Origin of the sequence: Acinetobacter sp. AHP123 (assembly GCF_023757925.1) — a bacterium.
GTDB classification, from domain to species: domain Bacteria; phylum Pseudomonadota; class Gammaproteobacteria; order Pseudomonadales; family Moraxellaceae; genus Acinetobacter; species Acinetobacter oleivorans.
Genome location: NZ_CP092454.1, coordinates 3,573,923 through 3,631,593, shown reverse-complemented (window position 1 = coordinate 3,631,593; position 57,671 = coordinate 3,573,923). Strand labels below are relative to the sequence as shown.

Here is a 57,671-nt window from a genome sequence, read left to right as displayed (position 1 = left end):
GTCTGATCGACATAGGCTGATTGATCAATAACAGGGAGATGGCCAGATGGATTTTTACGTAGCATTGGATTACCGTTTAAATCTGTTTATTTAAGTTGTGATGTTGAGGGTAGTAAGTTGAAACTATTTGATTGGTGACAAGCAAAAGTCATTTTTATAAAAATCTTGATTAGTTTCAGTCATATATAAAATTCCCTACCACTGCCATGACCCTTTTGCCACAGCATCATGCGCATGCAGGCTTTCTGCATGAGTCACTTTAAATTTGAAACCATGAATATTTTTGTGATGTATAAACGAACCATACAGGCGTCTTAATGCGTCTTCGCAGAACATTAGATTTTGACCGTTGGCAACCGCAAATGCCTGTTCATCAATACGCTTCACGGCAGTTTGCACAGGAGTCATTAATGCCAGTTCAGCTTGGTTTATAAATTCGATGAGTGGAATGTTTTGAAGATTTTGATCTAATTTAAATTGAAGGAGGGCAAAACTTCTTTGGCTATGGGGCGTTGCTGCAATTGCATCTGTGGTATTTAACCAGTTCATAATGTCTTGTTGGTTAAGTCGAATTTCTTGATTTTGTAAGGCCGACTCAAACCGTTGTTGAATAATATTTCTTGAAAGTGCCGCAGAGCATGGGCAGGTTGAAGAATAGGGGATCTCGACTTTTAATTCCGCCTCAAATTGATCATTAGAAAGTTGGCATGACAAAACAAAAGGATAGCTTTTCCACCCTGAAAGCTTGCTGACTAAGGCTGGTCGCTCGATATAAAGTTTACTGTGAATTTCAATTTTGGCATGCTGCGATAAATTTTGATGGCTGTCTAAGAAGTCCTCTAAAACTAATTTCAGATTAAACATATTTATGTTTTCGAGTGATGTTAGCTCTAAAAGCCGTGTGTAAAGACGCGACATATGAATGCCTTTTGCTAAAGGGTCATCCAGACTGACATAAGCATTTACGTGGCTTGGGCATAAGGTATTTTCAATTCGAACGGGTAATGCAATGTTTTCCATGCCAACCCAATCAAGGCGGTGGCTATAGGCATTTGGTAAAGTTGGCTCGGCAGATATATCTGGGAGAACAAGGTTCATTTATTAGCGGCTTATACTGTGATATCAATGTTATGTTATAACATAACATTAATGGGTGGCAAGTTTGCTATACGCCTTAATGGAGTTAAAGAACATTGAATAAGTAAAAATAGATATGTAAGCTCCTTGTCTCTTTCCGTAATGGTAGGACGAGTGAGGGACACCTTTGGGTGTGCTGGTTATATCTTTCACCAGTCTGTCAACCCTCTTTCGTTTTGCCGCCATAAATCTTATGTTTTGGCAGAACTTCTAATAAAAAAAGAAGCTAACGGTCATTTATTAAAGCCTAAGCTCAAATATTTACTTTAATTTTCAATCCCAATTTAACAATAAATTTTAATTATTTAGCCTTACTTTTTTAATGATTTAATTTAAAACAAATGGCATTTTGCGTGCTTGACTGTAATAGGACAGAGCACTATCCTTTGCCTGCTGGCCACATTGCCAGACGGTCGTCGCGGACCGGTTTTTTCGACCACATCAGGATTATTTCTTCTGAGGAATAGTTTTGTGTGAGCATCTCCTCGTTCCCTCCCGTTGCGGTAGGACGGGAGAGGGACACCCTCGGGTGTGCTGGAGTCGAAACCAGTCCGCGAACCCTCTTCCGTTCTGCCACCATAATTTCTATTCATGTCGGCAGAACTCCAAATAAAAAGGAGTTGGCTTTGCACATCCATTATTTCTTGGCAGCCTTTGCCACAAGCTATAACGACACAGCTTAAAAAATTAAAGCAGCTTGATCACCCTAAGGTTTTCAGGCTTTAAGTCATTTTTACTTAAAACTTAGCAATAACAAATTTGAGATGTGCCACGCACAGTCTTTACGGCTTTGCTGTGCCTTTTTTTCTCCCAAAAAAGTATCTCATTTAGAAACAACAAGAATTTATAACGGTAAAACCATGCCAAATTTAGTTCTCCCTGCACGTGCCATGCAAGTCATTAATACGTCGATTCATTTATTTCACCATTTTGGGTTTCATACTGTTGGGGTCGATAGAATCGTAAAAGAGTCAAAAATCCCAAAAGCGACGTTTTATAACTACTTTCACTCTAAAGAGCGGTTTATTGAAATCTGTTTGAATGTGCAGAAAGAGCGCTTAAAAGAAAAAGTGGTTTCAATTGCTGAGTACCATCAAGGCGCAAGTGTGGGGGAGAAACTCAAGAAACTTTATTTCTTACACACCGATGTAGACGGGATGTACTACCTATTATTTAAAGCTATTTTTGAAACGAAACTGAGCTATCCAAAAGCCTATCAAATCGCGGTGAGATATCGAACATGGCTCATCAATGAGATCTACAGCCAACTTATAAAACTAAAAACCGATACGACTTTTCAGGATGCAAAACTATTTTTATATATGATTGAAGGCACAATCATTCAGCTTTTAAGCTCAGATGGGGCAGTCGATCGGGAAAAGGTGCTGGATTGTTTTCTAAATTCTAAATAGAAGGTCAAAGCGTTTGAATATAAGCAATAAACTTTGGCTTCGTGTATTAAAAAAAAACTTGATGAAATGGACAAGGCCTTATTTACTTTAAACTTGTTTGTTCAGCTCAGGTGGTAAATGCTGTGCCAAATAATCGATTGCGAGGCGGGTTTTCAGTGGCATAAAAGGCAGCGTAGGCCATACCAAATGAATCGGAAAAGCAATGCTCGACATGGTTTCTAACACTTGAACCAGCTTACCATCCTGTAATTCATTTTGAATAAGCCAGTCGGGTAACCAAGCGATACCAGCTCCAGCAAGCGCTGCATTTTTAATGGCCTGCAAGTCATTTAAAAGAAGCTTTGCTTTGGGTTTAATAAATAAAGGTTCGCTATTTTCCTTTTGAAGTTGCCATTTTTTTATTTGACCAAAATGCGGATCGGCAATTGTGGCGTGGTGGTCTAAGTCTTCAATATGTTCTAGGGGACCTGCTTCATTTAAATAGTCAGGTGAGGCACAAAGTAGCATTCGATGCTCACCAATCGGTTTGGCAACCAACTGAGTGGTGTCAGGTAACGTTCCGATTCGGATGCATAAATCAAAACCTTCTTCGACCAAGTCTACAGTTCGATCATTAAATGAAATTTCTAGCTGTAAGTCCGCATGCTGTTGAGCAAATTTAACCATGAGTGGGGCTGCAAAGAGTTGCCCGAACAGCACTGGCACAGACATTCGTAAACGACCTGTTGCGTTAATTTTCCCTTGGTCTAATAAAGCCGCTGCATTTTGTATTTCGCTCAACGCTCGGCGGCTATGTTCATAAAACAAAGCGCCTTCATCAGTCATGCTGAGTGTTCGCGTTGTTCTTTTAAATAAAGCAACGCCAAGCTGATCTTCAAGCCGAGCAATATTTTTACTTATGGCTGAGCGAGTTAAATGCAATTGCTCGGCAGCTTTTACAAAACTTCCAGCTTCAACCACAGTCACAAATATAGAAATTGCACTTAGCTCATGTTGCATGATTGTTGCCTAAAAGGAACCAATATAAGGAAATAATATCACCACTGTTGAATTTATTGTGGGGTTAATATGGTTTCATTAAAAACGTGGAGACGGTCATGGCTAAAATATTGGTATTAAAATCTAGCATTATGGGTGAGGGTTCACAAACCAATCGCCTAATCGATGTAATGCTTGAACATCGAAAAGACCAAGGTTTGCAAGATGACATTACCATACGCAATTTAGCTGAAATGAACCTGCCTGTATTAGATTTAGAAATTTTTCAGGCGCTTCGTGGGGCTGAAAATATAAATCAAGACATTCAAAGAATCGTTGCTTTGTCTGATGAATTAATTGCTGAATTAAAAAGTGCCGATTTATTGGTGATAGGCGCACCTATGTACAATTTAAATGTTCCGACTCAACTCAAAAACTGGTTTGATTTAGTGGCACGCGCAAGACAAACATTCCGCTACACCGAAACTTATCCTCAAGGTTTGGTGGAAGGAGTAAAGGCCGTGGTGGTAAGCAGTCGGGGCGGTATTCATGTTGGCCAAGAAACTGAGGCAGTCACGCCTTATCTCAAATCAGTGTTAGGGCTAATGGGCATTCATGACGTCGATTTTATCTATGCAGAAGGCCTAGATATGCAGGCTTATCGCAGCAATGCATTAGATCTGGCAAGCCAGCGAGTCAAAGAATTCGCTATTTAAAATTATGGGTTGAAACTCTTGTATTCATGGTTAGGAGACAAGAGTTTCTAAGTCTATTTAAATCACATTTCTAAGTTCATTTGCCGTGTTGCGTAGCAATGGCAAAATTTGCTGAACCAAATAATCTTCTTGTACACGGTTGGTTTGAGACATACAGTTAAGCGCTGCTATAGCTTGACCTTGCGCGTTAAATACAGGCACTGCAATCGCGATCACACCAAGCTCATGTTCTTCTTTAGAAAGACAATAATCTGATAACGTAATGTCCTTAAGCACTTCAAAAAACTTGGACTCATCTACAATGGTAAATGGGGTTAAGCGTTTTAAACCATAAGTTTTGACCCATGCATGCTGAGCTTCTTCTGGCAGTGCTGCCAGTAATACTTTACCTGTGGACGTGGCATGGGCAGGGAGTCGGTTTCCTAAATGCATGCCATAAGGGCTGACACGTAAGTTATCTTGCTGCGGTAAATAGCTACGGGCAATCGGCACCACTTCGTTATCGTCCAGCACCACAATTGAAAAAGTCAGAGACGTCTGCGCGCACAAAAGATTTAGAAATGATTGAGCAACTTTAGGCAGGTGGGCAGAGCTTAAATAAGAACTCGAAAAGCGCAGCACGCGATGAGTGAGCCAAAAGTAATGTTCATCGGTTTCTAAATAGCCTAAGTATTTTAAAGTTTTCAAATACCGCCTTGCCGCGGTACGACTAATACCAGTTCGTTCGGCCACTTGAGTGACATTGAGCCGTTGCCGATCTGTTCCAAAAGCTTCCAGTAAAGCCAAGCCTTTTGCTAACCCTGCAATGTAGTCTTCTTGACGAATTTTCTCATGCGAGTTTGGGTGCTCTAAAAAAGCATCGAGAGAAGGCATCCTTTCATTCCTGTTGTTTTGGTTGTTTCTGTCCGCTATTCGGACAAACTAAATGATAAACGGTTATTTTCGTCTTGGATACATAGTGCACAAAACTTAAAGCCAGTAATTTAAAAGTCAGGATGAAACAAGGATGAAGTTATGGACATTTTAAAGACGCAGGTTGCAATTATTGGTTCTGGACCAGCAGGTTTATTGCTTGGGCAACTTCTATATAAAGCTGGCATCGACCATATTATTGTTGAGCAACGTAGTGCTGAATATGTGGCTTCACGAATTCGTGCAGGAATTTTAGAGCAAGTTTCGGTCGACTTACTCAAACAAGCAGGCGTTGACCAAAACCTAAAAGACAAAGGATTACCGCATTCAGGCATTGAAATTTTGACCAATGGTGAATTGCATCGAGTTGATTTAGCCGCACTCACGGGTGGTAAACAAGTGACCGTATATGGTCAGACCGAAGTCACCAAAGATTTAATGACTGCGCGTGAAGCGGAGCAGCTCAAGTCATTTTATGAAGCTCAAAATGTACAAGTGAAAGATTTTTACACTGCACCAAAAGTTGAGTTTGAGTACCAAGGTAAATCTTTTCAAATTCAGTGTGACTTTATAGCAGGGTGTGATGGCTACCACGGTGTCTGCCGTGCTAGCGTGCCAGAAGATAAAATTAAGACCTTTGAAAAAGTTTATCCGTTTGGCTGGTTAGGGGTGTTGGCCGATGTTCCACCTGTAGCCGATGAACTCATTTACGTACAGTCAGAACGTGGATTTGCTTTATGCAGTATGCGTTCTGAAACACGTAGCCGTTATTATTTACAAGTCCCTTTAACAGATCACGTAGAAGATTGGTCAGATGAAAAGTTCTGGGATGAGTTAAAAAACCGTCTAGATCCTGAAAGCCGTGAAAAGCTAGTGACAGGACCTTCTATTGAAAAAAGTATTGCGCCGTTACGTAGCTTTGTGACCGAACCAATGCGCTTTGGAAAATTATTTTTAGCAGGTGATGCTGCGCATATTGTGCCACCGACAGGAGCAAAAGGCCTAAATCTCGCTGCCTCTGATATCGCTTATTTATCAAGTGCGCTTGTTGAATATTATGTTGAAGGTTCAGAACAAGGGATTGATGAATATTCAGAGAAATGCCTACAAAGGGTATGGAAAGCAGAGCGTTTTTCTTGGTGGATGACTCATTTATTGCATCGTTTTGAAACTGAAAGTGAGTTTGATCACAAGATTAAACAAGCCGAGTTAAGTTATGTACTTGGCTCAATTGCGGGTAAAACCACATTGGCCGAAAACTATGTCGGTTTGCCTTATGAGATTAAGCAAATTGATAGTTTTAAGCACGCAAGCTAAAGGCTAGAGAAAAATAAAAAGAGCATGAAAATGCTCTTTTTTTATATAAAAAACTCAGAGGAAAGAAATAGACTAAGAGATTGTTTTGCTTAAAAGATCAGCATTAATAAAAGCTTTTGTCACATTTTTTCAGTATATTGCTATTAATTTCTTTATTTATAAATTCTAAGTTTGTATGGACCAGGACCAAGCACGCATACCTAAATATATTCCTATCCGCGATGCAATTGCCCATGATATTGAATCTGGTGTATTAGAAGCCCACGCAAAACTCCCATCAGAAAGAGTGCTTTCGGAACAATTCCAAACCACTCGAGTGGCTGCACGTGAAGCTTTACTGGCTTTGGAAACTGATGGTTTGATTTATCGATTAGACCGCCGTGGTTGGTATGTTCGTTCTCCGCGTATTATTTATCACCCTCAATCGACTAAAAACTTTAACCAGTTTGTGATTGAACAAGGCTATGAACCTTCGACCGAAGTGATTTCGAGTGAGCTAACGACGGCCACTTCTTGGGATGCCAAGCATTTAAAAGTTGAAAAAGGGCATCCGATTTATTCAGTTTGGCGACGTCGTTGTATTAATGGACGACCTGTTTTGGTTGAGCATTTACGGGTGAATGCCGAACTTTTTCCCGAGTTTTTAACTCATGATCTCAAGCAATCCATTACTTTGCTGATGGCAAATCAATATAACTGCCATATCACCAGAGCCGACATTAACCTGTATCCAACGGCTTTATCGGAACAGCAGGCCAAAGCACTGCATGTGAATGTTGGGGCGCTTGGTTTATATATTTGTCGTAGTAACAGAAATGAACAAGGTGTGATTACCGATGTTGACCAAGAATATTGGCTACACGATGTTTTAGATTTGCATTTCGAAGCACGAGCATAAAAATACAATCTGGTTTAAACCAGATTAATCAAACTGTCATATAAAGCTGTTGAAATACGATCATCAACTAATTGCATTCGATGGTTTGCAGATGAAACAGTATGTTCAACAGACAATTAAACTCGGCACTGCATCAGTTTTAGGTGTGGTGGTCGCTATTCAAATGGGATGTTCATCGGCAACATCAAAAAACTCAGAAGAAATTACAGTCTATACGGCAGTGGAAGCCGATCAGCTTAAACAGTACCAAGAAGAATTACATAAAGCCTATCCAGAACTCAAAGTAAAATGGGTACGTGATTCAACTGGTGTAATCACTGCTAAACTTTTAGCAGAGCAGAAAAACCCTCAAGCGGATGTAGTTTTTGGTGTGGCTTTAACCAGTATGCTGGTCATGGAAAAGAAGGATATGCTTGAGCCTTTTAAACCAGAAGGCATCCAAAATTTAAAACCAGAATTTGTCAGCCAAAAAACTGTACCGACTTGGACGGGTATGGACGCATGGGAGTCTGCAATTTGTGTCAATAAAGTCGAATTAGAAAAGCGTAAATTACCGATTCCAAAAACTTGGAAAGATTTAACCAATCCCATTTATAAAAACCTGATTGTGATGCCAAATCCAGCTTCGAGTGGCACAGGCTATTTAGATGTCACGGCTTGGATGCAAATTTGGGGCGAAAAGCAGGCATGGGACTATATGCAAGCTTTAGATAAAAACATTTCGCAATATCCTCACTCTGGCTCAAAACCTTGCAAGATGGCAGCACAGGGCGAAATCCCAATTGGAATTTCTTTCGGTTATCCAGCCTTTAAATTAAAAGTAGAAGGTGCACCTTTAGAAGTGGTTTATCCAACTGAAGGTTTAGGCTGGGAGATGGAAGCCTCAGCAATTGTGAAAGGAACCAAGAAATTAAATAGTGCACAGAAATTTATAAATTGGTCGGTAAGCAAAGCGGCAAATGAAGCCTATGCCCATAACTTTTCAATGGTGGCCTACAAAGGCATTGAAAATACTACTATAGACTTCCCGAAAAATCTTCCTCAAATGCTGGTAAAAAATGATTTTTATTGGGCGGCCGAGCAGCGTGAACGTATTTTGGCTGAATGGTCAAAGCGTTTTGAAAAGTGATCTTTTGGATAAGGGCCTCATTATGCAAATTCCTTCTTCATTGCAATCATCGCTGTTGGGTCAAAACCAAAAGGGCGAGTTAGCAGGGCATTTATTGTCGACATTAACGACCTATAAATATCCTGAACACGGCCCTTCGGTTTTAGAAGTGGTGGATATCCAAAAAAAGTTCCAACACTTTCAGGCTCTAACGCATATTAATTTAGACCTTAAAGCTGGTGAGTTCGTGAGCTTTTTGGGACCTTCAGGATGCGGTAAAACCACATTACTACGCATAATTGCGGGTCTAGAAAAACCTGATTATGGCAAAGTCATAAAAAAGGGCACAGACATTACGTTGCTCAGTGCTGAAAAGCGTCACTGTGGCATTGTGTTTCAGAACTATGCGTTATTTCCAAACTTAAGCGTTGAAGAAAATATTGCGTTTGGCTTAGACAAAAAGAAGTGGGATAAGGCACAGCGTAGTCAGCGAGTTCAGCAGTTATTAGAACTGATTGAATTACCCGATATTGCTAAAAAATATCCAAATCAATTGTCGGGCGGGCAGCAGCAACGTGTTGCGCTTGCTCGGGCAATTGCACCGAAGCCTGATATTTTACTATTGGACGAACCCTTGTCTGCACTCGATGCTCAGGTACGTCTAAAGCTAAGACAAAAGATCCGTTCGATTCAATCGCAGCTTAATTTGCCAACTATTATGGTCACACACGATCAAGAAGAAGCATTAAGCATTTCTGACCGTGTGGTGGTCATGAATCATGGCGTCATTGAGCAAATTGATACACCGCACAATATTTACTACAAGCCACAAACCCAATTCGTTGCAAAGTTTATTGGCACTATGAACTTTTTAGCAGCTACTTGTTTTGTGGTTAATCAGCTCGAGGTTTTGGGTTTTATTCCTCTAAATTTGGAACAGCAAAAACTTAAAGCTGGGGAAAACTACAGCATTGGTTTTAGACCCGAAGCAGTCGAGTTGGTTGATGATTTTGGTAGTGATAAAGAGTCGTTGTATTTGCCAGTTAAAGTAATAAGCACTGAATTTTTAGGCGCAAAACGTCGTTTGTTTTGCACTATTCATATCGATGGAATTGAGCAGGCAAAACACCTTTTGCAAATTGAAATTGAAAATACCAAGTTCAAATCTTTGCAAGAACTCATGTTTATAAAAGTGCCTAATCAGCTCATTCATGTCTTTGACGAACAAGGATACGCACTATGTTAAATGAAGCTGCTTCAGCAGTTTTAAAAACACAGCCGCGTCGGAAAACTGACTATTCATTAAGATCAAATATTGCTTTGGCTAGCGTCGCAATTGCTTTGACTTTAGCGATTATCGCTCCTTTATTGATGCTATTTGAAACTGCATTTTTTGATGAAAATCAGCAGTTTGTTGGCCTTGAAAACTTCTATAATTATTTTGCAAGCCCAGCTTTACTCAGCTCTGTATTTAACTCGGTGTGGGTTGCTTGTGCTGCCACTGTCATTACAGTAATGCTTGCCAGTATTTATGCTTTTGCACTTACCAACGTCAATATGAAAGGCAAAGGCTTCTTTAAAGTAGTCGCTTTTTTACCCATTTTAGCGCCGTCACTTTTGCCCTCTTTGGCACTGGTTTATTTGTTTGGGAAACAAGGTGTATTAAAACCTTTACTGGGCGATATACAAATTTATGGCCCAATCGGTATTTTAATCAGTTACTGCTTTTGGCTATTTCCAGCAATGTTGATATTGATGATGGTGTCTTTTCGCAGTGTCGATCAGCGTTTAATTGAGGCATCTTTGTCGCTGGGTAAAAATATCTGGAAGACCCATTACCATGTCACGCTACCTGCAATTCGGTATGGACTCATCAGCGCAAGTCTGGTGGCTTTTATTTATGTGCTAACCGATTTTGGAATTCCAAAAGTCATTGGCGGTTCATTTAACATGATGGCGCTTGATGTTTATAAGCAGATTATTGGTCAGCAGAATATGAGCATGGGTGCGGTAATTTCCATCTTGTTATTGCTACCAGCAGTGTTCGTCTTTATTTTCGATCGTATTCAAAGCAAGCGGCATGCACGTTTTCAAGCTTTTCAGGCTAAACCTTATGTCTCCGCACCCAATAAAAAACTTGAAGTCGTTCTGAGCTTATTTTGTGGTTTAGTTTCAGGTGCGATTTTACTGATTATCTTTACGGCTGTGTTGGCTTCATTTATTCAGTCTTGGCCTTATGATTTGTCTTTGACCTTAGCACATTATAGTTTTGAGTATGTCGATGGCGGCGGTTGGGCGGCGTACTTTAACTCGGTTCGCATGGCACTCTTTAGTACGGTTTTTGGAACAGCACTCATTTTTATGGTGGCACTGTTAACCGAACGTTTTAAAGCACATCCACTGATTAAAAATTATGTGCAAGCTTTAGTTTTATTACCCCTTGCTGTACCGGGGCTAGTTCTAGGTATTGCCTACATTTTGTTTTTTAACCAGCAAAGCAACCCGTTAAATGTGCTGTATGGAACCATGACCATTTTGGTGATTTCAACCATCGTGCATTATTACACCGTGCCACATCTTACTTTAACCAATGCCATTAAACAGATTCCGCTACAACTCGATCAGGCAGCACAAACACTAGGAACATCAAAGTGGAAAACTTTTTGGAAAGTGTATTTGCCTATGTGCTTTCCAGCGCTATGCGATGTGTCGGTCTATGTTTTTGTCAATGCCATGACCACTGTGTCGGCTGCCATTTTCCTCTATTCACCCGACACCAGTTTAGCGGCGGTAGCGGTTTTAAATATGGATGATGCAGGAGACACGGTTGCTGCTGTTGCCATGAGCATTCTAATTTTAACCACCTCATGTGTTGTAAAACTCATTCACTGGTTATTTACCCGAAAAATTATGGCAAGAAGTCAGCAATGGCGTGAAAGTGCTCACTAAGTTTTAGCTAAACACAATTTTTATTTAACCGACTGAAATGAAAATGCTTTGTTCAACAAGGCAAGGGTTTATTCATCCTAAATTTCGCAAATTGGAAGTCTTATGAATAACGCACAGTTTGATTTAATTGTTGTCGGAGCCGGTATTTTAGGTTTATCCGCTGCCATACAAGCGCAAGAACAAGGCTTAAAAGTTTGTATCTTCGAGAAAAATGCTAAACCAGTGGGCGCAACTCGCCGTAATTTCGGCATGGTTGGAACATCGACTTTAACCCATCCAGAGCAACAGTGGCGAAAGTACGCGCTTGAAACGCGTTCTTTTTACCAACGTATTCAAGCTGAAACCGATATTTCGTTTGCTCAAAGACAAGGTGTTTATCTCGCCAATACGGCACTTGAATGGCAGGTTTTAAATGAGTTTGCCGAGCGTGCAAATAACTACCAAATTCCAGTTCATTTACGAAGTCATGATGAGCTGGTCACCCAATTTTCCTATTTAAATCCTAAGCAACAGTTTCAAGGCGGCTTGGTTTTTGAAGAAGATTATTCGGTCGAACCACATGTGATTGGGCAGCGACTGTTGGCATATGCCGAAAGTAAAGGCGTAAAGATTTATACCAATGCTTGTGTTGTTCAAACTCAATATCAACATAGAAGCTGTCACGTTCGTTTAGCAAATGGCGAGGTATATCAGGCAAATAAAGTTTTGATCTGCCACGGTGAAATCATCGATGTTTTATATCCAGATCTATTACAAAGCTTGAATCTGAAACGTTGTGGCTTACAAATGGCGCTGACTCAACCATTTCAACAAAAATTAAATGCTTCTCTTTATTCAGGCTTATCTATCTCACGTTATCCGGCTTTTGAAATTTGCCCGAGTCATGCTGAGCTGGTTAGAGCATCACAGCAGGGTTTCATTCAAGAATTCGGTATTCATATTCTGATTAAACAAAACGAATTTGGCGAACTGATTGTGGGCGATAGCCACGAATATCATTCGATTAATGAAGCGCCTCAGTTTGAGCAGCGTGAAGATATTAATGAGTTTATCCAAGCTTATTGTCACGAAAAACTAGGGCTGACTTTACCTCCAATTCAAAAACGTTGGAATGGTTATTACTTGACCCATGAACATGATTTGGCATGCGTCACTGAAGCTGAGAAAAACATCTTTCTGGTGAGTGCGATTGCCGGTAAAGGCATGACCACAGGGGCCGGATTTATGAAAAAAGTTTTAATACAAAATATTTATTAGTTTGTAATCTGGTTTAAACCAGATTGATGTATATTGAAATTAACGCGAACAAGATGAGCAACATTATGAACATGCAACCACAACTCGATATGGACTTAGAGAACAAATATTTGCTTCTAACGCCAGGTCCGTTATCAACATCAGCGACAGTACGCCGTGCCATGCAAAAAGACTGGTGTACTTGGGACCAAGAATATAATTCGCTTGTACAAGATATTCGTAATCGACTGGTCAACGTGGCAACCAGCCAACCTGAAAAATATACGGCTGTGCTAATGCAAGGCAGTGGTAGTTTTGCTGTGGAGTCTGTACTGGGCTCAGCTATTTCGCGTGATGGCAAAATCTTAATTATTAATAATGGCGCATACGGTGCACGTATGGTGCAAATGGCACGCTGCCTAAATATTGAAGTTGTAGAGCTGAATTATTTAGAAACCCAGACACCAGATTTACAAGAGATTGAGCGTGTTTTACAAGATAAAACCATTAGTCACGTTGCCTGTGTGCATTGTGAAACCACCACAGGAATTTTAAACCCGATTCAAGACATTGGCCGTTTGGTGAAAGCAGCAGGAAAAATCTGGATTGTGGATGCCATGAGTTCATTTGGTGGAGTGCCCATGGATATGGCTGAGCTTGAAATTGATTTTCTAATTTCAAGTGCGAATAAATGTATTCAAGGTGTTCCGGGCTTTGGTTTCATTTTGGCGAAACGGGATTGCCTAGAAGCGTGTAAAGGTTTGGCACGTTCGGTTAGCCTCGATTTATATGACCAGTGGAACACAATGGAGCAGCATAACGGTAAATGGCGTTTTACCTCGCCAACCCATGTGGTACGTGCATTTTATCAAGCATTGCTTGAGCTTGAGGTAGAAGGTGGAGTTGCTGCACGTTATCAACGTTATTTACAAAACCAGCAAACCTTATCGAAAGGTATGCAACAGCTTGGTTTTGAGCTAGTACTCGGTGAAGAGTGCCCACAATCACCCATCATTACCACTTTTCTTTACCCAACAACCGAGAAATTTAGCTTTCAGTCATTTTATGAAACGCTAAAAAAATCAGGCTATGTGATTTATCCGGGCAAAGTCACAGATCTCAACTGCTTCCGTATCGGCAATATTGGCGAAGTTTATATTCACGACATTGAAGGGCTTCTTGCTGCGATTGCCAGCTACTGCGAAAACCACCTAAACCAAGCTGTAACAGCATAATTTTTTAAATCATTTGCATTAAAGGGAATACACCATGACGACCAACAATACACAAATTCAGGCTGTGGTTTTTGACTGGGCTGGTACAACTGTAGATTTTGGCTCACGCGCACCAATTTTAGCTTTTATGGCTTTATTTAAAGACAATAAAGTTGAAATTACGGTTGAAGAAGCTCGAGAGCCAATGGGTTTAGAAAAACGTGACCATATTGCTGCCGTTTTAAAAATGCCGCGTGTCGCAGCTGCATGGCAGGAAGTATATGGGCAAGCTGCAACTGAAGCAGATATTGATCGTTTATATGAAGATTTTATTCCTTATCAATTAAATTCTATTCCAACATGTTCTGCTTTAATTCCGGGCGCATTGGAAACGTTTGAAAATATTAAAAAGCGTGGTGCAAAAATTGGTAGTAATACTGGTTATGCAACCATGATGATTGGTCGTTTGGTTAAAGATGCTGCCAATCAGGGCTATCATCCAGACTGTATCGTTACTGCCAGCGACGTGAAATATGGTCGTCCATATCCTGAAATGTTATGGAAAAATCTAATTCAACTCGATGTTTCTGACATTAAAACTGTTGTAAAAGTGGATGATACCGTGGTGGGTATCGATGAAGGTTTAAATGCAGGGTGCTGGACAGTAGGACTTGCGATTAGTGGCAATGAAGTCGGTTTAAGCTATGAAGAGTGGAGTGCATTATCGGCCGATGAACAGATTGTTCTAAAAGATAAGGCATACCAAAAAATGAATACGTCGGGCGCACATTATGTGATTGATAGTGTGGCTGACTTGCCAAATGTATTAGATGATATTGAACGCCGTTTAGGGCAAGGGGAACGACCTTAAACCAAGTCTAGGCCAATATATTTTTAAGCTTAGCTCCCTTGGGAGCTAAGCTTACCTAAAAAATTAAAATGAAGAGTAGATAAACTCTACATATATGGAAATAAGGATTAACTTTAAAGAGTAGATTCCTTATTTCTTGCTAACGATCCAAAACATGTGTTTAGTTCGTTAGGACCATCAACCATATAGGCCTATGACCTATGTGATAGATCTTTTTATGACTTTTGAGGGTCATATAATTTTTCTTTAATGAATAGAGCTGGTATCACACCACAAATCAGATAAGCTGCACCCATTACGACAAAACCTAAACCAATAGACCCGCCAGAGGCTAAGAAACCGATCGTTGCAGGGGCTAATGCAGCGCCTAAACGTCCAACGTTATAAGCACCACCAATGGCTGTACCGCGAATGGCAGTTGCAAAGCTTTCGGTCATATAGGTTGCATTTACGCCATAAGGTATGCCGTATAGGAAACCAAAGGTGACCAATAAATATAGAATGTTGCTTGGTGAGTTATAAAACACGATCAGAGGTAGGAAAATAGCAGTGCCTATCGCACCAAAGGCATAGGTAAAACGACGCCCTAATTTATCTGCCATCATGCCCGCAAGAACTTTACCTAAAATCATGGCGGTATATGTACCTACCATATAGGCAGTCATTTCTTTAAACTTCATACCGAGTTCACTTTCAAGGTATGACGGCATCCAGTTATTTACGCCATAGTAACCAAACTGTAAAAAGCCTGCGGTTAAAGCCCACAAGATAAACATATTTCGGTTTCGTTTATCTTGGAAAATAAGTTTAAATGCTGAAGTTTTCGATGCGTTTTGAGCCAAAACAGGTTGTTGTAGTCGAGACTTTTGCCATGCTTCTGGTTCTGGTACAAGAATATGCATGAGCACAGCAATAATGACGGGAATAATCGCAACATAAAACAGCATGCGCCAACCATGATCAGGAATAATCCAACCTGCAAGCAAAGTCGCAACAATATATCCTACGGTCCAGCCAGCTTGTAAGGTTCCAAGTACTGTGGTGCGGAAACGTGTTGGTACATATTCAGCCATGAGGGTATTACAGGCAATATAAAGAGAACCCAAACCCAGTGATGCAAAAAATCTTAAAATACCAAATTGAAGAAAGCTCTGAGTAAAACCTAAGCCACAGGTGAGGAGTGAGAAAATTAAAATAGAAATAACAACAATGCGTACACGACCAAATTTATCGCACGCCCATCCCCCAAAAATTCCACCAACAGCCATACCTGCTAGTGTAAAACTGCCAAGCATACCTGCTTGTACTGAACTTAATCCAAAATCTGCCTTAATACTATTTAAGCTATAAGACAGCAGCATCAAATCTGCACCATCTACCAATAGTGCTAGAAATGCAAAAATAAATGCTATTTTCCACGTATGAGGTTGTATACGAGAAAGACCTTCTTTGTAATTTGTAGCCATAATCCATTACCTACATTTGATTGAAAGCACTTCAAGTCGTTTTGAAGTGCTTAAAATTTGATTAAGACGCAGCGCGAATCATGTTTCGGGCAATAATCATTTGTTGAATTTGAGTCGTGCCTTCATAAAGGCGGAACAAACGGACATCTCGATAAAAACGTTCGATGGCATATTCACTGATGTAACCTGCACCGCCATGGATCTGTACGCAGCGATCAGCAACGCGGCCACACATTTCGGTTGCAAACATTTTTGCGCAGGAAGCTTCAGTGCTAACGTTTTTTCCTGCATCACGTAGGCGGGCAGCGTCTAAGACCATGCATTTAGCGGCATAAATTTCGGCTTTTGAGTCGGCAAGCATGGCTTGAATGAGTTGAAATTCCGCAATCGCTTGTCCAAATTGCTTACGTTCGATGGCGTAATTTAAAGAATCATCTAGCATTCGGGTTGCTGCTCCGACACTCAAAGCTGCAATATGCAAACGGCCTTTATCGAGTACTTTCATAGCAGTTTTAAAACCAACACCTTCAACACCACCAATCAGTGCGGAAGCAGGGATGCGACAATTTTCAAAAATGACGTCACAGGTATGTGCACCTTTTTGCCCCATCTTTTTATCGCGTTTGCCAAGAAAAATCCCCGGAGTTTGGCTATCGACAATAAAAGCAGAAATGCCACCAGCACCTTTAATATCAAAGTTTGTACGAGCCATGACTGTGAATACACCAGCGTGAGGAGCATTGGTAATAAAGCGTTTAGTACCATTTAAAATGTAAAAGTCACCGTCTTTTACTGCGCTGGTTTTTAAAGAGGCAGCGTCAGAACCCGCATCTGGTTCGGTTAAGCAAAAAGAACTAATCACTTCACCACGTGCTAAACGAGGCAAGAAAAATGTTTTTTGTGCCTCAGTACCATCAATAATCAGGCCACTTGAGCCAATACCATTATTGGTTCCAATGAGAGAGCGAAAAGCAGGAGAGGTGCGACCCAATTCGAAAGCCACATATACCTCTTCTTCCATTGTCAGTCCAAGACCTTCGTACTCTTCAGGAATGGTTAAACCAAATAAGCCGAGAGCTTTCATTTGCTCAACAATATCTTGAGGAATTTCATCCGTTTCAGCGACTTCATTCTCATGAGGAATTAATACACCTTCAACAAATTGTCGAATCATATCAACAAGTTGATCTAAGGTTTCCTGATCTCGAATCATAGTCTCATCCTTTTACTACATGCAAAAAACATCAAGGTGATGTTCGTAAAATCATCAATATTTGAAGCGATAGTAATCAAAGGATGAACGCAAAACAATATATTTTGAAAATTAATTTCGCAATGCGGTACTTTATTGTTGATTTATGTTTGGCTAATTTATTGATTTATTTAAGCTATATTTTCTTATAAAAAATCATTATTTTTAGTGGAAAATTATAGTTTGATTTTTCAAAAGAGCTGTGTATATTAAAAATATATATCGCTATGCGAAATTTTAAATGGATAAGTTTTCCTATAGGAAATAAGTCACAAAATATAGTGGGATGAAGATGGGTGCTTTAAATGGAATTCGGGTACTTGACTTAAGTCGGGTATTGGCTGGGCCTTGGTGCGGGCAGATTCTTGCCGATTTAGGCGCAGAAGTAATCAAAATTGAAAGACCGAAAGTTGGTGACGATACCCGTTCTTGGGGACCACCTTGGATGAAAGATAACTCAGGCCAAGACACTCAAGAAGCTGCTTATTATCAGTCAACCAACCGCAATAAACTATCTGTTGCTATCGACATTGCGAGTTCTGATGGCCAAGAATTGATTAAAGCCCTCATTCAAGACACTGATGTCGTGATCGAAAACTACAAAGCGGGGTCTTTGAAAAAATACGGTTTGGACTATGAGTCTTTATCTGCCATTAACCCTAAACTGGTGTATTGCTCAATTACAGGTTTTGGTCAAAATGGCCCAAGAGCTGAAGAGCCTGGTTATGACTTTATTATTCAGGGCATGGGCGGGCTTATGTCAGTCACGGGTGAGCGTGATGATTTGCCGGGTGGAGGCCCTCAAAAAGTAGGGGTCGCATTTTCTGATTTAGCTACAGGACTTTATTCTACGATTGCCATACAGGCTGCTTTACTCAACCGCCATGTGACAGGTTTGGGTCAATACATTGATATGGCTTTGCTTGATGTTCAAATTGCCACAATGGCAAATCAGGGAATGAATTATCTTTCATCAGGAAATATCCCTAAACGTTATGGCAATGCACATGCCAATATTGTGCCTTATCAAGTGTTCAAAGCATCTGATCGTGATTTTATTATCGCGTGTGGAAATGACACTCAGTTTATACAACTCTGTCGAAGTATAGGTTTACCCGATTTACCAAATGATGCTCGCTTTGCCCGAAATGCAGACCGAATTAAGCATCGCGATGAAATTATCGGAATTTTACAAACTCACTTTTTAACAAAAACAGCAGATGAATGGGTAGATTCTATCTATGCGGCTAAAGTTCCGGTCGGTGTGATTAATAACTTGGAACAAGCTTTTCAAGAACCGCAAGTCATTGCCCGAGAAATGTTAGTCGAGATGAACCATCCTCAACGTGAAAAATTGAAGGTAATTGGGTCGCCAATCAAACTTTCTAGAACACCTGTTGAGTATAAAACAGCTCCTCCATTGTTGGGTGAACATACGCAGGTGGTTTTAGGTCGAGTAGTTTCTCCTGAAAAACTAGCTGAGCTTAAAGAAAAGGGCGTAATTGGGTAATTGATTTAAAAGCGGAAGGTTAAAATTATATTTAAAATCAGAAAATAAAATATTTAATCTTTCGCTTTAATGAGTTAAATAAAGTTATCTTTTAGATGCAGACTCGGATGTTTGCTCTTTTGCTATTTATAGAAAAAATAGATTATAATTTTCGCAGTGCGAAACAAAATATGGATTGTATGACAATGAACGATGCAGTTGATGCAGAACCGACAGAAAAATTATTAGCGCCTTTAAGGCATGAATTATTACATCCGATTGAAGACATGCAGGATGAAAATGATCGCCAATTTATTACTGCATTAGCACGTGGTTTAGAGCTATTACGTTGTTTTACGCCGAAGCATCAGCATTTGGGCAACCAAGAACTTGCTCAAATGACAGGTTTGCCAAAACCAACCATTACTCGCCTTACACATACCTTGTCGCGTTTGGGTTATATCAAACAAGTGCCTAACTCAAGCAAATTCCAGCTGTCAGTAGGTGTTCTTGCATTTGGTTATTCGATGCTGTCTAACGTATCGATTCGTTCTATTGCTCATCCATATATGAAAAATTTGGCAGACTATGCTGGCGCTGCTGTTGCCATGGCAACACGCGATCGACTCAATATGATTTATCTTGATGTGGTACAAGGCAAAGGCAATATGACCATGCGTCGTCAAGTTGGAACTTATTTACCGATTCATTTAAGTTCGATGGGACGTGCATGTTTAGCTGCAATGCCTGAAGACGAAAGAGAATTTTTACTTGATGCTATCCGTAGTAAGCACAAAGAAGACTGGATCAAAATTAATCGTGATCTAGACAAAGCGTTTAAAGACTACCAAGATTTTGGATACTGTTTTTCAATCGGAGAATGGCATAAAGATGTAAATTCGGTTGCAGTTCCACTGATTCATGAACAACATGGTTTATTGGTGTTCAACTGTGGTGGCCCAAGCTTTATTATGAACCGTGAAAAGCTTGAAGAAGATATTGCACCGCGTCTTTTACACATGGTAAATAATATTCGTACCGAGATTAGCTAAACGTATTTGATTCATTTATAAGAGCCAGCATTGTTTTTCAAGGCTGGCTTTTTAGTGGGCGAATTTTAGGTTGTTTGGCTGTGAAAGTTCGGTTTTCTTTTTTCTTTGAAAGCATTTAATGCTTCTTTAAACTCGGAACCCTGTAAACAGTGTGAAAAAATAGTCGACTCATGATCAATACGATTGAGTAGATCATCGATTGGCATATCTCTTAGCAACTTTTTACTCAGTTGTAAGGCTTGGCTTGGTTTCTGGGCTAATTTGATTGCCACATCCTCAATCACTTGATCCAGTTCAGTTGCCTCAAATATTTCATTTACCAGACCATAATTCTTTGCTTGATCTGCCGAAAACTTTTCACCCAGTAAAATAATTTCCGAAGCGCGAGCAAAACCTAAGAGCCTTGGCAAGATGTAGCTGGAGCCAGCTTCAGGTACAAGTCCCAAATTCACAAAGGGAAACTGAAAAATAGAGCCTTGGCTTGCATACACAAGGTCACAATGTAGAAGCATAGTGCTGCCAATACCAATTGCCACACCATTTACTTTAGCAATAATCGGTTTTGGAAACGTTGCTAAGCTTTTTAAGAAAACAATCGAAGCGGGTGGTTGGGAACTTGATGTGTCGCGTGTTTCGAATGCGTTTACATCATTACCACTGGTAAATGCAGATCCTTCACCAGTAAGCACAACCACATGAACATCTTGATTTGTTGCAGCTTGATCTAATGTCCGACTTAGGGACGTATACATTTCATAGTTAATCGCATTCTTTTTAGTTGGATTACTCATGGTGAGCGTTAGTATATTTCTATCAAAATATTCATGAATTGTGCCTGTTTTAAGCTCGTTTTGAGTTTTTTTGTCCTGCTGCATGATTCATTCCTTTAAATAACTTCTGTCTAAAAATTAAACTCATTAAAATAATGCTATCGAAAAATAATTCCGTTATCAATTATTTTGTTTTATATTGTGGTATAGAATTTTGTATTGTGAAATTTTAACATTAAATCAATTAAATGATTACAGAATTTATGCGTAAATAAGCATCTAGCTCTGCTAAGGAAATGAGAAGCTAGTTATAGAACGGTGAGTGGAAATAATATGAAGACCAAAATTACAGAATTATTTGAAATCGAGCATCCAATTATTCAAGGTGGTATGCATTATGTTGGTTTTGCAGAGCTTGCTGCTGCGGTTTCTAACGCGGGTGGGTTAGGCATTATCACTGGCCTGACTCAGCGTACACCTGAAAATCTGGCAAAAGAAATTGCACGTTGCCGAGAAATGACCGACAAGCCTTTTGGGGTAAATTTAACCTTTTTGCCTACGGTAAATACCCCTGATTATCCGGGTTTTGTTGAAGCAATCATTAAAGGTGGGGTAAAGGTTGTAGAAACAGCGGGGCGTAATCCTGAACAAGTCATGCCGTATTTAAAGGCTGCTGGTATTAAAGTAATTCACAAATGTACTTCGGTTCGACATAGCTTAAAAGCGCAACAAATTGGATGTGATGCGGTTTCTGTAGATGGTTTTGAGTGTGGTGGGCACCCAGGTGAAGATGACGTGCCAAATATGATTTTATTGCCTTTAGCAGCCGATGCATTAGAAATTCCGTTTGTTGCTTCAGGTGGAATGGCAGACGGACGCTCACTCGCTGCTGCATTAGCGATGGGAGCCGATGGAATTAACATGGGAACGCGTTTTATTGCGACTCAGGAAGCTCCCGTACATGCAAATGTGAAACAGGCGATTTTGAATGCAACCGAACGAGACACGCGTTTAATTATGCGTGCTTTGCGAAATACTGAACGTGTCATGAATAATGCTGCTGTAGAAAAAATCGTGGCAAAAGAAAAAGCACTTGGCGATAACATTAAATTTGAAGATATTATTGAAGAAGTTGCAGGGGTTTATCCAAAAGTCATGATTGATGGGGACGTTAATGCTGGCGCATGGTCATGTGGTTTAGTGGCAAGTTTGATTCATGATATTCCGACATGCGATGAACTGGTTAGCCGAATTGTTCAAGATGCAGAAGACATTATTCGTGGTCGATTATTAGGGCTTTTATAGGACTTAATCTAGCTCCTCTAATTAACTATTAGCATACTTTATATAAGATCAGCACAAGTTTTAATTGTGCTGATCTTTTGCATCACTCACACAATAATAAAGACATAAAGCAGCAAAAATTAAGCCTAAAATGCAGACACCTGCCCATCCGAAGTGTTTCCAAGCGTAGCTTCCTGCCGTTGTGCCTAAAGCGCCGCCAGCAAAGTAACCCGTCATATAAATCGCGTTAAAACGTGAGCGTAGTTCTTGATTAAGTTTAAATACAATACTTTGGTTGGTGACATGCACAGCAGAAAGAGAAGCGTAGAGAATAAGTAAAGCAATAATGTAAAAAGTGAAATGGTAGGGTAAAAGTGAAAAAAGTATCCAACTTAAAATAAGCCCAATGCCGCAAAAAATTGAAATTTTATGGATATAGCCTTGGTCAATAAATTTGCCTGAAAAATTGGCAACGAAAGTTCCTAACACGCCAACAAAACCGAAAAGGCCAATGGTAAAGTCACTAAAAAAATAGGGCGCTGGAGCCAGAAGCAAAGACATGGTGGTAAAGGTTAAGCTTACACAAGCAAATGTAAAACCACCAATATAAGTTCTGGTTCTTAACCGTCGATTTTGAATAAAAATCTGTGGAAGAGAGCGAATAGTTTTTACATAATTTTCAGATTTAGTCGGTGGAAATAACCCAATATTACGATGCAAAATAATGGCAATGATGAGTAACAGAAAACCACTAACCAGATAAATAATATTCCATGCAAAAAGCGTAGACATCAGCCCTGAAAGAGAGCGGGCGAGTAAAACCCCCATCATCAGTCCACTCAGTAAAAAGCCAACAACACGGCCACTTTGTTGAATCGGAACCAGACTTGCAGCAAGGGGTAATAACAGTTGAGCTGAACTTGAAAATAGACCAGTAATGACGGTGCCAAGCAGTAAAAGATAGATGTTGTGCGAAAAACCGCTAATAATTAATCCACTTGAAGCCAATAACATAAAGATAAATAGTAGTTTGCGCTTTTCTATGATGTCTCCCAGCGGCATTAAGAAGAGTAAGCCACATGCGTAGGTGATTTGGGCTAGAGTCGGCACCCACGCTGTAGTTGTTTCAGTTAAATTTAGGCTTACACTAATTGAATGAATAAGTGGCTGACTAAAATAATTTCCGCCTGTACAAATGCCTGCTGCAATTGCCATTAAAATAATGGTTGGGGTATAGAGTGCGTTTTTCATCATGCCTATAGTCATAATGAAAGTGGAACTTTAATCAACACAACCATGACTGTTTTAAGTATGGTTATTAGTGCGTTTCATTCAATGCATCTTGAATATTGTGCACCATGTGGATTAAACGTGGTCCAATTTCACCTTCAAGTTTTTCTGGATTTAAATGAAAACTTGGCGCACCACAGTTAAAAACATAAAGACCATGTTTGGAGCTGACCAGAGGTACAGCCACCGAGTTCACTTCTTTATGCCACTCGCCTAAAGACAAACAATATCCATAATCTTGATAATCACGGAAAGCTCGTTCTAAAGAGCGTTTTATGGCTGGCCAGTTTTCGGGGTTCTTTTGTTTCAACGCATCAAGTAGAAAGTTGCGCTCACGTTCAGGAGTCGCAGCCAAGCATGCTCGTCCCATAGAACTGCTATGCAGTGGTAAAGTCGAACCAATTGGACGGCGCATATTTAATGCAGTTTCAATTTGCACAACATCGATATACACCATATTTAATCGGTCACGCGTTGCCATTGCCACAGGGGCCTGAACATACTGACTCAGCTCTTCCATATATTGATGAGCAATATTACGAATCGAGATGTTAGATAGTGCTGCGTATCCTAAAGATAAAACACCAATGTCTAATGTGTATTTGGTTGAGTTAGGCAATTGTTTTAAATAGCCTAATGACACAAGGGTATTGGTAATACGTGCAATGGTCGGTTTAGGTAAACCTGTCATTTTTGCTAATTCTTGGTTACCTAGCACCTGATTATTTGCAGAAAAGCATCTTAAAAGTTCTAAACCGCGCGCTAAAGAAGCAATAAATTGCGGGTTATTTTCCCGATGTATATGCGAAATAGGATCTAAACGTATCTCATCAAAATTTATTGGTTTTTCAGTTTCCGTGTTTTGAGACATTCGATCCTCAAATATAATTAAAGCAAAATAGTTTTGCCATTATATTTCGCTATGCAAAATAAATCCATTCATCACTGCGCTGTTGTGATGAATGGATATCTGAATCAATGGTTATGAAACGTTTTCAATCACCATCGCAAGACCTTGACCTACACCAATACAGAGACTCACCACGGCATATTTCCTCTTACGGCGAATTAACTCGCGAGCTACTGTTAAGCTAAGACGAGCGCCAGAGGCACCAAGTGGATGACCAACGGCAATTGCACCACCGTTCGGGTTCACACGCGGGTCATTAAAATCAACATTTAAGCCTTTTAAACAAGATAAAACTTGTGAAGCAAAGGCTTCATTAATTTCAATAATATCCATGTCATCTAAAGTAAGCCCCGCACGCGCAACTGCTTTTTTAATGGCTTCAATAGGGCCTGCACCCATAATGCGTGGTTCAATACCAGCCGCCGCAGCTGACAAGATTTTTGCCATTGGTTTTAGGCCATATTTTTGACCTGCTGCTTCTGAACCAATCAAGAGGGCTGCTGCACCATCATTAATACCTGAGGCATTACCAGCAGTGACCACGCCACCTTCAAAGAGTGGTTTTAACTTTGTGAGTGCTTCAACAGTTGAGCTTGGGCGAGGGTGTTCATCTTCTGAAACGAGTTTGGGCGGTAATTTTTTGCCTTGGAAAACTTCAATTGGAGTAATTTCATCAGCAAAGAAACCTTCTTCTTTGGCTTTTTGATATTTGGCTTGTGATTGAGCTGCAAATAAGTCTGATTGCTCACGACTAATACCAAAATCGGCTGCAACGTTATCACCTGTTTCAGGCATTGAATGGCCGCCGTACTGAGCAATAATTTTTTTATTTGGAAAACGAGAGCCAATGGTGGTGTCATAAATTTTTGCATCGCGGCTATAAGCACTTTCGGCTTTGCCCATTACAAAGGGAGCACGTGACATACTTTCTACACCACCTGCGATATAGAGTTCGCCTTCACCACAAGTAATAGCACGTGCTGAGTCAATCACAGCACTTAACCCACTAGCACATAAGCGGTTTACTGTTTGGCCTGGCACAGTGACTGGTAATCCCGCAAGTAATAGAGCATTCCTCGCCACATTACGACTGTCTTCACCGGCTTGGTTGGTGTCGCCTAAAATCACATCTTCAATATCCGCGCCCGGAACACCAGTTTTTTCTAGTAGTTTTTGGATGACAGTTGCGGCTAAATCATCAGGGCGAATTGAGGCAAGTTCACCTGCATGACGGCCAAATGGGCTACGTAAACCATCATAGATATATGCATTTAACATTGAGAAATTCCTTTTCAAGACTCGTGAGTAAAAGTAAGAGGTAAATGAAGTGCGACACGACGCTGTAACCACGGGCTAGGGCGGTAACGTGGGTCATGCGTAAGTGCTGTTATACGGTTCAGAATGAGTAAGATTTTTTCGCTACCGACTTGATCGCCCCATTCAATTGGTCCAAATGGATAGCCTAAGCCCAGACGTACTGCGGCATTAATATCATCTACAGTGGCAACATTTTGCTGCGCAATATCACAGCCTAAATTAATGACCATTGCTAAAACACGCTGCGCAACAAAGCCAATACTTTCATTAATCATACTCACCAGATTTCCATCTAGATTGAAAATAGAGTGAGCCGCCTGACGGTATTCAGATTTGGTAATGAGTGATGGCATTAAGGTTCGATGCTTTGCAATGCCATAAAGCATGTCTATAGCAACAGCTTGCGCAGGATTAACCCCAAGGCGAGTAGCCGCTTGAGTTGTATCTTCACCATAACAAGCGAGTAAACATAAGCTATCTGTTTGTGGTTCAGGATGAGTGTCTAAGGCAATATTTTGCTGAGTTAAATAATCTTCAAGCAGTTTTTTATCATCTAAGAAATCTGCCGCAATCCAAACTTTTGGATATTGTACTAAACGCTCTACAAACTTGGCAGGTTGTTCACCTGTTTTTGAACCGGTTTCATAATTATAAAAACCTTGATTGACCTTACGTCCAAGTTGTTTGGCATCAAGCATTTGCTTGGTTAGCGGGTTTGGCTTGTAACGGGCTTCTTCATAGTACTGGTGATAAATCGACTCCATGACTGGATGAGAAACATCAAGGCCAGTTAAATCGAGTAATTCAAAAGGACCCATTCTAAAACCAACGCCGTCACGTAAAATTCGGTCAATTTCACTAATGTTACAAACGTTTTCATTTAAAATTTTGAGCGCTTCGGTTCCATAAGCCCGACCCGCATGATTAATAATAAATCCAGGGGTGTCCTTCGCTACAACAGGGCGATGACCAAATGCGCGAGACAGATCATTTAAGGCATCAATAATAAGTGGGTCAGTTTTTAAACCACGAATGACTTCGACCACTTTCATGAGTGGAACGGGATTAAAGAAGTGATAACCCACAACGCGTTCAGGTTTTTTGCAGTTTGCAGCAATGGCTGTAATAGACAGAGAAGAGGTGTTTGAGGCTAAAATAGTATTATCTGAAACAACGTCTTCAAGCTGCTGCATCAAGCTTTGTTTGATATCGAGACGTTCAACAATTGCTTCTACAATCAGGTCGCAATTTTTTAAATCTTCAATTTGATGAGCAACAATTAAATGGCTATTTGCCAGAGCTGCTTGCTCAGACGTAATCTTATTTTTGTCGACTAACTTTTGAAATGTGGCAGCCAGTTTTTCTTTGGCCTGTTCTGCTGCACCTGCTTTGGCATCATATAAATAAGTGGTATGACCTGACTGCGCAGCAATTTGAGCAATGCCACTGCCCATAATACCGACACCAATCACAGCCATGCTTTTAATATCATAAGTCATGTCGATCATCCTGATGATTAATCTATATTTGAAATTAAACTGAAAAATAGGGTTTGATGATTTAGCTTAAGCATTGTTTATCACCATCAATCGGTAAGATTTGACCTGAAATTGAGCGACCACTGTCTGACGCTAAAAACAGGCATAAATCTGCAATATGCTTTGGATTGACAAAATATTTGAGCGACTGATTTTTCAGTGCGTTTTGAGTCACTTCTTCCAGTGATGTATGGGCTACATCGGCACGGGCCTGTAATACGCGCTGAACCCGATCACCATCGACTGCACCCGGAAGAATAGCGTTAACCCGAATGTTATCTGCACCGAGTTCCATAGAAAGCGTTTTGGTAAAACCGATCAGTCCCCATTTTGAGGTGGAATAGGCCAGTCGATATGGATAGCCTAAGCGGCCGGCAATAGATGACATATTAATGATCACGCCTGTTTCCGCTTGCTTTAAATAGGGAATTGCTAACTGGGTAATTAAAAAAGTGCTATTCAGGTTTAAATTAATGACCGTATTCCAATCTTCAAAACTTAGCTCATCTGCTGCAATGGTCGGGCCTGAAATGCCTGTGTTATTGACTAAAATATCAATACCGCCAAGTTTCGAAATTGCTTGGCTAAACATCAGTTTAATTTGTTCATGGTCAGACAAATCACAGGTATATATGTGCAGCTTTGGATAATCTTGTTGAAATTGTTCTAGGCTTTTAGCATTAATATCGCAAACAAAAACTTCATCATGATTGTTTAAAAATGCTTCAGCAATGCATCGTCCAATCCCTGAACCACCTGCACTAATTAATACTTTTCTGGTCATATTCATTCCTTTGTTATTATGGTTTTGAGTTATTTACCTTGATAAGACGGTTTACGTTTTTCAATAAAAGCTTGAACGCCTTCATTTTTATCTTCAGTCGAAAACAGTAACTGGAATGCTTTTCGTTCTAGAGTTAAACCTGCATTTAATGGAACATCTTCGCTCATCAATGCAACTTCTTTAATTTGTTGCAGAGCAATAGGAGGCATTTTTGCAAGGCTTTGCGCCATTTGAACGGCCGTTGGAATAGTTTGGTCATCTTCTGTGACTTGTGAAACAAGACCGATGGTATAAGCTTCTTCGGCTTTCACCATGGCACCCGTCATAATCATGCGCATGGCATGAAATTTACCCACAGCACGGAATAAGCGTTGTGTACCGCCAGCACCCGGCATTAAACCGACTTTAATTTCCGGTTGACCAAAGGTTGCGCCTTTACCTGCAATAATAATGTCAGCATGCATTGCAAGTTCACAGCCACCACCCAATGCATAACCATTTACTGCAGCAATCACAGGTTTAGGGCACTGAGCAATCGCGTTCCAATAACGTTCCGTATGACGCAATAACATTTCTGTGGAAGTTGCAGTTGCCATTTCTTTTAAATCTGCACCTGCGGCAAAGACTTCTTCACCACCTGTGAGCACAACTGCATTGATCTCATCGTTAAAACTTAATTCGGTAAAAGCTTGCGCTAGTTGTTTGCGAACCTCTGTATTCAGTGCATTTTTTGCTTCAGGTCGGTTAATTTTAACAACCGCTATTTTTTGAATAGAAAAGTCGACTTCTACGAAATTATTCCCTATTGATACACTCATTTTTGAATTCCTTGTTTCGCACATCAAAACTATATTCCTTTTATGATGCTTATTTTGGAATTTATTTCAAGTCTTATTTAGTCCATTAGAGCAATTATGATTTATTAAATAAGCTAAGTGATTGATATTACGTAATGGTAATTTTTTAAATTTCGTTTAACGAAATTAATTTTCAAAAAAGCTTGAAATTTGTATTTTCGTTCTCGTACTATGAAACACATCCGCAGTAAACAAGATTTAAAACATGGTATCCAGACAAGCTGGAGATGGCTGATGGGTACGATGGAAATACATAAAAAAGGGAGATCACAGATGATCCGTGATGAAGGGATGTTGGAGCAGTTACTTTCAACAATTCGAGATTTTGTAAAAAATGAATTGATCCCTCGTGAAAACGAAGTGGTAGAGAAAGACAAAATTCCAGATGACATTGTGCAGCAAATGCGTGAGCTTGGTTTATTTGGCCTCACAATTCCAGAAGAATATGGCGGCCTAGGCATCACCATGGAAGAAGAGGTCAGAGTTGCATTTGAACTTGGGCAAACTTCACCAGCTTTCCGTTCTTTAATTGGCACTAATAATGGTATTGGCTCAAGTGCAATTTTGATTGATGGCACAGAAGAGCAAAAGCAAAAATATTTACCGCGTTATGCAAGTGGCGAAATTATTGGTTCATTTTGTTTAACCGAGCCTGAATCTGGTTCTGATGCTGCCTCTTTAAAAACCAGTGCAGTAAAAGATGGTGATTTTTATGTGTTAAACGGTACCAAACGTTTTATTACCAATGCGCCCCATGCTGCAACTTTCACTGTAATGGCTCGAACCAATCCTGAAATTAAAGGGTCTGGTGGCATTTCAGCTTTTTTAGTTGAGGCCAATACACCGGGTATTACGTTAGGCAAAATTGACCAAAAAATGGGGCAAAAGGGTTCGCACACCTGTGATGTGATTTTTGAAAATTGCCGTGTGCCTGCTTCTGCATTGATTGGTGGCGTAGAAGGTGTCGGTTTTAAAACGGCCATGAAAGTGCTTGATAAAGGGCGTTTGCACATTGGTGCCTATAGCGTGGGTGTTGCCGAACGCATGTTAAACGACGCATTGCACTATGCGATTGAGCGTAAACAGTTTGGTCAGCGTATTGCAAACTTCCAGTTGATTCAAGCCATGCTTGCTGACTCAAAGGCCGAGATTTATGCAGCTAAATGTATGGTTTTAGATGCAGCTCGCCGCCGTGATAATGGCGAAAACATTAGTACAGAAGCGTCTTGCGCAAAAATGTTTGCAACTGAAATGTGCGGACGCGTTGCTGACCGCTGTGTACAGATTCACGGTGGAGCGGGTTATATCAGTGAATATGCCATTGAGCGCTTTTATCGCGATGTGCGTTTGTTCCGTTTATATGAAGGAACCACGCAAGTTCAACAAATTATTATTGCCAAAAACATGATTAGGGAAGCTACTACCTAATAAAAAACAAATGCCATGAGGCATTGGATGCCTCATGTTCCTTCTGAGGATATGGACATGACAACAGAAACAGTTGCACAAAATACGGCTAGCAGTGAAGCTATCCAGACACCAAAAAAGATTTGGATTACCGCATTTATATTCGCTTTTTTAACATTGTTGTGTGATGGGGCAGACTTAGGTTTTTTGGCATTAAGCCTGACCAGTCTTAAAACAGAATTTCATTTAACGGGTGTACAAGCCGGAACATTAGGCAGTTTAACACTTTTAGGTTCAGCAATTGGTGGCTTGATTGGTGGTTGGGCTTGTGACCGTTTTGGGCGGGTCCGCATTATCGTGTTCTTTATTGCTTATTCTTCAGTTTTAACCAGCGCACTGGGTTTTACTGATTCTTATATGCAATTTGCAATTTTAAGAACTTTTGGAGCGATGGGTTTAGGTGCGCTCTATATTGCTTGTAATATTTTAATGTCAGAAATGGTGCCAACCAAACATCGCTCGACTGTTTTGGCTACTCTCATGACGGGTTATACCTTAGGTTCCTTGCTAGCGACCTTATTGGCTGGACATATTATTCCTGAACATGGCTGGCGTTTCCTATACTGGATTGCAATTACGCCTGTGGTATTGTCAATTTTAATGCACTTTTGTGTACCTGAACCTGAGTCTTGGAAAAAAGCGCGTCAATTAAAAGCGCTAGAAGTCGCTCAAAGTAGCCAGCCTAAAAAACGTCAAAACCCATATCTTGAAATTTTAAGAGATAAGAAACATGGCACCATGTTTGTTCTTTGGATTATTAGTACAGGTGCATTGCAGTTTGGTTATTATGGCGTAAGTAACTGGTTACCAGCTTATTTAGAGTCTGATCTTGGCATCAAATTTAAAGAAATGGCCATGTATATGGTCGGTACTTTCCTGATTATGATGTTTGCCAAAGTAATTGCAGGGATCGTTGCCGACAAATTAGGGCGCCGCGCTGTATTCGCTTTCGGAACCATTGGTACAGCTTTATTTATTCCGGTCATTGTCTATTTAAATACACCAACCAACATTTTATGGATGATGCTGTTCTTCGGTTTCCTTTACGGTATTCCATACGCAATTAATGCTACCTATATGACAGAAAGTTTCCCGACTTCAATTCGAGGTTCGGCAGTGGGTGGTGCGTATAACATTGGCAAAGTACTTTCTATTTTCTCTCCATTAACAATTGGTTTTCTATCGCAGAACGGTTCTATTGGCTTAGGGCTTTTGGTGATGGCTGCGGCTTATTTTATCTGCGGGGTAATTCCATTGTTATTTATTAAAGACCGACTATTTAACCCGCAAAAGGCAGAGTGACAGATCAATCTGTCACCTTAAATTAAGGATGAAAAGGGACAAGTGAGATGATAAATAAAATCACCAGTGACATTGAACCAATTTTAAAAGCTATTCCTGATGGAGCAACCATCATGACAGGCGGGTTCGGTGTGACGGGCCAACCTGCTGAATTAATTGAAGCCTTAATCGATTTAGGAAAAAAAGAACTGACCATTGTAAATAACAATGCGGCTTCGGGTGATCGTGGTTTAACAAATCTGATTATTGCCGGTTGCGTTAAAAAAATGATTTGTTCATTTCCAAAATCTGCTGGATCAACCGTTTTTCAAGACTTATATCGAGCTGGAAAAATTGAGTTGGAACTGGTTCCGCAAGGTAATTTGGCATGTCGTATTCAGGCAGCAGGTGCGGGTCTAGGCGCTATTTTTACGCCAACTGGTTATGGCACCAAAGTTGCCGAGGGCAAAGAAACCCGCACCATTAACGGTAAAAATTATGTACTTGAATATCCACTTGAGGCTGATTTTGCACTGATTTATGCCGATAAAGCTGACCGCTGGGGTAATTTAACTTACCGCAAAGCAGCCCGTAATTTTGGGCCAATCATGGCAAAAGCTGCTAAAACCACGATTGTTCAAGTGAATGACACCGTAGAGCTAGGAACGCTTGATCCAGAGTGCATTATTACACCGGGAATTTTTGTTCAGCACGTTGTAAAAGTAGGAGATATCTAATGTCAGTTCAAAAGCGTTCTCGTGAAGATATTGCCAAGCTTATTGCCAATGACATTCCTGAAGGTTCTTATGTCAATTTAGGGATTGGCTTGCCGACCAACGTTGCTAAATTTTTGCCCAAAGACAAAGAAATCTTTCTACATTCAGAAAATGGTGTCTTGGCTTTTGGGCCACCACCACAACCTGGTGAGGAAGATCAAGATTTGGTTAATGCTGGAAAAGAACTTGTCACTTTATTAGATGGTGGATGCTTTATGCATCATGGTGACTCGTTTGACATTATGCGTGGCGGTCATCTGGACATTTGTGTAATTGGTGCATTCCAAGTTGCGGTAAATGGGGACTTGGCAAATTGGCATACTGGTAAAGCAGATGATGTACCAGCAGTCGGCGGTGCTATGGATTTGGCGGTCGGCGCAAAAACGATTTATGTCTATATGGAACATGTCACTAAAAAAGGTGAGTCCAAAATTGTAAAAGAACTGAGCTATCCAATGACGGGTGAGCAGTGTGTTAATCGTATTTATACCGATTTATGCATTATTGAACTCAAAGACCAAAAAGCTTATGTCACAGAAATGGTGGAAGGTCTTAGTTTTGATGAATTACAAGCGGTCACTGACTGTGAACTAATCGATGCACGTGTAGCCTAAATACACACGGAAAAACGCTTCTTTAAGGATTAAAAGATGAAAAAATTAATTTTAGCTGCAGCTTGCGCTGCGGCTTCAGGGACTATTTTTGCAAATTCTTCAGATACCACAGAACAAAGAATCAATTTGCTAGAAACCGAGCTGCAAAAATTAAAAGCAGAACTTGCTGCTCAGAAACAAACTCAAAATAATTTACAGGTCAAACAGGTAAAGATCGAAGAGAACATTGAAAAAACTAAAGCGACTGTAACAGAAAAGCCTGTTGCTCCTTCGTGGGTCACTTGGACAGATAATGTGAAGGTTTACGGTATTGCTCGTATTGATGCGGCGGTTGATTTCAAATCATCACCAGACTCGGGCGGTAGAACGACCAGCAGCTTGTACCGAACACCTTTTGAAAGTGAAAAACGTTCAAACCATGCACGCTCCGATGCCATGATTAATGCAAGCCGATTAGGTGTTTATTTTAATAGCCCTAATAAAGCTGTTACAGGGAATATCGAAGCCGATTTCTTTGATAGCTCTAACATGGGAACTGGCGATGGTAAATTCCGTATCCGTCATGCTTTTTTCACTTATAAAGACTGGACCTTTGGTCAAACATGGTCACTCATGTCTAACATGGAAACCCGTACCGAAGCTGTCGATTACACGCAATTTGTGGGAACCTCGTATACGCGTACTCCTCAAATTCGCTATGACTGGAAAATTGATGCCAATAATGATTTAAAAGTAGCCTTGGAATATACAGGTTCGAGAGTCTCGGCATTGCCATCTTTAACGGGGCGCTATACCTTTAAACAAGGGCCTTTAACTGCTCTTGCGCAAGGTTTTATCAATGAAAAATCCACAGATGTCGCAACTGCCACGGTGAAGAAAGTAAGCTGGGGCGCTGGAGGCGGCTTAAAATATCAACTCACCCCTCAGCAGTCGGTACAAGCAAATTATCAATATATTGTTGGTGATCAAAAATTTATGCCGTATACCACGCAAAGTGGTTTGGCAAATTCAACAAGTTTAAATGCTGCGGGTGATTTCTCTTTAAACGAAGATAAAACAGATTTGGTTATGAATAAGTTGAATAGCATCAATATTGGTTATTCATATAAATTCAATGAGCAATGGCGTGCAAACTTATCGGCTTCAATGTTTGATTATGATGACGACACGGCTTATGCCAAACTCAACCCAGATGCCAACAAACGCTTAACGGACTACGCAGCTAACGTTTTCTATTCACCGATTGAGCAAATGGATATTGGTATGGAATATCATCAAGGCAAACGAGAAGTATTTGATGGCAGAACCGCTGATGTATCACGCGTAAACTTTGTATCGATGTATAAATTTTAAAATAGGGCGTAGTTAAAAATGGAAAAAATAGTTGAGCCCAATGCAGAAAATATACTGTCAAAAAGCTTTATTTTTATCATGGCAATGACATGTGGAATTTGTGCGGGTTCAAACTATTATAACCAGCCCTTAATCTATTCAATTGCAGAAGCATTAAAAGTTAATGCTGATCAAGTCGCTTTAACCATTGTCATTAGCCAACTGTCATATGCAGTTGGCCTTTTTATATTAGTTCCCCTAGGCGACTTTTTTGAAAAGCGCAGTTATATTTGCTTGCTCATGTGTTGTACGGGGCTTGCACAAGTAGGGTTATCCTTAAGTCAAACCTTGCCAGCTTTATATGGCTTTACCTTTTTAGCCACATTCTTTTCGATTGCAACTCAAGTTTTAGTTCCTTTCGCCGCAGGTCTAGCTAGTCCGAAAAAAAGCCCTCAAGTTGTAGGCACTCTCATGAGCGGTTTGTTCTTAGGAATATTGTTGGCGCGTTCTATTGCAGGCTTGCTTTCTACAGTTTGGTCTTGGCATGCGGTTTATTTAATTAGTGGAATCGTCATTTTGGTGTTTGCATGGGTAATGTGGGTGAAGTTACCAGTTGCGCGCAAATCCCACCAACTCAATATTCTACAGATTTATGGTTCATTATTTTCATTAGCAGCTCATCAGCCTCATTTACTGCGCCGTGGTTTGGCGGGGGGAATTGGCTTTGGTATTTTGGCTCTGATTTTTACTACCATGACTTTTATTTTGGCGAATGAGCCTTATCACTTTAACGATTTCCAGATTGGTTTATTTGGGATTGTTGGACTGGCAGGTGTGTTTGCGACCCCTTGGGCAGGTAAGAAAATTGCGGCAGGGCTTGAGAATAAAATTGCAGTGATTTGCATGGGCCTATTAATAAGTGCATGGATACCACTATTTTTTGCGCAGCAGTCTCTGGTGGCCTACGCTGTAGGGGTTGTTATGGCGTACTTTGGTTTATCGGCATTTCATGTGCTTAACCAAAATCTGGTCTACCGAATTTCGGCCGAGGCGCGTTCGCGTATTAACTCGATTTATATGACCTTATATTTTGGAGGAGCCGCCTTGGGTTCTTTTATTGCGGTGTATGCATGGAAACACTGGGGATGGGAAGCATGTGCTGCTTTAGGTTTAGCGATGGCAATATTAAGTTTTATGATTGATCGCTTAGATTTTTATGAAATGGGCAAGATTGCAAAACAAGAAAAAGCTCCCTAAACAGGAGCTTCAATATTTTATTATTTGCGAATAATCATTAAGGTTGCCGAGGCAAAGGCATATATTTTGCCGTTCTCATCTACGATTTTTCCTTCGGTACTAATAATATTACGGCCCGCATTAATCAACTCGGCTGTCGCATAGTAAGATGTATCAACCTGCATGGGGCGGATCATTTTTACATTTAAATCAATGGTTCCATAGCCGACGCCATGTTCGAGCAATGTATGAGCTGCACTGCCAGTAGCTGTATCTAAAGCTGTGGCGCAAAAGCCGCCGTGTACACCACCTTGTATATTTCTGTGTTCTTTGCGAGGGGTAACTTTATAAGTTGCTTTACCTTCGGATACTTCAACGAGTTCCATTGGTATGGTGTGAGCCATAGGTGATGGAGAAACTTCACCATTTTTTAAAGCGGTTAAAAACTCAAGACCTGTGTATTTCGGGCTTTCCATAAATCGTCCTTGGATAATTAAGCAATCTAATCACCATACTATAAATTGAATTTTTACGAAATAAAATTTTGCAATACAAAATTTAAAGTTATTCTAATTAAGCAATGCTAATTACTTTTTATTCTATATTTACATTTTAAAACAAATGTTTATGTTTTATATCTATTCCTGAGTTACGATAATTTTATTAAATTAGTGAAAATATATTTTGCTATAAGAAATTTTTTGATATTTTGGTGAGATTGAAACAATAAAAGTCCATTTTAGGGAAAAACAATATCTGCCCATCACACAGGCAGAGAGGTGAAAGGAAAAAACTATGCCTTTATATAAAGCTCCATTACGCGATATGCAATTTGTGTTGCATGAAATGCTTCAAACAGAACAGAACTATCAAGGTTTAAGCAAATATCAGGAAAGCGTAAATCGAGAATTAATTGATCAATACTTAGAGGCAGCAGCAGATTTTTGTGAAAATGAATTGGCGCCTATTAACCAAAATGGCGATCAGGAAGGCTGTCATTTAAATCAAGGCGTAGTCACAACGCCGAAAGGTTTTAAAGAAGCCTACCAAAAATATGCCGAGCTTGGGTTTACCTCTTTAACTGCTGACCCAGAATATGGTGGGCAAGGCTTACCGACCTTATTGCGGATTGCGGTTTCTGAAATGTTATGTGGTTCTAATTGGGCGTGGGCAATGTATCCGGGCTTGTCTCATGGTGCAATGAGAACCATTGAGCATCATGGCACCGAGCAACAAAAACAGAAGTTTTTGGCTAAGCTCATTAGTGGTGTCTGGACCGGAACCATGTGTTTAACCGAATCACATGCGGGTTCGGACCTTGGGTTAATTAGAACGAAAGCAGAACCCAAACCGGACGGTAGTTACTCAATTACGGGTGAAAAGATTTTTATCTCGGCAGGTGAACACGATCTTTCTGAAAATATTATTCATATTGTTTTAGCCCGTCTGCCTCAGGCACCCGCAGGGACTAAAGGTATTTCTTTATTTATTGTTCCAAAATTTAATGTGAGTGACGACGGTCAGGTACTGGACCGTAATAAAGTCGTTTGTAGTGCGATTGAACATAAAATGGGGATTCATGGTAATGCCACCTGTGTACTGAATTTTGATGGCGCGAAAGGTTACTTAATTGGACCTGAAAATCGCGGGCTCAATTGTATGTTTACCTTCATGAATACCGCACGTATTGGAACGGCAGTACAAGGACTCGCTGCTTCTGAAATTTCATTTCAAGGCGCATTAAGTTATGCCAAAGAGCGTCTTGCTATGCGATCGTTATCAGGTCCTCAATATCCTGAGAAAAATGCCGACCCAATTATTGTGCATCCCGCTGTACGCTCAATGTTATTGACGCAAAAAGCTTTTTCCGAAGGTGGTCGTGCACTGGCTTACTTTCTAGCTCAGCATGTCGATATTGTCGAAAGTTCAAACGATCAGGAACAGCAAAAACACTCTGATGAGTTACTGGCTTTTTTAACACCAATTGCTAAAGCTTTTTTAACAGAATCAGGCAATGAATCTGCAAAGCATGGTGTTCAAGTATTTGGCGGTCATGGCTTTATTGTTGAGCATGGTATGGAGCAAATTGTACGTGATGCGCGTATCTCAACATTGTATGAGGGAACAACCGAAATCCAGTCTTTAGATCTACTTGCACGTAAAGTCCTTAAGTCAGAAGGCAAACTTCTAAAAAATATGGCCGATCTAATGGATCAATTTATTAATCAACAGCAATCTAGTGAAACCCTGAAACCTTATCTAGAAAAATTAGCTGAGCTCAAGCAACAATGGTTGTCACTGACCAAAACGATTGCAGCGAAAGCCAAGCACAATCCTGAAGAAATAGGGGCAGCTTCGGTGGATTATCTTTATTTTTCCAGTTACGTCGTGTTCGCTTATTTGTGGGCTCGAATGGCACAAGTTGCCTATGAAAAATTAGAATTGGGTACACAAGAGCAAGCTTTTTATAAAGCAAAATTAACGACAGCTAAGTTTTTCTATCAAAAACTTTTGCATCGTACACAGAGCCATGCTGCTTCTATTGAGTCTGGCGCTGAATCAATCATGGAACTCGATCAAGATGCTTTTGCATTTTAATGAATGGCAATATCTAGAATCACTGGGTGAAATTGACATGCGAAATTTTACCTAGTGATTAAATTTGTAATTTTAGACTCATCAGTTTTTGGTAGGAAAAACCAGTTGAGCCAAAAAAATAGAGAGTTAACATAAGCATTAAAACGTGAATTTTCATCAAATATAGATGTTGGACAAGGACTACGGAAAGAAAATCATGAATGCTTATTATCAATTACTGAATAGAACAATTGGTCCTCAAGGCGAAGTTATTGCTCATTATTGCTCAACTGTTCATGCACAAGGGGCATGGAACCCTCATGAACAGCACATGGCGCCTGCAAGTGGTGTCATCGCAGCAGAGCTAGAGCAATTTTCACCACGACAAGATATGCGAATTGGTCGAATTAGTTTTGATATCTTTGGATTGATTGCATTTGGTGAATTTACGATTAAGACACATGTGATTCGTGCCGGTAAAACCATTGAACTGATTGAAGCCGAAATGCAAGCACAAGGTAAAACCTGTATTGTGGCTAGAGCATGGCGCATGTGTACTCAAGATAGTTCCGATATTGCTGGGCTTGAAGATCGGCCAGTTCATCACCCAGATACCTTTACTGAATGGACAGGTATGAAAAGATGGCCGGGTGGCTTTATTCAAACGCTAGTCACTAAAACGGATGATCAGCATCGCGCAGGCAAAGGCATTGTTTGGCTCAATAATGATAAAGAAATGGTTGAAGGGCAGTCGACGACAGATTTTGCCCATTTGATTGGCATGATAGATACCGCAAATGGAATTGTGCCTAGACAAGAAGGCGAATTTACTTGGGGTTTTCCAAATCTTGATTTACAAATCCACATGCACCGTTATCCGAAAGGTAAATGGTTAGGTCTGGAAACCGTTCAGCAATATGGCTCAGATGGTATTGGTTTAACCAGTGCGGTTTTACATGATGTGTATGGTCCATTTGGGCGAAGCGAACAGATTTTAACTTTACGTAAAATGGCTAAGTAAATTTTTGAGCCAATAAAAAAGTCATCCCTAAGGATGACTTTTTTATTTCGAGATTTAAATTTTAAGCAATTCCTTAGCTACGAACTTTAATGAGTGTTGGTGTAAGCTCATCCCAACGCTGTTTTGCTGCATCCATTGCTTTCATTTTGATATGACCATAACCACGAACTTCTGCTGGTAATTTTGCAATTTGCTCAGCAACTGCCAAGTTATGATTGTCTGGTGTTTCAACAAGTGCTTCAACAAATGCGATGTAACGGTCACGCCATGCTTGTTCGTGTTGACGTTCTTCTTGACGTGCAAATGGGTCAAGGAAAGTTTCACGAAGCCATTGTAAACGAGCAAGCATCATCATTGGGAAGCGCATCCAGTAACCAAACGCACGTTTACGGACATTTTTCAGACCACCAAGTAACGCTGGTGGAGCAAGATGATAGGTTAAACGTAAGCCTTTACCGAATTGGGTTTCAATTGATTCTTTGAAGCTTTTACCTGTTAAAAGACGTGCAACTTCATATTCATCTTTATACGCCATGACTCTATAAAGCTGAGTTGCAATCGTACCTGTTAACTCTTCTGGTAGTTTTTTAGCTGCCAGTTCTACAAGTGTACGGTATTTAGCTGCATAAGCTTCATTCCAGTAGTCTGTTAGACGAGCAGAGCGGTCTTCAACAAGTTCAGCCAAAGTTTGCGGAGTTTTAGTTTTTGGCATTGCCGCAACTAAGCGTGCAGCTAAAGTTGGGTCACTTGCAAGATGACAACCCACACGGAAAGCTTCTAGGTTCTTTTCAACAGCAGTACCATTTAAGCGAATTGCTTTTTCAATACTTTCACGTAATAGCGGAATGCGACCAGATTGCCATGCCATACCAAGTAATAACTGGTTGGTATAAATTGAATCACCTAGCAGTTGTGTTGCAATGCGAGCTGCTGGCAAAGAAACCAGTTGACCTTGACGAACACGACCACGAAGACGATCAATTAAATCGCTAATCGGTGCATACCAGTCACGAGATTTAATAAACTCAGAAGTAGGGGTACTGTCTTCATTCACAATAACCAACGCATCATCTTTTAAGCGAGAAAGAGCAGCGCTACCACCAGCGACTACGGCATCTGCACCGATGAGTAATTCACATTGGCCCGCTGGAATTTTGGTAGAAGAAATTTGCTCATCACTTGCTGCAAGTTGAACGTATGAATAAACTGTACCACCTTTTTGGGCAAGTCCAGCCATGTCCATCACACGTGTTGCTTTACCTTCTAGGTGAGCTGCCATACCAAGCAGTGCGCCAATAGTCACAACACCTGTACCACCAATACCACCGACCATAATACGACTTGGAACATCATATAACTGAGGAATAACTGGAGATGTTGGCCAGCCTGCACCAATACCTTCAAATTTAGCTGGACGTTTCATATCACGTGTATGAACAGTCACAAAACTTGGGCAGAACCCTTCGGCACAAGTGAAGTCTTTATTACAGCTACTTTGGTTAATCTGACGTTTAGTACCTAAAGCAGTCTCTACTGGCTCAATAGATAAGCAGTTTGATTTTTTCGAACAGTCGCCACAGCCTTCGCAAATATCGCTGTTAATGTACAAACGCTCAGCTGGGTCAGGGTAGGCATCACGTTTACGGCGACGGCGTTTTTCACTGGCACAGGTTTGTACATAAATTAAAGCGGTTACACCTGTAACTTCACGGAGCTCGCGTTGAACCGTATCGAGTTCATTACGGTGGCGAATTTCTACACCTGGTGCAATGCCGTCTTCTTCATTTAATAGTTTAACTTCATCAGTAACAATGACTTGTTTTTTAATGCCTTCGGCAGCAAGCTGACGAGTTAACTGCGCAACGCTCAAATGTCCATCTACATGCTGACCACCTGTCATAGCGACCGCATCGTTGTAGAGGATTTTGTAGGTAATATTAGTTTTTGCGGCAATAGACTGACGAATTGCTAAGTAACCTGAGTGGAAGTAAGTTCCGTCACCAAGGTTGGCAAAAATGTGTTTTTCATTGGTAAATGGTGATGCACCGACCCAACTTACACCTTCACCCCCCATTTGAGAGAACGTTTCGGTACCACGGTCAAGTGAAACGGCAATATAGTGACAACCAATACCGCCTAATGCACGGCTACCTTCAGGAACGACTGTTGAAGAGTTATGTGGGCAACCACTACAGAAATATGGTTTACGCTCAGCAAGATCAATAACACGTTTTGATTCTTGCTCTGCTTTTAGCAGTAAGTCGATTCTGCTTTGGATTTGTGTTTTTAAGCTTTCTGGAATATCGAGTTTTAAGAAGCGAGCAGCCAGCATTTTTGCAATAGGTTCAGGCTGATATTCATAGTGACCAATGAGCGGTGCTTCTTCAATAGAAGTACTCCATTCACCTTTGCCATCAGTTGCTTTACCAATCACATGTGGACGTTTGCCATCAGGCAGTGAGTACAGCTCATCTTTAATTTGTGTTTCAATAATTGGACGTTTTTCTTCAATAACGATTAGTTCTTGTAAACCTTCGGCAAACTCACGAACGCCTTGAGGTTCTAACGGCCAAATCAGTCCGACCTGATAAACACGTAGCCCAAGCTGTTGGGCAGTTTCATCTTCAATACCTAAAATGCGTAAGGCTTCAATGGTATCTAAATAACCTTTACCACTTGCAGCAATACCGATACGGGCATTTTCACAAGGCCATGTAACGGTGTTGATTTTGTTGGCGCGGGCATAAGCCAAAACAGCAGGTAAGCGATATTTATAAAGACGTTCTTCTTGCTGAATGCCATGATCTGGCCAGCGAATATTGACGCCACCTTCTGGGAAATTGACATCTTCTGGTATAACCGGAGTAACACGGTCTAGGTCGACATGAACAGAAGCAGAAGTTTCTACAATTTCACTAACCAGCTTCATTGAAGACCAAAGGCCAGAAAAACGTGAAACAGCAATGGCGTGAACACCAAAGTCTAAAATTTGTTGAACGGATGTTGGGTAGAAAATTGGAATACCGCAACCAATCATGACATGTTCAGACTGGTGAGGGATTGTAGAAGATTTACATGAGTGGTCATCACCAAATAAAGCAACGACACCACCACGTTCAGAGGTACCAGCTAAGTTAGCATGGCGGAGTACATCGCCTGAACGGTCAACACCCGGGCCTTTACCATACCACCATGAAGACACTCCATCATATTTGCCTTGGCCTGAAAGATTAACTTGTTGAGTACCCCAAATTGCGGTAGCAGCTAAGTCTTCATTTACACCAGGTTGAAATACAACATTATGGGATTTAAGTAATCCTTGAACTTGCCAAAGGAAACTATCATAGTTACCAACAGGAGAACCGCGATAACCAGAAATAAAACCAGCAGTATGATAACCATTCATCGCGTCACGGCGAGTTTGGGCAAGAGGCAACCGAACAAGTGCCTGGATGCCAGTCATATATGCTGTACCGTTATCACTTACATATTTATCTTCAAGTGACACATCCTTTGTTGCAATAATATTTGGAGTGACTTTTGTAGCTATATTCATTTATATCTCCTTAGAATTTTTAGTAGCTCGGACTACTTTCTTTTTTCAACATCCAGTTGAATATTTGGAGCAAGTGACATACGAAATAAAAAAAGATCGGTTCCTCTTCTTAAAAAGAATTAGTGCCAATGTATGTACATTTAGTCATTGTGGTTGAACTAAACTGGTGCAACAATCCGTAATTTAGGAAAACATATTTACGTTATGCGCAAAAATCTCGATGGTGGACTATTGCATGCAATGCATGCATTCCTGAAAGTGATTGATAGCGGGAGTTTCACAGCAGCAGCTGAGCAGATGGATCTGACCACAGCACAGGTTTCACGTCTTATCAGCGAGCTAGAAACACGCTTAGGTACAAAATTAATACAACGCTCAACGCGCCAGCAGGCACTGACCGATATTGGTGCGACTTATGCAGAGCGCTGTCGCCAAGTCATTTCAATGGTGGATGAAGCAGAATCAGAAGTAACAGGGACGGCTTCTAAACCCAAAGGCCGTTTACGTGTGTTAAGCATGGGAAGCTTTGGGCATCATTATGTTTTTCCAGTGATGGCCGAGTTTTGTAAGCATTATCCCGAATTAACAGTGGAATATACGACTTCACAGTACGTTCCAGATCTATTGGCAAAAGGGGTCGATGTCAGTCTGTATCTAACTGAATCATTAACAGATTCTCGGTTTGTTGCACGCAGAATTGGCACTATTTTTTCTGTTTTATGTGCTTCACCAGCGTATCTAGAAAAACATGGTGTGCCTGAGTCCCCAGAAGACTTAAAAAACCATGCCTGTTTACGCTTAGTAAACCCATCTATTACACCAGATTGGCACTTATTAAATGCAAAGGGTGAGTCTTACCAAATTGATACTGGTGGGCAACTTATTGCAGATAACCCTGAGTTATTATTAGATGTGGTGCAACAAGATATGGGCGTGGCATTATTGCCGATGTTTTCGGCTTTAGATGCAGTTCAGAATGGAAGATTATGTCATATCTTGCCAGAGTGGCGTTCGCCCGATATAGGGGTTTATACCTTATTGCCTTCACGTCATTTTATTGATGCTAAAACACGTGCATGGTTAGATTGGGTGGAAGAACATATTTCTCCAAGAATTGAAATGGATGCTTCTTATTTTTATAAATAATCAGATAAATTTTTAAGGACTACAATTGAAAAAGGATAATACGGATTTAGAACAAAAATAGGGTAGAGAATGCTTCTGTTGAGAGAGGCATTTAATACAGAGATAAATGATAAATTTTAAAAAAATTGCATGAGGGATTTAGTCCCAATTCCTGAACGAAATGAGATAAAAAATTAGACGCGATAATCTGGTAATCGGCCTAATATTAAGCTTTATACCAGATGCTGAGCTATTTTATTTATTACTATGCGTACTTGGTTTGCCAATAAGCATTTGCATAATTCGACAAACTTTTTCGGTTTAATACATTGCTAATATTTTGGCTGGCTTGCATCAGTTTTTCTAAGTCAATACCAGTTTCAAACCCCATGTGCGACAGCAAATAAAACAGATCTTCGGTCGATACATTACCCGAAGCACCTTTGGCATAAGGGCAACCACCGAGTCCTGCAAGAGACGAGTCAAAAACACGAATGCCTTGCTGTAAAGACTGATAAATATTGGCAATCGCCATGCCATAGGTATTGTGGAAATGCCCAGCCAAAACCTTGCTGTCGAGTTCAGCGAGGCATGCTTGCCAAACCTTTTGAACGCGATCTGGTGTAGCCGTACCAATGGTTTCACCTAAGGACACTTCATAGCAGCCCATGTCATAGAGTCGTTTAACAACTTTTACCACTTGCTCAGGGGCAATTGCGCCTTCATATGGACAATCGACAATACAGGAGACATAACCGCGTACACGGATGTTATGTGCTTTTGCTGCACTCATGACATCGCTAAATTTTTCAAAGCTCTCATCGATTGAGCAGTTAATATTTTTACGGGTAAAGCTTTCAGAAGCTGCGGTAAACACCGCAACCTCTTTGCATCCTACCGCTTGAGCAGTTTCAAAACCTTTGATATTGGGAGTGAGTAGGCTAAATTGCACATCGGTTGTTTGGGGTAACAGCTTAAATAGCTCGTCACTTTGAGCCATTTGCGGCACCCATTTTGCCGAAACGCATGAACCGACTTCAATCGATTTCAGACCTGCATTAATCAGGTCATTAATAAAGTTTAAGCGTTGTTCGACAGTCAAAGCCTGCTTTTCATTTTGGAGGCCGTCTCTGGGACCGACCTCCACGATTTTGACAAACTCACTCATGCAACTTCCTCCTGCGCAGGCTGAAATTCCAAAAGCTCGTCGCCAGCTTTGACTTGATCACCGACTTGGAAATAGGAGTCTACAATCAAGCCGTCTTTAGGGGCACGAATGGTATATTCCATTTTCATCGCTTCAAGCGTCATTAAAATATCGTCTTTCTTCACGCTATGATTTGCACTTACTAGCACTTGTGTGACTACACCCGGCATTGGTGCTTTTAGGTGGCCTTCGTCAGCTTGGCTATCTGCCTGGTTAAAGTCTTGACGGATGTAAGCAAACTTATAGCTTTGTCCATTTTGGAATAAGGTAATACCTTGCTGACTTTGGTTAAAAGACAGTTTTTGCTTAGTCCCAGCAATTTGAACAGAGGCCGTATGCGCATCAATCAATTGTCCAGAAATCGGGTAGCTTTGACCGTTATATTTTGCGGTGAAACCATCTTCATTTGAGGCAAATTTGATTTGGATATTTTGGTTTAAATAATTCAGTTTAATACTGTGCTGATAAGCAATATTTAAACGCCAAAGTGGTTGAGCCTGCCAAAGCTGTTTTTGGCTTGAGTTGTTGTTATTAAGTTTACTGAGGAACTCAATAAATGCCGCTGCTACCACAAGTTCAGGTTTGATCTCTTCAGGACTAAACAAGAAGTTTTGTTCACGTTGAATCAGGTTGGTATCAAGCTTAGCTTGTTTAAAAGATTCACTACGAACAATCTTTTCAAGAAAGGCAATATTGTTGCCTAAACCATCCACATGGAATTGACTTAAAGCGTGTTGCATTTGAATGAGCGCAGCTTCACGGTTTTTACCCCATACGATGAGTTTAGCAATCATTGGGTCGTAATAAGTCGTGATTTCATCACCTTCAACAATACCGCTGTCTACACGTACATATTGGTTTTGCGTTGGGTAATGCAAATAGTCAATTTTACCAATAGCAGGTAAAAAGCCTTTTTCTGGTTCTTCAGCGTAGATACGTGCTTCAAGCGCATGTCCGTGAATTTGCAATTCGTTTTGTAGTTTAGGTAAAGGTTCGCCATAAGCGACGCGAAGTTGCCACTCAACTAAGTCTTCACCTGTAATCATTTCAGTGACAGGGTGTTCGACTTGTAAACGGGTATTCATTTCCATGAAATACGCCGTTCCGTCTTGTTCCACAATAAACTCAACCGTACCTGCACCTACATAATCTACGGCGCGTGCAGCATCAATTGCTGCTTGGCGCATTGCATCGAGCTTTTCGCTTGGCATTTGTGGAGCAGGGGCTTCTTCTAGCACTTTTTGGTGACGGCGTTGTACCGAACAATCACGTTCAAACAAATGCACATAGTTGCCATGCGTATCGCCAAACACTTGAACTTCAATATGTCGTGGTTGAATCACATAACGCTCAATTAAGACGTCATCATTGCCAAAACTCGATTTAGCTTCACGTTTACAAGAGGCTAAGGCATGTAGAAAATCTTCACTGCGTTCAACCAGACTCATGCCTTTACCACCACCGCCGGCACTGGCTTTAATTAAAACTGGATAACCAATTTGATCTGCCTGTTGTTTTAAAAAGTCGGCATCTTGGTTGGTTCCGTGATAACCCGGTGTTAAAGGGACACCAGCTTTTTCCATTAAAGCTTTCGAGGTCGCTTTTAAGCCCATCGCTAAAATGGCATCCACTGGTGGGCCAATAAAGCAAATGTTGTGTTGTTGGCAAGCGAGTGCAAACTGGTCATTTTCAGAAAGGAAGCCATAGCCCGGGTGAACCGCTTGGCTGCCTGTATCAATCGCTGCTTGAATAATACGGTCGGCTTGCAAATAACTTTGCGTTGCAGGGGATTGACCAATATAAACCGCTTCATCTGCAAGTTTGACATGTTGTGCATTTGCGTCTGCATCTGAGTAAACGGCAACCGTTGCAATACCTAATTTTTTAGCTGTACGAATTACACGGCAGGCAATTTCGCCACGGTTCGCAATTAAAATCTTTTCAAACATGATGATCGTCCTTAATTGTTGTTATTCGAGTTAGAAACCCAAGCAGGCTGCTGTTTATTTAAAAAGGCACTCAGACCTTCTTTTGCCTCACTACCTTGACGAACTTGAGCAATATGATGTGCTGTCTGTTGCAGCAAATCATTGCTCATGGTCTGGTTGCTCACCATTTGAATCAGTTGTTTTGAGGCCGCTTGAGCATGCGGGCCACCAAGTAATAGAGCATCAATAATTTCTTGAACTTTTTTATCTAAATCTTCGGCATCTGCTACTTCGTGTGCCAAACCAATGTGTTTAGCTTCACGTGCAGAAATTCGCTCGGCAGTTAAGAAATAGCGAGAGGCTTGTCTTGCACCAATTGCACGAATCACATAAGGACTAATGGTAGATGGAGCAAGCCCTAAACGAACTTCAGAAGTTGCAAACTTGGCGTCGGTGCTGGCAATGCAAATATCACATGCCGATGCCAAACCCATGCCGCCACCAAAAGCAATACCGTGCACACGAGCAATGGTCGGTTGTTTAAGCGTTGCAAGTGCATCAAGCATTTGCGCAAGTTTTAATGCATCTGCTTCATTTTCTGCTGAAGATACCTGACCTGCCTGTTTCATCCAGTTGAGGTCGGCACCTGCCGAAAAGCTTTTACCACGACCTGCTAAAACCACTACACGAACATCATCACGCGTATTAATTTGCTTAAAGCAAGCATGCAGCTCTTCAATGACTGTAGTATTAAAAGCATTGTGTAGTTCAGGACGGTTCAGCCAAACATAGGCAACCTGACCTTGTTGTTCGAGTTGTAAAAATTGATAGCTCATATACACCTCTTACATGCGGAACACGCCAAATTTAGTTGGCTGGATTGGAGCATTCATCGCAGCGGTAAGACTTAAACCAAGTACTTGGCGAGTTTGCGCTGGGTCAATGACACCGTCATCCCAAAGGCGGGCAGAAGCATAGTACGGATGGCCTTGGCGCTCGTATTGTTCACGAATTGGTTGTTTGAATTCGTCTTCTTGTTGCGCTGACCACTCGGCACCTTTTTGCTCAATCTGATCACGTTTTAAAGTCGAGAGGACGCTTGCTGCTTGTTCGCCGCCCATCACTGAAATACGAGAGTTTGGCCATGTCCATAAAAAGCGTGGTGAATAAGCACGGCCACACATGCCGTAGTTACCTGCACCAAACGAACCACCAATAATCAAGGTGAGTTTTGGTACATTTGCGGTTGCAACTGCCATAACCAGTTTCGCACCGTTTTTTGCAATTCCTTCATTTTCATACTGGCGACCAACCATAAAGCCCGTAATGTTTTGTAGGAATAACAATGGAATATTGCGCTGTGTGCATAGCTCAATAAAGTGTGCGCCTTTTTGTGCAGACTCAGAAAATAAAATCCCGTTATTGGCAATAATGCCGACTGGCATACCATAGAGTGAAGCAAAACCGGTAATCAGTGTTGAACCAAAGCGTGCTTTAAACTCATCAAAACGCGAGCCGTCTACAATACGGGCAATCACTTCACGAACATCAAAAGGTTTACGTGCATCACTTGGAACCACACCATAGAGTTCCGATGCATCAAACAATGGTTCATCGACTTGTTTATTTAGGTCGTTTGGCTTTTTATTAAGGTTAGCGACAATGTTTCGTGCAATCGCAATCGCATGTTCATCATTTTCAGCTAAATGGTCAGCTACACCCGAAAGCCGTGTATGCACATCACCACCGCCTAAGTCTTCACTGCTTACCACTTCACCAGTCGCAGCTTTTACAAGAGGAGGTCCACCTAAGAAAATCGTACCTTGATTACGGACAATAATGGTTTCATCAGACATGGCAGGTACATATGCACCACCTGCGGTACAGCTTCCCATTACCACAGCTATTTGGGCAATACCTAGGCTCGACATGCGTGCCTGATTATAGAAAATACGCCCGAAGTGATCGCGGTCTGGGAAAACCTCATCTTGCATTGGTAAGTAGGCACCGCCTGAATCTACCAAATAAATACAAGGCAAGTGATTTTGTTCAGCAATTTCTTGTGCGCGTAAATGCTTTTTAACCGTAAGTGGGTAATACGTTCCACCTTTAACCGTTGCATCGTTGGCAACGATCATGCAAGTGATTCCGTTGACTTGACCAACACCTGCAATCACACCTGCGGCAGGAACATCATCTTCATAAACGTTGTACGCTGCCAATTGACCAATTTCTAAAAATGCCGTACCGACATCAATGAGTTGATCAATACGTTCACGAGGTAAAAGTTTACCTCGAGCCAAATGTTTTTGACGGGCATTTTCACCACCACCTAAAGCAATACGCTGGGCAACTTGTTTTAGATCTGTGACCAATGTTTGCATGGCTTGCTGGTTAGTTTTGAAGTCTTCACTTCGAACATTAATCTTGCTTTGTAATTGGTTCATAAGATGCGTCCTTATTTATAATTATTATTTGGTTTCATTGAAAAGTTCGCGGCCAATCAGCATGCGGCGAATTTCAGAAGTTCCGGCACCAATTTCATAAAGTTTTGCATCGCGCCATAAACGACCAGCAGGGAATTCATTGATATAACCGTTGCCGCCTAAAGTCTGGATTGCTTCACCAGCCATCCATGTTGCTTTTTCAGCAGCATATAAAATGGCACTTGCAGCATCTTTACGTAGACTGCGGTCATGGTCAGCTTTATCACATGCAGCACCAACAGCATAAACGAGTGCTTTACATGCCAACCAAGTTGAATACATATCGGCAAGTTTGCCTTGCATAAGCTGGAATTCACCTAAAGCTTGGCCAAACTGTTCACGTTGATGTAAATAAGGAATCACGACATCTAAACAGGCATCCATAATGCCTAAAGGTCCGGCACTTAAAACTGCACGTTCGTAGTCCAAACCACTCATCAGTACTTTTGTGCCGTTACCAACACCACCGAGTACGTTTTCAGCAGGTACTTCTACATTGTCAAAGAACAGCGGGTAAGTGTTAGAGCCACGCATACCGAGTTTGTCTAAATGGTTACCGTGACTAAAGCCTTTCATGCTTTTTTCAACTAAAAAAGCAGTCATGCCTTTTGCACCAGCTTGCGGATCAGTTTTAGCGTAAACCACGAGTACATCTGCATCACCGCCGTTAGTGATCCACATTTTTGAACCATTTAAAACGAAGTGATCACCTTTTTGCTCTGCACGTAATTTCATGCTGACGACATCAGAACCCGCATTCGGTTCAGACATCGCAAGGGCACCAACATATTCACCGGAAATCAGTTTTGGTAAATACTTTTGTTTTTGCTGCTCGTTACCGTTACGGTTAATTTGGTTTACACATAAATTAGAATGAGCACCGTAAGACAAACCAATGGCTGCCGAAGCACGAGAAATTTCTTGCATAGCAATAATATGAGCTAAATAACCCATATTGGCACCGCCATATTCTTCAGAAACCGTCATGCCTAAAAGGCCCATATCTCCGAATTTTTTCCAGAGATGTGCAGGGAATTTGTTGTCTTGATCAACTTGTTGGGCAATTGGTGCAATTTCTTTTGCACAAAATGCGGCTACCGAATCTTGAAGCGCAATTAAAGTTTCATCTAGACCGAAATTCAAGCTGCGTAGGTTCATGATATTTTCATCCTATTGGTTATATTTGTTGTCCATAAAATATTTTGTGGGTATTTGATAAGTAACATACAATGATTTTTTGAAAAAGTGAATACAGATTCATAAAATGATTTACAATTCATTTTATTTGTTAGAGAATAAATTATGAGCTATAAACGATCATCTTTAATGCAAGAGCGGATGGAGCAAAATCGTAAATCGATTTTGAATTCAGCCAGAAAAATAATTTCAGAGGGAGGATTTAAAGACGCGCAAATACAAACAATTGCAGAGCAAGCGGGTGTATCTAGTGGACTGGTTTATCGCTACTTTGATAATAAGAGCCAAGTGCTTATTGAGGTTTTGTCCGAGGCTATTAATACAGAACTATTGGTGATTGATTCGATTACCGAAAGTGAGTTATCGGCAAAGCAGAAATTACACAAGGCGGTGGCCACCTTTGTAAAACGGGCACTGAATAGTCCTCAGCTTGCATATTCACTCATGTTTGAACCCGTCGATTCAACGGTTGAACATGAGCGTTTTCGTGTAAAGCAATTGATTAAACAAAGTATTAAAAAAATACTTGCGGATGGAAATGCAAGTGGTGAGTTTGTCTTGGATGATTTAAACACAGCCGCACTTTGTGTTGTCGGTGCCATGACCTATGTGGTGGTTGAACCCCTAGACCCAGCTCAAAATACAAAGTTTGATCATGCGCACAAAGACTATTTTTCAAAACAGATTGCTGACTTTTGTGTAGATGCTGTGCAGAAGAAATAGGGCATATAAAGGATAAACATTACAAAGTAGGCGGTTTGGAAAAGTAGTTGCAGTAACAACAATTAGATCAGGTAAGAAGAGAATTAAAAGAATCAAGGAGAATGATTCAATGCAACAAGAACGGTTAAGCTACGCCTCGGGACCAAGCACACAACCCTTATTGGGTATGACTATTGGTGAACAATTTGATCAGGCCTGTCGGCAATATGCAGAAAAGGAAGCAATCGTCAGTTTCCACCAAAACAGACGATTAACCTATAAAGCTTTGCAGGATGAAGTAAACGCGTTTGCATGTAGCCTTTTAAAATTGGGATTAAAAAAAGGAGATCGATTAGCCATCTGGTCACCTAACTGTGTGGAATGGACGGTTACCCAATTTGCAGCTTTTAAAGCAGGGATTATTTTAGTCAACCTGAATACAGCTTATAAAAGCCATGAACTTGAATATGTGTTGAATAAAGTCTCATGCAAAGGATTGATTATTGCTTCTCAATTCAAAACGACTGATTATCAAGAATTATTGATAAAAATTGCCCCTGAGTTAACCAACAGTCCAGATAAAGTGCTCAGTTCAGCGCGACTGCCACATTTAAAATTTGTCATTAAAATCGATGATCAACAACATACGGGTATTTATCGCTTTAGTGATTTAGTTACTACACCAACTTCTGAACAGCTAGAACAATTAAAACAATTAGCGAAGCAACATCAGTTTGATGAAACCATTAATATTCAATTTACCTCAGGCACAACAGGTAACCCTAAAGGGACCATGTTGACCCATCACAATATTTTAAATAATGGTTATTTTGTCGGTGAAGGCATTCGCCTAACATCTCAAGATAAAGTCTGTATTTCTGTGCCGTTGTTTCATTGTTTCGGTATGGTGATGGGGAATCTAGCATGTGTTACGCATGGCGCAACCATGGTCTATCCATCGGCGGTATTTAATCCTTTAGAAACTTTAAAAGCGATTCATCAAGAACGCTGTACGGCAGCTTATGGCGTGCCGACCATGTTTATTGCCACCTTAGAACATGAACAGTTTAGTGAGTTTGATTTATCGAGCTTAAGAACAGGCATTATGGCAGGTAGTCCTTGCCCACGTGAAATTATGCAGCGGGTTATAGACCGTATGCATATGTCTGAAATCACCATTTGTTATGGTATGACTGAAACTTCGCCAGTGAGTGTACAAAGCTCAGTAAATGATTCAATTGATAAACGAGTAAGCACGGTTGGGCATGTTCATCCGCATGTTGAAATTAAAATTGTCGATTTAGAAGGGCAGATTGTTACGCAAGGCACTTTAGGTGAGCTATGCGTTCGTGGTTATTCAGTCATGGCTGGTTATTGGGGCGAAGAAGAAAAGACCAAAGAGGTCATTGATTCAGCTGGTTGGATGCATACGGGTGATATTGCCGAAATGGATCAAGACGGTTTTATTAAAATTAAAGGTCGTATTAAAGATGTGGTGATTCGTGGTGGGGAGAATCTTTTTCCAAAAGAAATTGAAGATTTTTTATATACCCATCCAGATGTAAGCGATGTGCAAGTCATTGGCTTACCAGATGCCAGATATGGTGAAGAACTCTGTGCTTGTATTATTTTGCATGAACATCATCAAATTGATGAAAACAGTATTCGCCAATTTTGCAAAGAGCATATTTCTCATAATAAAGTGCCGCGCTATGTCCGATTCTTTAATGAGTTTCCAATGACTGCTTCAGGCAAAGCACAAAAGTTTAAATTGCAGGAAATTATGCGAGCTGAGCTTAATTTAACTGGAAATGTCTTTGATTAAAGAAGTCGAAAGCCCGTTCAAAGTGCAGCAAACTATAAATTAAAAGGCAGTTTAAATAGAGGATAAAACAAAATGGCAAAAGACTTTAATAGCCCCAAAGTAGTCGAAGGATATGACGAACATATTCGTAAATTAATTCCAGGTTATGAAGTCATCCATCAACAGGTGGATGCCATTTTACAATCGGTATTGAAACCTAATGCTCATATTTTAATTGTAGGCTGTGGTACGGGGTATGAACTCGAATATTTACTTAAACGACATCCGAACTGGAAATTTACAGCAGTTGATCCATCTTTAACCATGCTGCAAAAAGCTAAGGAACAGGTTGAACTTTTAGATAAATCTTCACAAGTTACTTTTATTCATGGTGATACTTCAGCACTGCCTTTAGAACCATATTTCGATGCTGCATTGTCTATTCTTGTGGCGCATTTCGTTGCTGATGATATAAAGCCTGTTTTTTTTAAAGAGATTTATGATCGTTTAAAAGAAAAAGCAGTTTTACTTACTTACGATTTAATGACCTGTGTAAATCCACAGCAGCTTCAAGCTTTACCTTATTTATGCTTGGATCAAGGTTTAACGGAAGAGCAATGTCAGAAAATGTTAGAGCGTATGGCACAAGACTTTTTTAGCTTAACTACTGAAGGATATATCAAACTTTTGCAAAAGACTGGTTTCGAGAGCGTACAGCCGTATACGCAAATTTTGACGTATCAGGGTTTTATTGCAAAAAAATAATGTCAGTAGAGATAAAGGAATGTTGTCTTAACACCTAAATATTCTCAATGAGGATGAGAATATAAAAAACGAAAAAAATTAGAAGAACTAGCTTTACCTATAACACATTAAAAAGTGGCCTCAATGCTGCTTAAGGGAGGTTTTGTCTAAAAAATATGAGGAAGACTTTCTAGAGGAAGAAAGTCTGATGTTTAAGGGCCTGTTTTAGACAGGTACATAACAAAAAGGATGTCGAGATCTTTAAGTCTAATTAAAGATCAAAAAAGGAAAGTTTTATGATAAATGCTTTAAATACAACGGTTCAAAAAAGCCTATTAGCAGTTTCTGTGACCCTGTTTGTGTCTTCTGCTTTTGCAGGTCAAACAGATCCTGAAATAGAACAACTTCGCCAAGAAGTAAAAGAACTACGGGCTATGCTACAAGCCAACATGCAAGCTCAAAAATCTTTATCGCAACAAAGAGTGGAGCTAGCAACTAATGCAACGCCCCAAGCTGCTCAGCCTACAAAACAAGTGTTAACTAAGTCTGGCGCAGAATTTAACTTATATGGATATATACGGGCAGATGCTTCTTATCAAATGAAGGGTGCATCTACCATGTATAACAATATTAGTGGGGTTCCACTCGAAAATACGCCAGAAGAATCTGCTCAAAAAGACCAATTACACAGTACTGTTAATGTGACACGTTTTGGGTTGAATTTTAAAACCCCAACTGCTGCGGGAGATGTGGGCGGGAAACTGGAAATGGACTTCTTTGGGGCAGCTACTCGTGATCAGTTTCGGATACGCCATGCTTATTTAACGTTTGATAAATGGCTCATTGGTCAAACGTGGTCAACATTTATCGCACCTGAATATTATCCGGAAACGATTGATGCAGGCACATTTGTGGGCAGTGCATTATTAAGATCACCGCTTGTACGCTATAGCGATAACTTAACTGCAAATACCAGTTTTGCAATATCTGTTGAAGACCCGAAATATACTGCGACAACTGACCCTGACAATAAAATGCGCTTACCAGCTTTGGTAGGACGCTTAAATCATAAGTTTGCCAATGGTTCGATGTTATCTGCCCGTAGTTTAGTTGCCGAAAAAAGAACGAATAATGATGAGCAAGTCGCTTGGGGCGTGGGCTTCGGCGGTAAATATCAAATTACGCCCGACACCTTACTCAAAGCCGATTATTACCATGTCAAAGGAGATGGGCGTTTCTTGCTATGGAGTAATAGCGGCTATGCAATAGATGATCAAAATAATATGCATAGCAATGAGTTTGACACCGTTTCTTTAGGCTTAACGCATCAATTTACGCCACAAATTCGTTCAACCTTAGCTTATGGCTATATGAAAGCCAAAGATGACAACCGTTTTGCCGAATTACAACGTAATAACACCACTCAAAACAAAGAGCTTTGGCAGGGTTGGGTAAATGTACTGTATAACCCTTACAAGCCAATTACCTTGGGGGTCGAATATGTGTATGGCGAACGAGAAACTTTTGATGGCCGTAACGGGATTGATAACCGCTTCAATATGATGGCGAGTTATGACTTTTAATTTATTCAACAAGACCTTGAATAATCTGTTTTTTCTTTAGGGTGCAATATGTCGTTTTAAAAAATTAAATATGAATTTATCTCACAGAGGAGGTGAGTAAATGACAACATCTAAATTAAATGTAAATGAAGTTATTGATCAGGCCCGATTTACCCCTTTTCACTGGAGCATTTTGCTTTGGTGTTTATTAATTATTGTTTTTGATGGTTATGATCTGGTGATTTATGGCGTTGTACTGCCTTTGCTAATGCAAGAGTGGTCGTTAACAGCTGTACAAGCTGGGATGTTAGCAAGTACAGCACTATGCGGAATGATGTTTGGGGCAATGTTCTTTGGAACTTTGGCAGACAAAATAGGCCGTAAAAATGTGATTTTAATTTGTGTCACTCTTTTTAGTGGTTTTACCTTTTTAGGTGCTTTTGCATCAAGCCCACTTGAGTTTGGAGTACTTCGGTTCTTAGCGGGACTTGGCATTGGTGGGGTTATGCCAAATCTAGTTGCTTTAACCTCGGAATACGCACCTAAACGTATACGTAGTACTCTGGTGGGGACCATGTTTAGTGGTTATGCGATTGGGGGAATTCTTTCAGCCTTAATTGGTAGTTATTTGGTTGAAAGTCAGGGGTGGCAAATTATGTTTTTAATTGCTGGTATTCCACTATTTCTATTACCTGTCATTTGGAAGTTTTTACCTGAGTCATTAACTTTTTTAGTTAAAACAGGTAAAACTGAACAGGCTCATAAAATTATTCAAAAAATTTCACCTGAACAAACACTAACAATCCATACGCAATTAGTGCTTAATGAAGATAATGTTCCAACAGGTAGTTCTGTAAAGGGATTATTTCAGCAAGGACGTGCTTTCAATACACTCATGTTCTGGCTCGTGTTCTTCATGTGCTTACTCATGGTGTATGCGTTAAGTAGCTGGTTACCAAAACTCATGCTGGCAGCAGGGTATTCACTCGGAAAGAGTATTTTATTCTTGCTTGCTCTAAATGTTGGCGCAATGATCGGTTCAATCGGTGGCGGTATTTTGTCTGATAAATTCCATTTAAAACCGGTAATTATGGGAATGCTACTGGCGGGAGTTTTAGCATTAATCGGTTTAGGCTTTAAGTCACCAGCCTATGTTTTATATGGATTGGTGACCGTTGCAGGAGCTGCAACGATTGGAACCTCAATTCTTCTTTATAGCTACGTTGCACAATATTATCCATTAAGTGTGCGTTCTACTGGAATTGGCTGTGCCTCTGGTGTTGGTCGTATTGGGGCAATTGTTGGACCTATCTTAACGGGCCTGTTATTGGGGTTAGAATTGCCGCATAAAATGAATTTTGTGATGATCGCAATCCCTGCAATTTTGGCGCTTTTCGCTGTCATGGTTCTAAGACGTTATGCAGCCGAAAAACAGCCGATTACCTCAAAACTTACCGCCGAGTTAGAGGGTAATTAATCAATATTGATGCAGGTAGGGAGCAAATTCCTACCTGCATCTGGCGTTTTATTGATTAACTAGCTGGTTTAAATCAACCAGATTTGCCATTTGTTGATTACCGCGATCATTCGGATGTAAATGATCTCCCGAATCATAAATTGGATTTAATCGATCGGAATGTTTTGAATCTTTTAAGCCTTGCTCAAGATCAAGAACCCCATCAAATGTTTTACTGGTTCTCATCCAGTGATTAATAAGCTGGCGTAATTCATCTTTGTTAGGCTGATAATAGTTATCTAAAGGTGTATTGGGTAAAGCGCCTGAAAATGGAAGTAGCGTCGCCCCAATTACTTGAATACCTTGCTCATGAGCTTCCTTTACAACACGTTTATAACCTTCAGTTAAAGTTTCAAATGACGGTATTTGTTGTTTAGGTGCAAAAGCTGTACCAGGCCATGAAATATCATTAATGCCTACCAGCACAATTAAAGTTTTAACACCTGAGTATTGAAACACTTCACTGTTTAAACGTTTTAAAGCACTGTCACCCATACCGTCTGTAAGTAGTCGATTCCCTGAAATTCCACTATTAATAACCGCTATTTGATGTGGCGATAAGCGCTTAGCTAAAAAGTCAGTCCATCTCGTATTTGCATCCAAAGTTGCAGTTGCGCCATCGGTAATGGAGTCTCCAATAACAGCAACCACCTGAGCTTTCCGTTTTGGTTTTACTTCAATAGCCGATAATAATAACCGTGCAGTTGTTGTTTTGGCACTGCTAGGCGTATTTAAGTTCGCGGTCTGATTGCCAGCAATAATCCAACTGGTTTGTTTCGCATC

The 57,671-nt window shown here is 40.5% G+C and carries 48 protein-coding genes (2 of these 48 running past the window's edge); 27 read left to right on the top strand and 21 right to left on the bottom strand.

Annotation, left to right across the window (positions count from 1 at the left end; all coding sequences use genetic code 11):
* Together MJX77_RS17260 and folE2 are read right to left on the bottom strand one after the other, a co-directional pair.
* Positions 1-65, bottom strand: the beginning of a protein-coding gene (locus tag MJX77_RS17260; protein ID WP_032007519.1) for a gamma carbonic anhydrase family protein. Its footprint begins 496 nt before the window's first position; the window shows 65 of its 561 coding nt (coding positions 1-65); the start codon lies at positions 63-65; its stop codon lies off the left edge, out of view.
* Positions 66-195: 130 nt separating this feature from the next.
* Positions 196-1,098, bottom strand: a complete 903-nt coding sequence (gene folE2, locus MJX77_RS17255; RefSeq protein WP_252059834.1) for a GTP cyclohydrolase FolE2 — start codon at positions 1,096-1,098, stop codon at positions 196-198.
* 899 nt (positions 1,099-1,997) lie between these two features.
* Here folE2 and MJX77_RS17250 point away from each other — a divergent pair.
* Positions 1,998-2,549 (top strand): TetR/AcrR family transcriptional regulator, encoded by a 552-nt coding sequence (locus MJX77_RS17250; protein ID WP_252059833.1) that lies wholly within the window; start codon positions 1,998-2,000, stop codon positions 2,547-2,549.
* 87 nt (positions 2,550-2,636) lie between these two features.
* Here MJX77_RS17250 and MJX77_RS17245 read toward each other — a convergent pair whose 3' ends face one another.
* The gene (locus MJX77_RS17245) at positions 2,637-3,548 is read right to left on the bottom strand and encodes a LysR family transcriptional regulator (protein WP_252059831.1); all 912 of its coding nucleotides are present in this window, start codon (positions 3,546-3,548) and stop codon (positions 2,637-2,639) included.
* Positions 3,549-3,646: 98 nt separating this feature from the next.
* On the opposite strand from MJX77_RS17245, the gene MJX77_RS17240 reads away from it, so the two are divergent.
* A complete protein-coding gene (locus MJX77_RS17240) occupies positions 3,647-4,243 on the top strand; it encodes an NAD(P)H-dependent oxidoreductase (protein ID WP_252059830.1) in 597 nt (198 codons plus the stop codon).
* A gap of 57 nt (positions 4,244-4,300) precedes the next feature.
* Here MJX77_RS17240 and pobR read toward each other — a convergent pair whose 3' ends face one another.
* Complete coding sequence (gene pobR, locus MJX77_RS17235) at positions 4,301-5,116, bottom strand: IclR family transcriptional regulator PobR (protein WP_252059829.1); 816 nt, start codon at positions 5,114-5,116, stop codon at positions 4,301-4,303.
* 141 nt (positions 5,117-5,257) lie between these two features.
* On the opposite strand from pobR, the gene pobA reads away from it, so the two are divergent.
* The 8 genes from pobA to phnX all read left to right on the top strand — a co-directional run bounded on the left by pobA (position 5,258) and on the right by phnX (position 14,748).
* A complete protein-coding gene (gene pobA / locus MJX77_RS17230; RefSeq protein ID WP_252059828.1) occupies positions 5,258-6,472 on the top strand; it encodes a 4-hydroxybenzoate 3-monooxygenase in 1,215 nt (404 codons plus the stop codon).
* A gap of 175 nt (positions 6,473-6,647) precedes the next feature.
* Entirely contained in the window at positions 6,648-7,370 is a 723-nt protein-coding gene (locus tag MJX77_RS17225; protein ID WP_252059827.1) for a UTRA domain-containing protein, read from the top strand.
* A 91-nt stretch (positions 7,371-7,461) separates the two neighbouring features.
* On the top strand, positions 7,462-8,499 hold the full coding sequence (locus MJX77_RS17220) for a putative 2-aminoethylphosphonate ABC transporter substrate-binding protein (RefSeq protein WP_252059826.1): 1,038 nt from the start codon (positions 7,462-7,464) through the stop codon (positions 8,497-8,499).
* Positions 8,500-8,521: 22 nt separating this feature from the next.
* Positions 8,522-9,724, top strand: coding sequence for an ABC transporter ATP-binding protein (locus MJX77_RS17215; protein WP_252059825.1), 1,203 nt, complete (start codon positions 8,522-8,524; stop codon positions 9,722-9,724).
* Positions 9,718-11,427 carry a putative 2-aminoethylphosphonate ABC transporter permease subunit gene (locus MJX77_RS17210; protein ID WP_252059824.1) on the top strand — a complete coding sequence of 570 codons (1,710 nt, stop codon included), beginning with the start codon at positions 9,718-9,720 and terminating at the stop codon, positions 11,425-11,427. Before MJX77_RS17215 ends, MJX77_RS17210 begins: the two co-directional genes overlap by 7 nt.
* A 102-nt stretch (positions 11,428-11,529) precedes the next feature.
* Positions 11,530-12,684 (top strand): TIGR03364 family FAD-dependent oxidoreductase, encoded by a 1,155-nt coding sequence (locus MJX77_RS17205; protein ID WP_252059822.1) that lies wholly within the window; start codon positions 11,530-11,532, stop codon positions 12,682-12,684.
* Positions 12,685-12,710: 26 nt separating this feature from the next.
* On the top strand, positions 12,711-13,898 hold the full coding sequence (gene phnW, locus MJX77_RS17200) for a 2-aminoethylphosphonate--pyruvate transaminase (RefSeq protein WP_252061356.1): 1,188 nt from the start codon (positions 12,711-12,713) through the stop codon (positions 13,896-13,898).
* Positions 13,899-13,932: 34 nt separating this feature from the next.
* Positions 13,933-14,748 carry a phosphonoacetaldehyde hydrolase gene (gene phnX / locus MJX77_RS17195; RefSeq protein WP_252059820.1) on the top strand — a complete coding sequence of 272 codons (816 nt, stop codon included), beginning with the start codon at positions 13,933-13,935 and terminating at the stop codon, positions 14,746-14,748.
* Between the two features lie 215 nt (positions 14,749-14,963).
* Here the strand turns inward: phnX and MJX77_RS17190 are convergent, their stop codons facing one another.
* A complete protein-coding gene (locus MJX77_RS17190; RefSeq protein ID WP_252059818.1) occupies positions 14,964-16,214 on the bottom strand; it encodes an MFS transporter in 1,251 nt (416 codons plus the stop codon).
* A 61-nt stretch (positions 16,215-16,275) separates the two neighbouring features.
* Positions 16,276-17,427, bottom strand: coding sequence for an acyl-CoA dehydrogenase family protein (locus tag MJX77_RS17185; RefSeq protein WP_252059816.1), 1,152 nt, complete (start codon positions 17,425-17,427; stop codon positions 16,276-16,278).
* A gap of 331 nt (positions 17,428-17,758) precedes the next feature.
* Here MJX77_RS17185 and MJX77_RS17180 point away from each other — a divergent pair, with 331 nt between their 5' ends.
* Together MJX77_RS17180 and MJX77_RS17175 are read left to right on the top strand one after the other, a co-directional pair.
* Positions 17,759-18,976 carry a CaiB/BaiF CoA transferase family protein gene (locus MJX77_RS17180; protein WP_252059815.1) on the top strand — a complete coding sequence of 406 codons (1,218 nt, stop codon included), beginning with the start codon at positions 17,759-17,761 and terminating at the stop codon, positions 18,974-18,976.
* A gap of 185 nt (positions 18,977-19,161) precedes the next feature.
* Positions 19,162-20,007, top strand: coding sequence for an IclR family transcriptional regulator (locus MJX77_RS17175; protein ID WP_013198245.1), 846 nt, complete (start codon positions 19,162-19,164; stop codon positions 20,005-20,007).
* Between the two features lie 65 nt (positions 20,008-20,072).
* On the opposite strand, the gene MJX77_RS17170 is transcribed toward MJX77_RS17175, so the two are convergent.
* Positions 20,073-20,882 carry an enoyl-CoA hydratase gene (locus MJX77_RS17170; protein ID WP_252059813.1) on the bottom strand — a complete coding sequence of 270 codons (810 nt, stop codon included), beginning with the start codon at positions 20,880-20,882 and terminating at the stop codon, positions 20,073-20,075.
* A gap of 228 nt (positions 20,883-21,110) precedes the next feature.
* Between MJX77_RS17170 and MJX77_RS17165 the strand changes: the two genes are divergently transcribed.
* Positions 21,111-22,082, top strand: coding sequence for an NAD(P)H-dependent flavin oxidoreductase (locus MJX77_RS17165; protein WP_192836748.1), 972 nt, complete (start codon positions 21,111-21,113; stop codon positions 22,080-22,082).
* Between the two features lie 60 nt (positions 22,083-22,142).
* Here MJX77_RS17165 and MJX77_RS17160 read toward each other — a convergent pair whose 3' ends face one another.
* From MJX77_RS17160 to MJX77_RS17135, 6 genes are all read right to left on the bottom strand, one after another.
* The gene (locus MJX77_RS17160) at positions 22,143-23,315 is read right to left on the bottom strand and encodes an MFS transporter (protein WP_199944883.1); all 1,173 of its coding nucleotides are present in this window, start codon (positions 23,313-23,315) and stop codon (positions 22,143-22,145) included.
* A 64-nt stretch (positions 23,316-23,379) separates the two neighbouring features.
* Positions 23,380-24,222, bottom strand: a complete 843-nt coding sequence (locus tag MJX77_RS17155; RefSeq protein WP_009391028.1) for an IclR family transcriptional regulator — start codon at positions 24,220-24,222, stop codon at positions 23,380-23,382.
* 111 nt (positions 24,223-24,333) lie between these two features.
* Complete coding sequence (locus MJX77_RS17150; RefSeq protein ID WP_252059811.1) at positions 24,334-25,539, bottom strand: 3-oxoadipyl-CoA thiolase; 1,206 nt, start codon at positions 25,537-25,539, stop codon at positions 24,334-24,336.
* Positions 25,540-25,553: 14 nt separating this feature from the next.
* The gene (locus MJX77_RS17145) at positions 25,554-27,077 is read right to left on the bottom strand and encodes a 3-hydroxyacyl-CoA dehydrogenase (protein ID WP_252059810.1); all 1,524 of its coding nucleotides are present in this window, start codon (positions 27,075-27,077) and stop codon (positions 25,554-25,556) included.
* 61 nt (positions 27,078-27,138) lie between these two features.
* Complete coding sequence (locus MJX77_RS17140; protein ID WP_252059808.1) at positions 27,139-27,900, bottom strand: SDR family oxidoreductase; 762 nt, start codon at positions 27,898-27,900, stop codon at positions 27,139-27,141.
* 29 nt (positions 27,901-27,929) lie between these two features.
* Positions 27,930-28,718 carry an enoyl-CoA hydratase gene (locus MJX77_RS17135; RefSeq protein WP_252059807.1) on the bottom strand — a complete coding sequence of 263 codons (789 nt, stop codon included), beginning with the start codon at positions 28,716-28,718 and terminating at the stop codon, positions 27,930-27,932.
* 312 nt (positions 28,719-29,030) lie between these two features.
* Between MJX77_RS17135 and MJX77_RS17130 the strand changes: the two genes are divergently transcribed.
* Genes MJX77_RS17130 through MJX77_RS17105 form a run of 6 tightly spaced genes read left to right on the top strand, consistent with a single transcriptional unit; the run spans position 29,031 to position 35,484 of the window.
* The gene (locus MJX77_RS17130; RefSeq protein ID WP_252059806.1) at positions 29,031-30,185 is read left to right on the top strand and encodes an acyl-CoA dehydrogenase family protein; all 1,155 of its coding nucleotides are present in this window, start codon (positions 29,031-29,033) and stop codon (positions 30,183-30,185) included.
* Between the two features lie 57 nt (positions 30,186-30,242).
* Positions 30,243-31,526, top strand: a complete 1,284-nt coding sequence (locus MJX77_RS17125; RefSeq protein WP_252059805.1) for an MFS transporter — start codon at positions 30,243-30,245, stop codon at positions 31,524-31,526.
* Positions 31,527-31,573: 47 nt separating this feature from the next.
* Positions 31,574-32,242 (top strand): 3-oxoacid CoA-transferase subunit A, encoded by a 669-nt coding sequence (locus MJX77_RS17120; protein WP_000608703.1) that lies wholly within the window; start codon positions 31,574-31,576, stop codon positions 32,240-32,242.
* On the top strand, positions 32,242-32,895 hold the full coding sequence (locus MJX77_RS17115; RefSeq protein WP_016138550.1) for a 3-oxoacid CoA-transferase subunit B: 654 nt from the start codon (positions 32,242-32,244) through the stop codon (positions 32,893-32,895). The genes MJX77_RS17120 and MJX77_RS17115 overlap by 1 nt, the downstream gene beginning before the upstream one ends.
* A 36-nt stretch (positions 32,896-32,931) precedes the next feature.
* Positions 32,932-34,248, top strand: a complete 1,317-nt coding sequence (gene dcaP / locus MJX77_RS17110; RefSeq protein WP_032030077.1) for an outer membrane trimeric porin-like protein DcaP — start codon at positions 32,932-32,934, stop codon at positions 34,246-34,248.
* 18 nt (positions 34,249-34,266) lie between these two features.
* On the top strand, positions 34,267-35,484 hold the full coding sequence (locus MJX77_RS17105; protein ID WP_199944886.1) for an MFS transporter: 1,218 nt from the start codon (positions 34,267-34,269) through the stop codon (positions 35,482-35,484).
* A 20-nt stretch (positions 35,485-35,504) separates the two neighbouring features.
* On the opposite strand, the gene MJX77_RS17100 is transcribed toward MJX77_RS17105, so the two are convergent.
* Positions 35,505-35,954, bottom strand: coding sequence for a PaaI family thioesterase (locus MJX77_RS17100; RefSeq protein WP_174722647.1), 450 nt, complete (start codon positions 35,952-35,954; stop codon positions 35,505-35,507).
* Between the two features lie 304 nt (positions 35,955-36,258).
* Here MJX77_RS17100 and MJX77_RS17095 point away from each other — a divergent pair, with 304 nt between their 5' ends.
* Both MJX77_RS17095 and MJX77_RS17090 read left to right on the top strand, forming a co-directional pair.
* A complete protein-coding gene (locus MJX77_RS17095; protein ID WP_252059804.1) occupies positions 36,259-38,061 on the top strand; it encodes an acyl-CoA dehydrogenase C-terminal domain-containing protein in 1,803 nt (600 codons plus the stop codon).
* 196 nt (positions 38,062-38,257) lie between these two features.
* On the top strand, positions 38,258-39,061 hold the full coding sequence (locus MJX77_RS17090) for a thioesterase family protein (protein WP_252059803.1): 804 nt from the start codon (positions 38,258-38,260) through the stop codon (positions 39,059-39,061).
* 73 nt (positions 39,062-39,134) lie between these two features.
* On the opposite strand, the gene MJX77_RS17085 is transcribed toward MJX77_RS17090, so the two are convergent.
* Complete coding sequence (locus tag MJX77_RS17085; RefSeq protein ID WP_252059802.1) at positions 39,135-42,617, bottom strand: indolepyruvate ferredoxin oxidoreductase family protein; 3,483 nt, start codon at positions 42,615-42,617, stop codon at positions 39,135-39,137.
* A 204-nt stretch (positions 42,618-42,821) separates the two neighbouring features.
* Here MJX77_RS17085 and MJX77_RS17080 point away from each other — a divergent pair, with 204 nt between their 5' ends.
* Entirely contained in the window at positions 42,822-43,763 is a 942-nt protein-coding gene (locus tag MJX77_RS17080; protein ID WP_086266185.1) for a LysR family transcriptional regulator, read from the top strand.
* 244 nt (positions 43,764-44,007) lie between these two features.
* On the opposite strand, the gene MJX77_RS17075 is transcribed toward MJX77_RS17080, so the two are convergent.
* Genes MJX77_RS17075 through MJX77_RS17055 form a run of 5 tightly spaced genes read right to left on the bottom strand, consistent with a single transcriptional unit; the run spans position 44,008 to position 50,521 of the window.
* The gene (locus MJX77_RS17075; RefSeq protein ID WP_252059801.1) at positions 44,008-44,910 is read right to left on the bottom strand and encodes a hydroxymethylglutaryl-CoA lyase; all 903 of its coding nucleotides are present in this window, start codon (positions 44,908-44,910) and stop codon (positions 44,008-44,010) included.
* Complete coding sequence (locus MJX77_RS17070; protein ID WP_252059800.1) at positions 44,907-46,898, bottom strand: acetyl/propionyl/methylcrotonyl-CoA carboxylase subunit alpha; 1,992 nt, start codon at positions 46,896-46,898, stop codon at positions 44,907-44,909. The genes MJX77_RS17075 and MJX77_RS17070 overlap by 4 nt, the downstream gene beginning before the upstream one ends.
* Before the next feature lie 11 nt (positions 46,899-46,909).
* Complete coding sequence (locus tag MJX77_RS17065) at positions 46,910-47,713, bottom strand: enoyl-CoA hydratase/isomerase family protein (RefSeq protein WP_252059798.1); 804 nt, start codon at positions 47,711-47,713, stop codon at positions 46,910-46,912.
* 9 nt (positions 47,714-47,722) lie between these two features.
* Entirely contained in the window at positions 47,723-49,324 is a 1,602-nt protein-coding gene (locus MJX77_RS17060) for a carboxyl transferase domain-containing protein (RefSeq protein WP_252059797.1), read from the bottom strand.
* A gap of 24 nt (positions 49,325-49,348) precedes the next feature.
* The gene (locus MJX77_RS17055; RefSeq protein WP_005304222.1) at positions 49,349-50,521 is read right to left on the bottom strand and encodes an isovaleryl-CoA dehydrogenase; all 1,173 of its coding nucleotides are present in this window, start codon (positions 50,519-50,521) and stop codon (positions 49,349-49,351) included.
* Between the two features lie 144 nt (positions 50,522-50,665).
* Between MJX77_RS17055 and MJX77_RS17050 the strand changes: the two genes are divergently transcribed.
* The 5 genes from MJX77_RS17050 (at position 50,666) to MJX77_RS17030 (ending at position 56,849) form a co-directional block, all read left to right on the top strand.
* A complete protein-coding gene (locus tag MJX77_RS17050; RefSeq protein ID WP_004793061.1) occupies positions 50,666-51,283 on the top strand; it encodes a TetR/AcrR family transcriptional regulator in 618 nt (205 codons plus the stop codon).
* Between the two features lie 109 nt (positions 51,284-51,392).
* Entirely contained in the window at positions 51,393-53,087 is a 1,695-nt protein-coding gene (locus MJX77_RS17045; RefSeq protein ID WP_252059795.1) for an AMP-binding protein, read from the top strand.
* 72 nt (positions 53,088-53,159) lie between these two features.
* Positions 53,160-53,831, top strand: a complete 672-nt coding sequence (locus MJX77_RS17040; RefSeq protein ID WP_252059793.1) for a class I SAM-dependent methyltransferase — start codon at positions 53,160-53,162, stop codon at positions 53,829-53,831.
* 278 nt (positions 53,832-54,109) lie between these two features.
* Positions 54,110-55,393: a DcaP family trimeric outer membrane transporter gene (locus MJX77_RS17035; protein WP_252061355.1), complete on the top strand. Its 1,284-nt coding sequence runs from the start codon at positions 54,110-54,112 to the stop codon at positions 55,391-55,393.
* Positions 55,394-55,493: 100 nt separating this feature from the next.
* A complete protein-coding gene (locus MJX77_RS17030; protein WP_252059791.1) occupies positions 55,494-56,849 on the top strand; it encodes an MFS transporter in 1,356 nt (451 codons plus the stop codon).
* A 48-nt stretch (positions 56,850-56,897) separates the two neighbouring features.
* On the opposite strand, the gene MJX77_RS17025 is transcribed toward MJX77_RS17030, so the two are convergent.
* Positions 56,898-57,671, bottom strand: the 3' portion of a protein-coding gene (locus MJX77_RS17025; protein WP_252059789.1) for an SGNH/GDSL hydrolase family protein. Its footprint extends 465 nt past the window's final position; 774 of the gene's 1,239 nt are visible here — the last part of the coding sequence; its start codon lies off the right edge, out of view; it ends in the stop codon at positions 56,898-56,900.

Excerpts from the sequence above, each read along its gene's own strand:
- MJX77_RS17160 (WP_199944883.1), bottom strand. The coding sequence starts at position 23,315 with ATGATGAAAAACGCACTCTATACCCCAACCATTATTTTAATGGCAATT.
- MJX77_RS17190 (WP_252059818.1), bottom strand. The coding sequence starts at position 16,214 with ATGGCTACAAATTACAAAGAAGGTCTTTCTCGTATACAACCTCATACG.
- MJX77_RS17155 (WP_009391028.1), bottom strand. The coding sequence starts at position 24,222 with ATGTCTCAAAACACGGAAACTGAAAAACCAATAAATTTTGATGAGATA.
- MJX77_RS17050 (WP_004793061.1), top strand. The coding sequence starts at position 50,666 with ATGAGCTATAAACGATCATCTTTAATGCAAGAGCGGATGGAGCAAAAT.
- MJX77_RS17215 (WP_252059825.1), top strand. The coding sequence starts at position 8,522 with ATGCAAATTCCTTCTTCATTGCAATCATCGCTGTTGGGTCAAAACCAA.
- MJX77_RS17245 (WP_252059831.1), bottom strand. The coding sequence starts at position 3,548 with ATGCAACATGAGCTAAGTGCAATTTCTATATTTGTGACTGTGGTTGAA.
- MJX77_RS17240 (WP_252059830.1), top strand. The coding sequence starts at position 3,647 with ATGGCTAAAATATTGGTATTAAAATCTAGCATTATGGGTGAGGGTTCA.
- MJX77_RS17085 (WP_252059802.1), bottom strand. The coding sequence starts at position 42,617 with ATGAATATAGCTACAAAAGTCACTCCAAATATTATTGCAACAAAGGAT.
- MJX77_RS17125 (WP_252059805.1), top strand. The coding sequence starts at position 30,243 with ATGACAACAGAAACAGTTGCACAAAATACGGCTAGCAGTGAAGCTATC.
- pobR (WP_252059829.1), bottom strand. The coding sequence starts at position 5,116 with ATGCCTTCTCTCGATGCTTTTTTAGAGCACCCAAACTCGCATGAGAAA.
- pobA (WP_252059828.1), top strand. The coding sequence starts at position 5,258 with ATGGACATTTTAAAGACGCAGGTTGCAATTATTGGTTCTGGACCAGCA.
- MJX77_RS17185 (WP_252059816.1), bottom strand. The coding sequence starts at position 17,427 with ATGATTCGAGATCAGGAAACCTTAGATCAACTTGTTGATATGATTCGA.
- MJX77_RS17150 (WP_252059811.1), bottom strand. The coding sequence starts at position 25,539 with ATGTTAAATGCATATATCTATGATGGTTTACGTAGCCCATTTGGCCGT.
- phnX (WP_252059820.1), top strand. The coding sequence starts at position 13,933 with ATGACGACCAACAATACACAAATTCAGGCTGTGGTTTTTGACTGGGCT.
- MJX77_RS17075 (WP_252059801.1), bottom strand. The coding sequence starts at position 44,910 with ATGAGTGAGTTTGTCAAAATCGTGGAGGTCGGTCCCAGAGACGGCCTC.
- MJX77_RS17070 (WP_252059800.1), bottom strand. The coding sequence starts at position 46,898 with ATGTTTGAAAAGATTTTAATTGCGAACCGTGGCGAAATTGCCTGCCGT.
- MJX77_RS17175 (WP_013198245.1), top strand. The coding sequence starts at position 19,162 with ATGAACGATGCAGTTGATGCAGAACCGACAGAAAAATTATTAGCGCCT.
- phnW (WP_252061356.1), top strand. The coding sequence starts at position 12,711 with ATGTATATTGAAATTAACGCGAACAAGATGAGCAACATTATGAACATG.
- MJX77_RS17165 (WP_192836748.1), top strand. The coding sequence starts at position 21,111 with ATGAAGACCAAAATTACAGAATTATTTGAAATCGAGCATCCAATTATT.
- MJX77_RS17060 (WP_252059797.1), bottom strand. The coding sequence starts at position 49,324 with ATGAACCAATTACAAAGCAAGATTAATGTTCGAAGTGAAGACTTCAAA.
- MJX77_RS17090 (WP_252059803.1), top strand. The coding sequence starts at position 38,258 with ATGAATGCTTATTATCAATTACTGAATAGAACAATTGGTCCTCAAGGC.
- MJX77_RS17080 (WP_086266185.1), top strand. The coding sequence starts at position 42,822 with ATGCGCAAAAATCTCGATGGTGGACTATTGCATGCAATGCATGCATTC.
- MJX77_RS17145 (WP_252059810.1), bottom strand. The coding sequence starts at position 27,077 with ATGACTTATGATATTAAAAGCATGGCTGTGATTGGTGTCGGTATTATG.
- MJX77_RS17030 (WP_252059791.1), top strand. The coding sequence starts at position 55,494 with ATGACAACATCTAAATTAAATGTAAATGAAGTTATTGATCAGGCCCGA.
- folE2 (WP_252059834.1), bottom strand. The coding sequence starts at position 1,098 with ATGAACCTTGTTCTCCCAGATATATCTGCCGAGCCAACTTTACCAAAT.
- MJX77_RS17115 (WP_016138550.1), top strand. The coding sequence starts at position 32,242 with ATGTCAGTTCAAAAGCGTTCTCGTGAAGATATTGCCAAGCTTATTGCC.
- MJX77_RS17120 (WP_000608703.1), top strand. The coding sequence starts at position 31,574 with ATGATAAATAAAATCACCAGTGACATTGAACCAATTTTAAAAGCTATT.
- MJX77_RS17180 (WP_252059815.1), top strand. The coding sequence starts at position 17,759 with ATGGGTGCTTTAAATGGAATTCGGGTACTTGACTTAAGTCGGGTATTG.
- MJX77_RS17045 (WP_252059795.1), top strand. The coding sequence starts at position 51,393 with ATGCAACAAGAACGGTTAAGCTACGCCTCGGGACCAAGCACACAACCC.
- dcaP (WP_032030077.1), top strand. The coding sequence starts at position 32,932 with ATGAAAAAATTAATTTTAGCTGCAGCTTGCGCTGCGGCTTCAGGGACT.
- MJX77_RS17130 (WP_252059806.1), top strand. The coding sequence starts at position 29,031 with ATGATCCGTGATGAAGGGATGTTGGAGCAGTTACTTTCAACAATTCGA.
- MJX77_RS17135 (WP_252059807.1), bottom strand. The coding sequence starts at position 28,718 with ATGAGTGTATCAATAGGGAATAATTTCGTAGAAGTCGACTTTTCTATT.
- MJX77_RS17065 (WP_252059798.1), bottom strand. The coding sequence starts at position 47,713 with ATGAGCTATCAATTTTTACAACTCGAACAACAAGGTCAGGTTGCCTAT.
- MJX77_RS17250 (WP_252059833.1), top strand. The coding sequence starts at position 1,998 with ATGCCAAATTTAGTTCTCCCTGCACGTGCCATGCAAGTCATTAATACG.
- MJX77_RS17170 (WP_252059813.1), bottom strand. The coding sequence starts at position 20,882 with ATGCAGCAGGACAAAAAAACTCAAAACGAGCTTAAAACAGGCACAATT.
- MJX77_RS17055 (WP_005304222.1), bottom strand. The coding sequence starts at position 50,521 with ATGAACCTACGCAGCTTGAATTTCGGTCTAGATGAAACTTTAATTGCG.
- MJX77_RS17225 (WP_252059827.1), top strand. The coding sequence starts at position 6,648 with ATGGACCAGGACCAAGCACGCATACCTAAATATATTCCTATCCGCGAT.
- MJX77_RS17210 (WP_252059824.1), top strand. The coding sequence starts at position 9,718 with ATGTTAAATGAAGCTGCTTCAGCAGTTTTAAAAACACAGCCGCGTCGG.
- MJX77_RS17095 (WP_252059804.1), top strand. The coding sequence starts at position 36,259 with ATGCCTTTATATAAAGCTCCATTACGCGATATGCAATTTGTGTTGCAT.
- MJX77_RS17040 (WP_252059793.1), top strand. The coding sequence starts at position 53,160 with ATGGCAAAAGACTTTAATAGCCCCAAAGTAGTCGAAGGATATGACGAA.
- MJX77_RS17205 (WP_252059822.1), top strand. The coding sequence starts at position 11,530 with ATGAATAACGCACAGTTTGATTTAATTGTTGTCGGAGCCGGTATTTTA.
- MJX77_RS17220 (WP_252059826.1), top strand. The coding sequence starts at position 7,462 with ATGAAACAGTATGTTCAACAGACAATTAAACTCGGCACTGCATCAGTT.
- MJX77_RS17105 (WP_199944886.1), top strand. The coding sequence starts at position 34,267 with ATGGAAAAAATAGTTGAGCCCAATGCAGAAAATATACTGTCAAAAAGC.
- MJX77_RS17140 (WP_252059808.1), bottom strand. The coding sequence starts at position 27,900 with ATGACCAGAAAAGTATTAATTAGTGCAGGTGGTTCAGGGATTGGACGA.